Origin of the sequence: Burkholderia puraquae, assembly GCF_002099195.1 — a bacterium.
Classification (GTDB): domain Bacteria; phylum Pseudomonadota; class Gammaproteobacteria; order Burkholderiales; family Burkholderiaceae; genus Burkholderia; species Burkholderia puraquae.
Window position 1 is genome coordinate 1 of sequence record NZ_NBYX01000024.1, and the last position, 57,671, is coordinate 57,671.

The following is a 57,671-nucleotide window of genomic DNA, read 5'->3' on the forward strand; positions in this document are numbered from 1 at the left end:
TGTAGCGCAGGTACGCGCCGCCGTGGCGTGCCTCATCGCGCGAGATCGTTTCGTAGATCTGCTTGATGACGGGCTCGGTGTGCCAGTCGGCCGCGCAGCGGTACCAGTGGTTCAGGCGGATCTCGCCGCAGAAGTGCAGCATCAGCGTCTCGAGCGGGGGCGCCGGGTCGAACTGGAAACGCACCGCGTGCAGTTCCTCCTCGGTCGGCACCATTTCCGGCTTGAAGCGGCGCAGGTATTCCATCAGCACGAGCGAATGCTTCTGCTCCTCGAAGAACCACACGCTCATGAACGCGGAAAAGTCGCTGTCGTGCTGGTTGTCGCGCAGAAACATTTCCGTCGCGGGCAGCGCCGACCATTCGGTGATCGCGTTCATCTTGATCGTCTTCGCCTGCTCGTCGGTGAGCAGCGAAGCGTCGAACTTGTCCCACGGAATGTCCTTCTCCATGTCCCAGCGGACAGCCTCGAGCGATCTGTAAAGTTCCGGATAAAGCATCGTGTTCATGATGGTCCCACCCCTGTTCTGCGCAATGCGACTTCTCTAAACGTGACTGTTGCCGCCAAAGGCGCGCCAAGCGCGCTTTTTGCAGCCAAGACTGTAATTTTACGCGTGAAACCGACCCGCCGGACGCCGATTGCTCGTCCGGCAGCCGGGCGGCCGCGCCGCCGCCGTTGCGGCATGCCGCAGCCGCGCTCCGCTCGAGCGGAACCGGCTGCGCTTGCCTGAGTGGGGGCCGGCGCTGGCCGGCTCGTTGACGAGCCCGTCCCCTGCCCCAGGCGGGTTCCCCGAAGGGTCCCGTGCGGATGCCGGATCGGCGGGCTGTTCGATATGGTGTATACGGCGGCGGCCATGATAGCACGCGTGCATGACGGTTCCGAGACGCCTGCCCGGTCGTGCGCCGCCAATCGCGGTGCGGCGATCGGTCGCGGCCGACCGTCGCGAAAACGCAACCTTGCACCCTCCTTGCGCATCAGACCCGTATTTCGCCGGTCGCGAGGCCGTCTTCCGGCGGCATGCCGGCGGCCGGTGCGCTGCCGCCATCCGCCAGCGCGATCCAGCCGGCGAGCGTGTCGCACTGCGCACGCCCGTCGCGGTAGCCGAGCTCGATCAGTTCGCGCGTGAACGCCTCCTCGAACAGCAGGTAGCTCGCGAACGACGCGCCGGCCGGCTGGCTGCCGCCGACCGCGCCGAGCAGCCCGCGGATCGTCGCGGGCATCTGCTTCAGGTGCTTCGCGGCGATCAGCTCGATGCGCTCGGACGGGGCGATCGCGAGCACGTCGACGTGCCGCCAGCCGCTGTCCACCTCGACCTGGTGCGGCAGGTGCTCGATCATCCGGTTGATGTGCTCGATGCGCTCGATGTCCGAGCCGATCGAGTCGAGGAACACGCTCGCGAGCACCTGCTGGCCGATCTGCGCGAGCGTCGGGTAGCCGCGCACCCGCCCGGCGCCGTTCGCGGCCGGAATCTCGGGCCGCGGGTCGGCCGCGCCGACCACGACGATCCGGTCCGCACCGAAGTGGATTGCCGGCGACAGCGGCGCGATCTGCCGGATCGATCCGTCGCCGAAGTATTCGATCTGCCCGTCGAGCACGAGCGGCACGGCCGGGAACACGAACGGAATCGCCGACGACGCAAGCAGGTGCGACGCCGACAGGTCGACGAGCCGCGCGGTGCGCTGCGCGCGCCGCCACGCCTGGATCGGCTGCGCCGCCTGGTAGAACGTGAGGTGCCGCCCGCTCGAATAGCTGAGCGCGGTGACCGCCAGCGCGTGCAGCAGGCGCGCCTCGAGCATCTGCTCGATCCGGTGGAAACTCAGCTCGCGCTGCAGCAGGTGTGCGAGCGGCGCGTTGTCGAGCAGCCCGCGCGGCGAGCGGCGCGCCGCCCAGCCGAAGGTCATCGCGGCGAGCCAGCGCGCGCCCGCGGCCGCTATGCCGAGCCAGTCGGTGCGATACACGTAGTCGGCGCGCAACGGCTCCCAGAATTCGAGCAGGCGCCGCACGCCGTGGGAAAAGTCGTCCGCGTGGCTCGCGATCGACGTCGCGTTGATCGCGCCGGCCGACGAGCCGCACACGACCGCGAACGGCAGCGTGTGCCGCTGCGGATCGGCCTCGCGCGCGATCTCGGCCAGCGCCTTCAGCACGCCGACCTGATAGGCGGCACGTGCGCCGCCTCCCATCAGAACGAGCGCGAGCCGCATGATCGACCTGCTACTTGCGCCGCGTCACGTCGAGCGCTTCGGCGGACGGGTTTCGGGCGACGATGCGGCTGCCGCGCGCGCCGCGGCCGAACCAGCCGCCGCGGTCGATTTCGCGCGCTTCGTGGCGGGCTTGCGCGGCGCGGCGGCGGCCGGCGCCGGCTTCGCGGCCTGCTCCGGCGCAGCGGCCGCGTCCGGCGGCGCATCGCCCGGCGCGGCGGGCTGCATGCCCGGCTGCGCCATCGCGAGGCTCGCGAGCTGGTTGAACTGCGACTGCAGCAGGTTCCACCAGCCGGCGGGATCGAAGGCCTGCTGTGCGGCGTCACCCGCCGCGGCATCCGCAGCGTCGGCATCCGGTGCCGGCGGTGCGTCCGGCGACGCCGACGCGTGTTTCGCCGCATGCGCGGCCGCGACGGCCGCTTCCTCGGCCGCCGACATCGAGCTCTGCGCGAACGCGCCGAACGCACGCAGCGTCGCGAGCGTCGCGCGCTGCACCTCGAGCGCCTGGATCGCGGACTGCAGCATGCCGAGATTGAGCTTCAGCCACTGCTCGACCGCGCGCAGATCGGTGATCCGCTTGTCGAGTTCCTCGACGCTCGTGAGCGGCGCCATCATGTCGGACATGCTCGACAGCGATGGCGGCAGCCCTTGCGTGGCGCCCGGAAATGACGTCATCCCGCCGAACGGCGACATCCGCATCATGTCCCACATCCGGTCCATCATGTCGGCGGGCTTGAAGCCGGCAAAGCCGGCGAAAGGGTTGGAGCCGGAGGCATCGGTCGTCATACGGGCATCCTGGTTGACTGGGTGAGAGCGAGGCGGCCGCCATGTGTCGCGCGAGCCGCGCCTGGGTCGATCATAGCGCCAGCGCGTGTCAGAACGGCGCGTCGCCGGGGAACTCGGGCGGGCGCCGCTCGCGCAGCGAACGAATGCCTTCCTGCACGTCGGGCCCCGCGAAGCCCATGAATTCGAGCGCGAGCGACGTATCGAAGGTCGGCCCGGCCGTGCGCAGCCAGTTGTTCAATGCGTACTTGGTCCAGCGGATCGCCGACTGCGAACCGTGCGCGAGCCGCTCGGCCACTTCGTAGGCCTTCGGCAGCAGGTCGGCCGGCTCGACCGCGAGCGATACCAGCCCGATCCGCTCGGCCTCCTCGCCGCTCACCGGTTCGCACAGCATCAGGTAGTACTTCGCCTTCGCCATCCCGCACAGCAGCGGCCACACGATCGCCGCGTGGTCGCCGGCCGCGACGCCGAGCCGCGTGTGGCCGTCGATGATGCGCGCATCCTTCGCGGCGATCGAGATGTCGGCGAGCAGCCCGGCGACGAGCCCCGCGCCGACGGCCGGGCCATGCATCGCCGATACGATCGGCTTGCTGCAGTTGATCACGTTGTAGACGAGGTCGCGCGCCTCGCGCCACACGCGGGCGCGCACGTCAAAGTCGTTCGCCATGTCCTCGACGAGCGCGAGATCGCCGCCCGCCGAGAAGCCCTTGCCTTCGCCGCGGATCACCGCGACGCGCGTGTCGGGATCGCGGTCGACGTCGCGCCAGATGTCGGCGAGCTCGCGATGCATGCGTGCGTTCGCGGTCGCGAGGCCGCTGCGGTTCGCGCCCTCGCCGCTCATCACGATGTCGAGCACGCCATGGTCGCGGCGCGTCACCTTCAGTGCTTCGTAACCGCCGTACGCGGCGAGATTGGCCATGTGCTGCTCCTTGCTCGAGGCTCTTGAACCCTTGAATCGAGTGTAGCCAAGCCCGCGCGGGCAAACATCAGGCGAAACCCGGCGCGCGGGCCGGGCCCGGGTTTCGCGGCAGCGAAGCGCTGCGTGCTCCGCGCGACTTATGCCGCGCCGTCGGGCGGGGCGACCGACTGCTCGATCGCGCCGAAGATCGACTTGCCGGCCGCGTCGAACATCTCGATGCGCACGGTGTCGCCATAGCGCATGAATTCGGTCTGCGGCGCGCCGTGCTCGATCGTCTCCAGGCAGCGCTTCTCGGCGATGCAGCAGTAGCCGCGCTTCGCATCCTTGTTCGACACCGTGCCCGAGCCGACGATCGAGCCGGCACGCAGGTTGCGCGTCTTCGCCGCATGCGCAATCAGCTGGCCGAAATGGAACACCATGTCGGTGCCCGCATCGGGCTGGCCGACCTTCTTGCCGTTCCAGTGGACGATCATCGGCCGGTGCACGCGGCCTTCGCGCCATTCGTCACCGAGCTCGTCGGGCGTCACGGCGACCGGCGCGAACGCAGTGGCCGGCTTGCTCTGGAAGAAGCCGAAGCCCTTCGCCAGCTCGGCCGGAATCAGGTTGCGCAGCGACACGTCGTTCACGAGCGTGACGAGCCGCACGGCCTTCAGCGCTTCGTCGGGCGTCGCGCTCATCCGCACGTCGCCGGTGATCACCGCGACTTCCGCCTCGAAATCGATGCCCCACTCCTCGGACGGGCACACGACGTCGTCGCGGGCCCCAAGGAAATCGTCGCTGCCGCCCTGGTACATCAGCGGGTCGGTCCAGAATTCGGGCGGCATCTCCGCGCCGCGCGCGCGGCGCACGAGCTCGACGTGGTTCACGTATGCGGAGCCGTCGGCCCACTGGAACGCGCGCGGCAGCGGCGCCATGCAGTTGGCCGGATCGAACGCGAAGGAATTGCGCGCGCGGCCGTGGTTCAGCGCGTCGTACAGGTCGCGCAGCTGCGGCGCGTAGAACGCCCAGTCGTCGAGGACGCGCTGCAGCGTCGGCGCGATCGCGTCGGCGATCGCCGCGGTGTGCAGGTCGCGCGATACGACGATCAGCTGGCCGTCGCGCGTGCCGTCCTTCAGCGAAGCAAGTTTCATAAGGGGGACTCTGCCGTTGTAGTGACGATGGAGGGAATCTATTTTACGATGGTGAATCCCTGCGGCGCGCTGCGATTGCGCGCGCCGTTTTCGCCCCGATTTTTCGGCCCGATTTCCAGACCGATCCCTGCCGCATTTTCGCGCACCTTCTGCCCATGCCCGCCAGCCCGCTTCCCGACGACGATCTCGCCGACTCCGACACCGACGACGCCGCCTCCGGCGAGCACGGCGAGAAGGTCCGTTCCGGCATCCAGTCGATCGAGGTCGGCTTCCGCCTGCTCGACGTGCTGACGAGCGAGCCGCGCGCGATGATGCTGCGCGACCTCGCGCAGCGTGCGGGCATGAGTCCTGCGAAGGCGCACCGCTACCTCGTCAGCTTTTCGCGGCTCGGCGTGGTGTCGCAGGATCCCGTCTCGGGCCGCTACGAGCTCGGCGGCTTCGCGCTGCAGATGGGGCTCGCGCGGCTCGCGCGCGTCGACGGCGTGAAGCTCGCGCGGATCGCGCTGACCGAATTCCGCGACCGCCTCGACCAGACGGTCGGCATCGCGGTATGGGGCAACCAGGGGCCGACGATCGTGCATTGGATGGAATCGAGCCACCCGGCGAAGGCGTCGCTGAAGCTCGGCGACGTGATGCCGCTGCTCGGCTCCGCGACAGGGCTGCTGTTCGCCGCGTACCTGCCGCGCAGCAAGACCGCCGCGATGCTCGAGCGCGAACTCGCCGATACGCGCCGCTCGCCGCACCACGGCGGCCCGCGCACACTCGACGAGGTCGACGCAGTGCTCGCCGACGTGCGCCAGCACGAGGCCGCGCGCGTCGAAGGGATGCTGCTGCCGACGATCCACGCGTTCTGCATGCCCGTGTTCGATGCGGTCGGCGAACTCGCGCTCGCGATCGTCGCGCTCGGCCAGGAAGGCTCGTTCGACATTGCATGGGGCGGCGAGATCGACACGGCGCTGCGCGCCTGCGCGCAGAAATTGTCTTACGAACTCGGCTATAGTCCCGACGCGCGCGACGCCTGACGCACGCGGTACCCGCCGCGTCACACGGCGCGAACGCGCTGCGCATTCGACAGTCCGATTCCTGTGGCGCGCTTGCGCGCCCGACGTCACGCGAGTGCCCCGATCCTGTTCCGATGCCCATGCAGCCTGCCGACCTCCGCCCGAGTCACGTCTTGCCCCGCCGCTGGCTGCGCGTGGGCATTGCGCTCGTCGTCGTGCTGGCGCTGCACGCGCTCGCCGCATTCTGGCTGATGCGCAATCGCGATGCGTTCACGCCGCCCACGCCCGCCGAAGTCCCCGTGCAGATCGAACTGCTGAAACCGCAACCGATCGAGCGCCAGCCCGCGCCGCCCGCGCCGAAGCCGGTCGAGCGTCCGGCCGCACCCGCGCCGGCGAAGCCCAAGGCCGCCGCACCGAAACCCGCGCCGGAGCCGGTCCTCACGTCGACACAGACGGCCGAACGCGGCGAGCCGCCGGCCGCCGCGTCTGCGGCGAGTGATGTGCCAGGCGCGTCGGGCGCACATGCCGCGTCCGCCGCCGGCGCCGCCAGCGCCGCAACGCCGGGCCCCGCGACGAACGGCGTGAAGTTCAACGCGCCGCCCTCCGGCGACCTGCAGTACGACACGTTCTACAACGGCATGCAGAACATGATCGGCACGATCCACTGGCGCACCGACGGGCGCACCTACGATCTGTCGGTGTCGATGCCCGTGCCGTTCGTCGGCCCGTTCACCTATCGCAGCGAAGGCCGCATCGACGCGTTCGGCGTCGCCCCCGACCGTTACGTCGAGAAGCGTGGCAAGCGGCCGGAAGACATCGCGATCTTCAACCGCGAGATCCGGCAGGTCGTGTTCACGCGCACGCCGAACAACGCGCCGCTGCCCGACGGCGTGCAAGACCGCTTCAGCATGCTGATGCAGCTGTCGGGGCTCGTGCGGGGCAATCCCTCTGCATACAAGCCGGGCGTCACGCAGCAGTTCTCCGTGATCGACAACAACAGTGGCGAGACCTGGCCGATCACCGTGATCGGCGACGAGCAGGTGCAGACGCAGACGGGCATCATCGGCGCGCGGCACTTCATGCGCCTGCCGCGGCGCGACGGCGACACGCGCCGCATCGACATGTGGCTCGCGCCGTCGCTCGGCTGGCTGCCCGCGCGGCTCGTGCAGACCGAACCGAACGGCGCGCAGATCGAGCTGTTGTGGCATGGCCGGCTCGCGGCGCCAGACGCGCCGCCCGACGCGGACCCGGCAGGCGGCGCCACGCATGCGCCCGCCGGTGCAACGACGCCCGACGCATCGGCCGCTCCCGCCACGGAACCGGCACAACCCGCACCGCCGGCTACCGTGCAACCGCCGGCACAACCGGCTGCACCATCCGCGCCATCCCCTGTCACACCGCCTGTCACACAGTGAACTCGCGAGCGGACGCGCGCGATTCGGCAATTTCGACCGATTACAGATTTCCGTGAAATCGCCGATGACACTCTTTAACAACTATTTCAGTCCACCGGCAGACAATGGGAAACGTTTCATAGACATCGGCTTCTAACCGATACACCCCACGCACACGGGAACGGGGTGTGCAGCGCAAGCCCCTTGAAACCGGCAAGGCTCACCCCACCTAGGGGACAACAAGGCCAGATGCCACTGCGAAGAGGAGTGCCGCCATGCAAATGATCTACAACAGCCCCAACTACTGCGTCGTCGAATTCGCGCCGCAGGCCGGCCATCACCTGATGAATGCCGGCGGATATGAAATCGTCGACAAGAACGCGCAGCGCGAAATCTTCATCGACGGCGAACTTGCCGAACGATTCCGCGCGCACGTGAAGCAGTTGATCGAGGACGAGCCGTCGCTCGACGAAGTCGACGAATTCCTCGGACAATTCGACAGCCTGATGATGATGCCCGTCGTGCTGCACTGACGACCCGCGGCCCGGCGCCTTGCGCGGCCGGGCCATTCGCCGCGCATCGACGCGGCGCCGCGTGCACTCCGATCATGCCCCCGCCCGGTTCGCCAGGCGGGGGTTTTTCATTGGGCGGCCCGACCGGCGCGGCGCAAGGCCGGGCGGGCCCCATGCGCACCGGCTACAATGACGGTTTTCCCGTCTTCGCCGGTCTTTCGCCCATGTCTGCGACTCCTCTCGCCGCCTCCGTCCCGCTCGACGCACCCTACACGCGCGGCGCCGCTCTGCCTGCGCTGCTGAAATCGCGGATCCTGATTCTCGACGGCGCGATGGGCACGATGATCCAGCGCTACAAGCTCGACGAAGCCGCCTATCGCGGCGAGCGCTTCAAGGATTTCCCGCGCGACATCAAGGGCAACAACGAGCTGCTGTCGATCACGCAGCCGCAGATCATCCGCGAGATCCACGACCAGTACTTCGCGGCCGGCGCCGACATCGTCGAGACCAACACGTTCGGCGCGACGACCGTCGCGCAGGCCGACTACGGGATGGAAGATCTCGTCGTCGAGATGAATATCGAATCGGCGAAGCTCGCACGCGAAGCGGCCGCGAAATACGCGACGCCCGACAAACCGCGCTTCGTCGCGGGCGCGATCGGGCCGACGCCGAAAACGGCGAGCATCTCGCCGGACGTCAACGACCCGGGCGCACGCAACGTCACGTTCGACGAGCTGCGCGCGTCGTACTACCAGCAGGCGAAGGCGCTGCTCGACGGCGGCGTCGACCTGTTCCTCGTCGAGACGATCTTCGACACGCTGAACGCGAAGGCCGCACTGTTCGCGCTCGACGAGCTGTTCGAGGACACCGGCGAGCGCCTGCCGATCATGATCTCGGGCACCGTCACCGATGCGTCGGGCCGGATCCTGTCGGGCCAGACGGTCGAGGCATTCTGGAATTCGCTGCGCCACGCGAAGCCGCTCACGTTCGGCCTGAACTGCGCGCTCGGCGCGGCGCTGATGCGCCCGTACATCGCCGAGCTCGCGAAGCTGTGCGACACCTACGTGTCGTGCTACCCGAACGCGGGCCTGCCGAACCCGATGAGCGACACGGGTTTCGACGAGACGCCGGACGTCACGTCGGGCCTCCTGAAGGAATTCGCGCAAGCCGGTCTCGTGAACCTCGCGGGCGGCTGCTGCGGCACGACGCCCGAACACATCGCCGAGATCGCGAAGGCGCTCGCCGACGTGAAGCCGCGCCGCTGGCCGAACCAGTACAGCGACAACGCCTGACCCGACCGCCCACGCCCTTCATCACCAGAATTCGCACCGCCATGACCGATCACATGATGCGCCTCGCCGGCCTCGAGCCGTTCAACGTCACGTCCGGGACGCTCTTCATCAACGTCGGCGAACGCACCAACGTCACCGGCTCGAAGGCGTTCGCACGCATGATCCTCAACGGCCAGTTCGACGAGGCGCTCGCCGTCGCGCGCCAGCAGGTCGAGAACGGCGCGCAGGTGATCGACATCAACATGGACGAGGCGATGCTCGATTCGAAGGCGGCGATGGTGCGCTTCCTGAATCTCATCGCATCGGAGCCGGACATCGCGCGCGTGCCGATCATGATCGACTCATCGAAGTGGGACGTGATCGAGGCGGGCCTCAAGTGCGTGCAGGGCAAGGCGATCGTGAACTCGATCTCGCTGAAGGAAGGCGAGGAGGCGTTCCGCCACCACGCGAACCTGATCCGCCGCTATGGCGCGGCGGCCGTCGTGATGGCATTCGACGAGACGGGCCAGGCCGATACGTACGCGCGCAAGACCGAGATCTGCAAGCGCTCGTACGACTTCCTCGTGAACGAAGTCGGCTTCCCGCCGGAAGACATCATCTTCGACCCGAACATCTTCGCGGTCGCGACCGGCATCGAGGAGCACAACAACTACGCGGTCGATTTCATCGAGGCGACCCGCTGGATCAAGCAGAACCTGCCGTACGCGAAGGTGAGCGGCGGCGTGTCGAACGTGTCGTTCTCGTTCCGCGGCAACGACCCGGTGCGCGAGGCGATCCACACCGTGTTCCTGTACCACGCGATCCAGGCGGGGATGGACATGGGCATCGTGAACGCGGGCCAGCTCGGCGTGTACGCCGATCTCGACGCTGAGCTGCGCGAGCGTGTCGAGGACGTGATCCTGAACCGCCGTGACGATTCGACCGACCGCCTGCTCGAGATCGCCGACAAGTTCAAGGCGGGGGGCGCGAAGAAGGAAGAGAACCTCGAGTGGCGCAACCAGCCGGTCGAGAAGCGGCTCTCGCACGCGCTCGTGCACGGCATCACGACCTTCATCGTCGAGGATACCGAAGAAGTGCGCGCGAAGATCGACGCGGCGGGCGGGCGCCCGATCAACGTGATCGAAGGGCCGCTGATGGACGGGATGAACATCGTCGGCGACCTGTTCGGCCAGGGCAAGATGTTCCTGCCGCAGGTCGTGAAATCGGCGCGCGTGATGAAGCAGGCGGTCGCGCACCTGATCCCGTTCATCGAGGAAGAAAAGCGCCTGCTCGCGGAAGCGGGCGGCGACGTGCGCGCGAAGGGCAAGATCGTCATCGCGACCGTGAAGGGCGACGTGCACGACATCGGCAAGAACATCGTGTCGGTCGTGCTCCAGTGCAACAACTTCGAAGTCGTCAACATGGGCGTGATGGTCCCGTGCAACGAGATCCTCGCGAAGGCGAAGGTCGAGGGCGCGGACATCATCGGGCTGTCTGGCCTCATCACGCCGAGCCTGGAGGAAATGGCGTACGTCGCGTCCGAAATGCAGCGCGACGACTACTTCCGCGTGAAGAAGATCCCGCTGCTGATCGGCGGCGCGACCACCTCGCGCGTGCACACGGCCGTGAAGATCGCGCCGCACTACGAAGGCCCGGTGGTCTACGTGCCGGACGCGTCGCGCTCGGTGTCGGTCGCGTCGAGCCTGCTGTCCGACGAAGGCGCGGCGAAGTACCTCGACGAGCTGAAGTCCGACTACGAACGCATCCGCGACCAGCACGCGAACCGCAAGGCGCAGCCGATGGTCACGCTCGCCGAGGCCCGCGCGAACAAGACCAAGATCGACTGGGCGGGCTACCAGCCCGTGAAGCCGAAGTTCATCGGCCGCCGCGTATTCAAGAACTACGACCTGAACGAGCTCGCGAACTACATCGACTGGGGCCCGTTCTTCCAGACCTGGGATCTCGCGGGCCCGTACCCGGCGATCCTGAACGACGAGATCGTCGGCGAATCGGCGCGCCGCGTGTTCTCCGACGCGAAATCGATGCTCGCGCGCCTGATCCAGGGCCGCTGGCTGACCGCGAGCGGCGTGATCTCGCTGCTGCCGGCGAATACCGTCAACGGCGACGACATCGAGATCTACAGCGACGAGTCGCGCTCGGAAGTGCTGCTCACGTGGCGCAACCTGCGCCAGCAGAGCGTGCGCCCCGTGGTCGACGGCGTGATGCGGCCGAACCGCTCGCTCGCCGACTTCATCGCGCCGAAGGAATCGGGCGTCGCCGATTACATCGGAATGTTCGCGGTGACGGCCGGCCTCGGCGTCGACGTGAAGGAAAAGCAGTTCGAAGCCGACCACGACGACTACAGCGCGATCATGCTGAAGGCGCTCGCCGACCGCTTCGCGGAAGCATTCGCGGAAGCGATGCACGCACGCGTGCGGCGCGAGCTGTGGGGCTACGCGAGCGGCGAAACGCTCGACAACGATGCGCTGATCGCGGAAAAGTACGCAGGCATCCGCCCGGCACCCGGCTACCCGGCCTGCCCCGACCACCTCGTGAAGCGCGACATGTTCGACGTGCTGCGCGCGGACGAGATCGGCATGAGCGTGACCGACTCGCTGGCGATGCTGCCGGCCGCGAGCGTGTCGGGCTTCTATCTCGCGCATCCGGACAGCACGTATTTCTCGGTCGGCAAAATCGGGCAGGATCAGCTCGAGGACTATGCGCAGCGCATGGCGCTGTCGCTCGACGACGCGCGCCGCGCGCTCGCGCCGCAGCTCTGATCGTCCCTTCGACGGGCGCGCTGCCGCGCGCTATCGTCAGACAAAAGAAAAAGCCCGCTCGGAAGCGGGCTTTTTTCTGCCTTTCGATCCTTTCGGACGGCCGGCCAAGAAGGCTCAGAAACCCCAGTGCACGTCGGCTTCGCCGGCTTTCGCTTCGCGCAGCATCGTGAGGAAGGGTGCGACGCGCTGCGCCAGGCTCGGCGGCACTTCGTGGTGCGCGTGGTCGGCTTCGTCCTCGTGGAAATGGCCGGCGTGCTCGGCGCGCTCCTGCTTCGCCTGCGCGACCGCGCCTTCCAGCTTGGCGATCGCGTGGTCCAGTTCGTCGTGCGTAATCACTCCGCGCTCGCCCAGCTGCTTGCCGACGAGACCCAGCACATACACGGCGAAATCCTTCAGCACGTCGAGATCCTGTGCCGCCTTGCTCTTGAACGTAATCATGACAATTCCCTTTTCATCTTGTTGTGCCTGCGCGACGCGGTTGGGGAACGCCGGCAGACCGGCGTCCGGCCTCGCGGACGCGGGCCGCCTGAGCGGCATATTAGCACCTGTTAAAATTCTGCGATCCCTGAAACGCGCGCTTAAAAAGCGTGCCGGCGGGCCGGCGTTTCCGGCCGCCACCAACGAAGCCTTCTACCAGCATGCTGCCAGCACACAAACAGACCCTCGAAGCCCTGCTCGCGGATAGCGTCAAGCAGGTCGCACACGCGCTGAAAGGCGCCGACGCGGCGTTCGTCGCCCCCGTCATCACGCTGGAGCGCCCGAAGGTCGCCGCGCACGGCGACGTCGCGTGCAACGTCGCGATGCAGCTCGCAAAGCCGCTCGGCACGAACCCGCGCCAGCTCGCCGAGCAGATCGTCGCAGCCCTCACCGCCCAGCCGGGCGCGCAAGGCCTCGTCGAAGCCGCCGAGATCGCCGGCCCCGGCTTCATCAACCTGCGCCTGTCGGCCGCCGCGAAGCAGGCGGTGATCGCCGCCGTGTTCGACCAGGGCCGCGCGTTCGGCACGTCGGATCGCGAGAAAGGCAAGCAAGTACTGCTCGAATTCGTGTCGGCCAACCCGACCGGCCCGCTGCACGTCGGCCACGGCCGCCAGGCCGCGCTCGGCGACGTGCTCGCGAACGTGATCGCGAGCCAGGGCTACGCGGTGCACCGCGAGTTCTACTACAACGACGCGGGCGTGCAGATCGGCAACCTCGCGATCTCGACGCAGGCGCGCGCACGCGGCCTGAAGCCGGGCGACGCGGGCTGGCCGGAAGCCGCGTACAACGGCGAATACATCGCCGACATCGCACGCGACTTCCTGAACGGCGAGACGGTCGCCGCGTCGGACGGCGAGCCGGTCAAGGGCACGGGCGACGTCGAGGATCTCGACGCGATCCGCAAGTTCGCGGTCACGTACCTGCGTCGCGAGCAGGACATGGACCTGCAGGCGTTCGGCGTGAAGTTCGACCAGTACTACCTCGAGTCGTCGCTGTACAGCGAAGGCCGGGTCGAGAAGACGGTCGACGCGCTGATCAAGGCCGGCATGACCTACGAGCAGGACGGCGCGCTGTGGCTGCGCACGACCGACGAAGGCGACGACAAGGATCGCGTGATGCGCAAGTCGGACGGCACGTACACGTACTTCGTGCCGGACGTCGCGTACCACGTGACGAAGTGGGAGCGCGGCTTCACGAAGGTGATCAACATCCAGGGTTCGGACCACCACGGCACGATCGCGCGCGTGCGCGCCGGCCTGCAAGGCCTGCACATCGGGATCCCGAAGGGCTACCCCGACTACGTGCTGCACAAGATGGTCACCGTGATGCGCGACGGCCAGGAAGTGAAGATCTCGAAGCGCGCGGGCAGCTACGTGACGGTGCGCGACCTGATCGAATGGTCGGGTGGCGCGGCGGCGGGCCAGGAAGCAGCGCCCGACCTGATCGACGAAGCGACCATCACGCGCGGCCGCGACGCGGTGCGGTTCTTCCTGATCTCGCGCAAGGCCGATACCGAGTTCGTGTTCGACATCGACCTCGCGCTGAAACAGAACGACGAAAACCCGGTCTATTACGTCCAGTACGCGCATGCGCGGATCTGCTCGGTGCTCAACGAGCTGAAGTCGCGCTACAACGTCGACGCTGCCCAGCTGCCGGGCGCCGACCTGTCGCAGCTGACGAGCGCGCAAGCGGCGTCGCTGATGCAGAAGCTGGCCGAGTACCCGGACATGCTCACGCACGCGGCAAACGAGCTGGCGCCGCACGCGGTTGCGTTCTACCTGCGTGACCTCGCTGGCGAATTCCACTCGTTCTACAATGCGGAGCGCGTGCTGGTCGACGACGAAGCGCCGCGCAATGCGCGCGCCGCGCTCCTCGCCGCGACCCGGCAGGTGCTCGAGAACGGTCTGGCGGTGCTCGGCGTGTCCGCGCCCGCCAAGATGTAAGGCAGCAAGCGGCCCGAATCGGGCAGCGAATGGCTGCGGCAGGAGCGCCCGCCGCAGCCTTTTCACGATTCTTTTTGCAGGTGACTCAAGCAATGGCACAACCACGCCGAACTTCGAAGCAATCGAAACAAGCCGGAGGAACATTTCTTGGAATCGTGCTGGGCCTGATCGTCGGCCTCGCGATCGCCGTGGTGGTGGCGCTCTACATCACGCGTTCCCCGTCGCCGTTCGTGTCGAAGGTCGCGCCGCCGCCCGCCGACAACGGCGCGAGCCAGCCGCAGCAGTTCGATCCGAACCGCGCGCTGCAGGGCAAGACGCCGGGCCAGCCGGTGCCGCAGGCCGCACAGCCCGCGCCGCCGAACACCGCGCCCGGCCAGGCCGCGAACCAGACCCAGGGCGGCCTGCTGCCCGAGCCGCAGATCGTCGAAGTGCCGCCGTCGGCCAACGGGTCGAGCGGCTCGAACAACACGGGCAGTTCGAGCAATACGACCGCGTCGAACAATACGTCGTCGGGCAACGGCGTCGCCGTCGCGCCGAAGCCGGCCGACACCACGCCGCCGCCGAAGAAGACGCAGCAAGCGCAGCAGCAACAGCAGCAAGGCGGCGAGGACGACCTCGCACGCTTCGCCGCGCAGAAGCAGGCCCAGCAAGCCGCCGCGCAAAAGCAGCAACAGCAGCAACAGGCTGCGAACACGCCGAAGCCGACCTCGTCGGCCACGGCCGCCGCGACAGCGAAGCCGCCGACCGCGAACGACGCGAATACCGGCTACTTCCTGCAGGTGGGCGCGTACAAGACGGAAGGCGACGCCGAGCAGCAGCGCGCGCGCCTCGGCTTCCAGGGCTTCGAGTCGAAGGTGTCGAAGCGCGATGTCAGCGGCGTGACGTATTTCCGCGTGCGTGTCGGCCCGTTCTCGAAGTTCGAGGATATGAACTCGGCCCGCCAGCGCCTGTCCGATGCAGGTGTCGACACGGCGGTGATCCGTTTCACGAAGCAGTAAGCAACCTGCCGAGCCCACTCAGAACCCGTTACGTTCCGTAACCCGAGCAACTGATTCGACGTTCACAACATGAAAAAACTGCTTAGCACGCTCCTTCTGTCCCTAGGCCTGGCCGCCGGCCTCGCGCAGGCTTCGCCCGCCGCACCGGTCGCCGGCAAGGACTTCGAGGTGATGAAGTCGCCGCAGCCGGTGTCCGCGCCGGCCGGCAAGGTCGAGGTGATCGAATTCTTCTGGTACGGCTGCCCGCACTGCTACGAATTCGAGCCGACGATCGAGGCCTGGGTGAAGAAGCAGGGCAACAACATCGACTTCAAGCGCGTCCCGGTCGCATTCCGTGACGATTTCGTCCCGCACTCGAAGCTGTTCTACGCGGTGTCCGCGCTCGGCATCTCCGAGAAGGTCACGCCGGCGATCTTCAACGCGATCCACAAGCAGAAGAACTACCTGCTGACGCCGCAGGCACAGGCCGACTTCCTGGCCACGCAGGGCGTCGACAAGAAGCAGTTCACGGACGCGTACAACTCGTTCAGCGTGCAGGGTGAAGTGAACCAGTCGGCCAAGCTGCTGAAGGACTACGCGATCGACGGCGTGCCGACGGTCGTCGTCCAGGGCAAGTACAAGACGGGCCCCGCCTACACGAACAGCATCCCCGGCACCGCCCAGGTGCTCGACTTCCTCGTGAAGCAGGTTCAGGACAAGAAGCTCTGATCCCCGCCCGCGCGCCGGCATGACTACTCCGCTGAAGGTCTTCATCACCGGCGCATCGAGCGGCCTCGGCCTCGCGATGGCCGAGGAATACGCCCGCCAGGGCGCCACGCTCGCACTCGTCGCGCGACGCACCGATGCCCTCGATGCGTTCGCGCGGCGCTTCCCGAAGCTGTCCATCTCCGTCTATTCCGCCGACGTGCGCGACGCCGACGCGCTCGCGACGGCCGCCGCGTCGTTCATCGCGACGCACGGCTGCCCCGACGTCGTGATCGCGAACGCAGGTATCAGCCAGGGCGCCGTCACGGGCCAGGGCGATCTCGCGACGTTCCGCGACGTGATGGACATCAACTACTACGGGATGGTCGCGACGTTCGAGCCGTTCGTCGGCCCGATGACGGCCGCGCGCCACGGCACGCTGGTCGGCGTCGCGAGCGTCGCCGGCGTGCGCGGCCTGCCTGGGTCCGGCGCGTACAGCGCGTCGAAATCGGCCGCGATCAAGTACCTCGAATCGCTGCGCGTCGAGCTGCGGCCGGCCGGCGTCGGCGTCGTGACGATCGCGCCCGGCTACATCCGCACGCCGATGACCGCACACAACCCGTACCGGATGCCGTTCCTGATGGACGCCGACCGCTTCGCCGCGCGTGCAGCCCAGGCGATCGCGCGGCAGCACGCGTTCCGCGTGATTCCGTGGCAGATGGGCGTCGTCGCGAAGGTGCTGCACGTACTGCCGCGCTGGCTGTACGACCGCCTGTTCGAGAAGGCGCCGCGCAAGCCGAAAGCCGGCGCGCACTGATCGGCCGACGAACCGGCCCGCATGAAGTATCGCGGGCCGCTTCTCTGCTTCTCTGCTTCTCTGCTTCTCTGCTTCTCTGCTTCTCTGCTTCTCTGCTTCTCTGCTTCTCTGCTTCTCTGCTTCTCTGCTTCTCTGCTTCGCCCACCGCCACCATGCATCACCGCACCGACGCCTAGCCGCTTCGATGCTTCGATTCACGGCACACCCGCGCCGTCCCCGCCGCACCGCTGTCCAGCGCCCCCAGCGCCAGCCCTCCTCTTCCCGCCGCCCCAACACCCGTTCCGTCGCGAACGCAGCCGTTTTTCGTTCAATTCACCGCGTTCAGGCGCTTTTTTCACGCGTCGCGCGCTTTGACGGTATGCTATTCGCCAGCCGCGCCGGCCCTGCCCGCTTCCGGGCCGCGCCCGCATCCCGTCACCCAGCAAAAAACACAAGCCACGTGGGAGATCCTATGCAGGTCAAGCTGTTCGCCGCGGCCACGCTCGCCGCCGCCCTCGCCGCCCCCGGCCTCGCCGCCGCCAAGCCGCTCACCGTCTGCACGGAATCGAGCCCGGACGGCTTCGACGTCGTGCAGTACAACTCGCTCGTCACCACCAACGCATCGGCCGACGTGATCTTCAACACGCTCGTGTCGTACGACGAAGCCGCGAAGAAGGTCGTGCCCGCACTCGCCGACAAATGGGAGGCGAGCGCCGACGGCCTCACGTACACGTTCCACCTGCGCCCGAACGTCGCGTTCCAGACCACCGACTACTTCAAGCCGGGCCGCGCGCTCGACGCGGACGATGTCGTGTTCACGTTCTCGCGGATGCTCGACGATTCGAACCCGTGGCACAAGGTGGCCGGCGCGAGCGGCTTCCCGCACGCGCAGTCGATGGGCCTCGTGAAGCTCGTGAAGTCGGTCACGAAGGTCGACGACAGCACGGTGAAGTTCGTGCTGAACGAGCCGAACGCGACGTTCGTGCCGATCCTGACGATGGGCTTCGCGTCGATCTACTCGGCCGAATACGCGGACCAGTTGCTGAAGGCCGGCAAGCAGGCCGACCTGAACGCGAAGCCGGTCGGCACCGGCCCGTTCGTGCTGAAGAGCTACACGAAAGACGCGCTGATCCGCTACGACGCGAACCCGACCTACTGGGGCGCGAAGCCGAAGGTCGACCGGCTGATCTATGCGATCACCCCCGACCCGTCGGTGCGACTGCAGAAGCTAAAGGCCGGCGAATGCCAGGTCGCGCTGTCGCCGAAGCCGCAGGACGTGCTCGCCGCGAAGGGTGAAAGCGCGCTGAAGGTCGTGCAGACGCCTGCGTTCATGACCGCGTTCGTCGCATTGAACACGCAGAAGAAGCCGCTCGACAACGACAAGGTGCGCGAGGCGCTGAACCTCGCGTTCGACCGCGCGACCTACCTGAAGGTCGTGTTCGACAACACCGCGACGGCCGCGAACAACCCGTATCCGCCGAACACGTGGAGCTACGCGAAGGATGTCGCGCCGTATGCGTACGATCCCGCGAAGGCCAAGCAGTTGCTCGCGCAGGCCGGCTTCCCGAACGGCTTCTCGACGACGATCTGGACGCGCCCGACCGGTAGCGTGCTGAACCCGAATCCGAAGGTCGGCGCGGAGCTGCTGCAGGCCGATCTCGCGAAGATCGGCGTGAAGGCCGAAGTCAAGGTGATCGAATGGGGCGAGCTGATCAAGCAGGCGAAGCTCGGCCAGCATGACATGCTGTTCATGGGCTGGGCCGGCGACAACGGCGATCCGGACAACTACCTGTCGCCGCTGTTCAGCTGCAACGCGGTGAAGTCGGGCATCAACTTCGCGCGCTTCTGCGACACGCAGCTCGACAAGCTGATCGCCGACGGCAAGTCGACCGCCGACCAGGCCAAGCGCGCGAAGCTGTACGAAGCCGCGCAGAAGATCATCCACGACCAGGCGCTGTGGATTCCGCTCGGCTATCCGACCGCGGCCGCGCTCACGCGCACGAACGTGAGCGGCTATCACGTGAGCCCGTTCGGCCGGCAGAACTTCACGACCGTCGCCGTGCAGTAACGCGACCCGCGCGCGTGGCGCGCAAGCGACGGTGCGTCGGGCCGTCGCTTGCGGCCCGCGCGCCGCACTTGCTACACTGCGCGCTCATTCCTCATACCGGACGCCAGCCAAAGTGAACAACTAAGCCTTCCCAAAATGTTTTCGCCGCCGTGCCACGCACGCCGCGCGCGAAGGTCTTCACGCATTTTCGGAGGTGCTTATGGCTGCTGCCACGCCCACCGGCGCGCTCGTCGCGCTCCATCACGTTTCCTTCCGCTTCGACGACGGCGTCACGCTGTTCGACTCGCTCGACCTTTCCATCGACCGCACGCCGACCGGCATCGTCGGCCGCAACGGCATCGGCAAGAGCCAGCTCGCGCAACTGATCGCGGGCCGCTGCGCGCCCAGCGCGGGGACGATCGAGCGGCATACGCACGTCGTCTACGTCGCGCAGCAGCACGACGACGACCACGTAGCGGCCGGCCCGCGAACCGTCGCGCAGATAGCCGCGCTCGATGCGCCGCTCGGCGCGCTTGCACGCGTCGCCGACGGTCGCGCGGAGCCGCACGACTTCGACCTGATCGGCGATCGCTGGGATCTCGCGGAACGGCTGCGCAACGCGCTCGACGCGGCCGGCCTGCACGACGTGCATCCCGACACGCCCGCGCAGGCACTGAGCGGCGGCCAGCTCGCGCGCGTCGCGCTGATCGGCGCGTTGCTGTCCGGTGCCGGCCTGCTCGTGCTCGACGAACCGACCAACCATCTCGATGCGCCGGGCCGCGCCTGGCTGCGCGCGGCGCTCGACGGCTGGCGCGGGGGCGTCGTCATCGTGAGCCACGACCGTGCGCTGCTCGCCGACGTGCAGCGCATCGTCGAGCTGACGCCGCACGGTGTGCGCTCGTACGGCGGCAACTACGCGCTCTACCGCGCGCAGCGCGACGCCGAACAGGATGCCGCGCAGTCTGCGCTCGACAACGCGCGCGCCGAACGCGGACGCGTCAGGCGAAAGCTTGAACAGGAACACGACACGATCCAGCGCCACGCGGCCGCGTCGCTACGCGATGCGAAGACGGCCAACCTGTCGTCGATGGCGCGTCAGAGCCGCAAGGGCGCGGCGCGCAGCATCATGGGCACGGTGCGGCGCCATCAGAACGAATTCAAGGCGACGCTCGATAAACGCGTGCAGGAAGCGGCCGCGCGCGTCGAAGCCGACGCGCCCGTGCTCGTGTCGCTGCCGGGCACCGAAGTCAGCGCGCGCCGTCAGCTGTTCACGCTCGAACGCGCACACCTGCCGTGGCGCATCGCCGGCGCAGCCGATGCAATCACGTGGTCGGCAAGCGGCCCCGTGCGCATCGCGCTGACCGGCCCGAACGGCTGCGGCAAATCGACGTTGCTGCGGATGCTCGCGGGCGAACTCGCGCCGCGCTCAGGGGAATGCACGACGCACGTGAGCGCCGCGTATCTCGACCAGCGGCTCGCGCTGCTCGATCCCGAGCGTTCGATCGTCGAGCAACTGGGGCTGCTCGATACGCCGCTCGCCGAAGGCGACCTGCGCAGCCGGCTCGCGCTGCTGCAGCTCGATGCGGCGCGCGCGACGCAGCCGGCGCGGCAGCTGAGCGGCGGCGAACGGCTGAAGGCCGCGCTCGCCTGCGCGTTGTGGCGCGGCACGCCCGCGCAACTGCTGCTGCTCGACGAGCCGACCAATCACCTCGATCTCGAATCGGTGCGTGCGATCGAAGCCGCGCTGGCCGGCTTCCCCGGTGCGATCGTGGTCGCGTCGCACGACACCGCGTTTCTCGCGGCGCTCGACCCAACGCACACGATGCAATGGCATCGCGACGGGTGGCGCTACGAACCCGTCGCGTGACGCACACGAAGCGGTATCAGCCGGCGGTGCGGAACCGCAGCACGCCGTCGTCGCCCTGCTCGCGCACGAGCTCGCCCGCGAGCCACAGCAAGTTCAGGTGCGCGAGCGCCTCGCCGAGCGCGAAGGTCATCTGGTGGATGTCGAGCTCGCGGCGGCGGAACATGATCGGCACGATGTCGGCCGCGCTCATCGGCTTTTCAGCGCACGCGACGCGCACTTCGGCCAGGCGCGCATCGTGGTGTTCGCGCAGTTGCGCGATGCGCGTGCGCACGCCGCGGAACGGCTTGCCGTGCGACGGCAGCACCAGCGTATCGGGCGCCATCGTCTCGTAGCGGCCGAGCGATTCGAGGTACAGCGCGAGCGGGTTCGCTTCCGGCTCGAGGTCGAACACGGACACGTTCGTCGAGATGCGCGGCAGCACCATGTCGCCGGAGATCAGCACGCCGTCCGCTTCGCTGTGCAGCGCGCAATGTTCAGGCGAATGGCCGAAGCCGGTCACGACACGCCACGTGCGCGCGCCGATCGTCACCGCGTCGCCTTCACGCAGGCGCCGGTAGCGCGGCGGCACGGCCGGCACGAGATCCGAGTAGTAGTGGCGGCGGTTGCGCAGCTTGTCGAGCGCGGCCGGATCGGTCAGCCCGTGGCGGGCAAAATGATCGGCAGCAGCCGCGCCGCCCGCGTTCGAGCCGTTGCCGGCCGCCATCAGGCAGCCGAACAGGTACTCGCCGAGCGTCATCCACAGCCGCACGTTCCAGCGGCCCTTGTCGCCGCCTTCGCACAGCCAGTTCGCGAGGCCGAAGTGATCGGGGTGGCAGTGCGTGACGAGCACACGCAGCACGGGCAGCCCGTCGAGATGCGTGTCGAAGATCTGCTCCCAGTGCGTGCGGATCGCGTCCGACGAGATCCCGCAATCGACGATCGTCCAGCCGGCCTGCCCGTCGATCTCGTCGCGCAGCAACCAGAGGTTGATGTGATCGAGCGAGAACGGCAGCGGCATGCGCAGCCAGCGCACGCCGGGCGCGACCTCGAACGTGTCGCCCGCGGCGGGCAGCGTGTCGGCGAAGGGATAGTCGAGTTGGTGTTCCAGTGCGTTCATCGGTGGGGCGTCTCGTCGTTATCGGTGCGAATGCCCGCCGGCGGCAGGCCGCGGCGGGCGGTGCGTCGATTCTATCGCCGTCCTGCGCAACGCGTGCCCGGCGGCGGCCGGCCCGTCAAAAAAAGTTCGTGCCAGAATCGGTTCCGTACCCGTATCTTTACGCGAAGATGCACCGAACGGCACCCAACGGCACATAACCCACCGCCTGCCGGCCGGCCGCGCATCGCCGCAAAGTCCTTGAACCGCCCGCTTGGGCGCTAAAATGACGAGTGCTTACAGCCCCTCCCGAACGAGCCTGCACGCAATGAATCACTTCCCCAAACTGCTGTCTTCGCAGATCGGTTTCGACGTCGCGCAGACGATGCTCGAAAACTTCGACCGTCACTACCGGATCTTCCGCGAGGCGGCCGTCGAGGCGAAGACGCTGTACGAGCAAGGCGACTGGCACGGGCTGCAGCGGCTCGCCCGCGAGCGGATCACGTCGTACGACGATCGCGTGCAGGAATGCGTCGAGGTGCTGGAAGACGAGTACGACGCGGAGAACATCGACGACGAAGTGTGGCAGCAGATCAAGCTGCACTACATCGGCCTGCTCACGTCGCACCGCCAGCCCGAGTGCGCGGAGACCTTCTTCAATTCGGTGTGCTGCAAGATCCTGCACCGCTCGTACTTCAGCAACGATTTCATCTTCGTGCGCCCGGCGATCTCGACCGAGTATCTCGAGAACGACGAGCCGGCCGCGAAGCCGACCTACCGCGCGTACTATCCGGGCACCGACGGGCTCGCGGCCACGCTCGAGCGCATCGTCACGAACTTCCAGCTCGATCCGCCGTTCGACGATCTCCCGCGCGACATCGCGTGCGTGATGCAGGCGATCCACGACGAATTCGGCCACTTCGACGAAGCGCCGAATTTCCAGATCCACGTGCTGTCGTCGCTGTTCTTCCGCAACAAGAGCGCGTACATCGTCGGCCGCATCATCAACGCCGACCGCGTGCTGCCGTTCGCGGTGCCGATCCGCCACGTGCGCCCTGGCGTGCTCGCGCTCGACACCGTGCTGCTGCGCCGCGACCAGCTGATGATCATCTTCGGCTTCTCGCACTCGTATTTCCTCGTCGACATGGGCGTGCCGTCCGCCTACGTCGACTTCCTGTGCACGATCATGCCGGGCAAGCCGAAGGCGGAGATCTACACGTCGGTCGGCCTGCAGAAGCAGGGCAAGAACCTGTTCTATCGCGACCTGCTGCACCATCTGTCGCATTCGAGCGACCGCTTCATCATCGCGCCCGGGATCAAGGGCCTCGTGATGCTCGTGTTCACGCTGCCGTCGTTCCCGTACGTGTTCAAGATCATCAAGGACCACTTCCCGCCGCCGAAGGAAACGACGCGCGCGCAGATCATGGAGAAGTACCAGCTCGTGAAGCGCCACGACCGCCTCGGGCGGATGGCCGACACGCTCGAGTATTCGAGCGTCGCGCTGCCGCTCGCGCGGCTCGACCACGCGCTCGTGCGCGAGCTGGAAAAGGAAGTGCCGTCGCTGCTCGAATACGAGGACGGCAATCTCGTGATCAAGCACCTGTACATCGAGCGCCGGATGACGCCGCTCAACCTGTACCTGCAGAACGGCAGCGCTACCGACATCGAGCACGGCGTGAAGGAGTACGGCAACGCGGTGAAGGAGCTGATGAAGGCGAACATCTTCCCCGGCGACATGCTGTACAAGAACTTCGGCGTCACGCGCCACGGCCGCGTCGTGTTCTACGACTACGACGAGATCGAGTACCTGACCGACTGCAACGTGCGCCGCGTGCCGCCGCCGCGCCACGAGGAAGACGAGCTGTCCGGCGAACCGTGGTATACCGTCGGCCCGCACGACATCTTTCCGGAGACCTACGGGCCGTTCCTGCTCGGCGACCCGCGCGTGCGCGACGTCTTCATGAAGCATCACGCGGACTTTTTCGATCCCGCGCTGTGGCAGGCCAGCAAGGACAAGCTGATACAGGGCGAATTGCCCGACTTTTATCCGTACGACACCGCGCTGCGCTTTTGCATGCGCTACCCCGCGCGCTTCGGCGCGACGGACCAGAACGATGGTGCAGGCGACGCGCAGCGCGCCGCCTGACGCCGAACGACACCGAACCGATATCGACCCGATTTCCGCCAACGGAATCCACACCGATGAACACCCAAGACAATCCGCTTTCACATCTGTTCGACAACAACGAAGCCTGGGTCAAGCGCAAGCTCGAGGACGATCCGCAATTCTTCGCGCGTCTCGCCGACCAGCAGGCGCCGGAATATCTGTGGATCGGTTGCTCGGACTCGCGCGTGCCGGCAAACCAGATCATCGGCCTGCCGCCAGGCGAAGTTTTCGTGCACCGCAACATCGCGAATGTCGTCGTGCACAGCGACCTGAACTGCCTGTCGGTGATTCAGTTCGCGGTCGACATCCTGCGCGTGAAGCACATCATGGTCGTCGGCCACTATGGCTGCTCGGGCGTGAACGCCGCGCTGCTCAACCGGCGCGTCGGCCTCGCGGACAACTGGCTGCATCACGTGCAGGACGTGCGCGAGCGCCACGCGGACCTGCTCGACGAATGGCCGGTGGGCGAAGCGCGCTATCGCCGCCTGATCGAGCTGAATGCGATCGAGCAGGTCGTGAACGTCTGCCGCACGACGATCGTCAACGACGCGTGGGCCCGCGGCCAGTCGCTCACCGTGCACGGGCTCGTGTACGGCGTGCACGACGGCCGGATGCGCAACCTCGGGATGGCCGTGTCGAACTTCGAAGCGCTCGACCGGACCTACAAGCGCTGCGTAGCCGCGCTCACCGCCGGCGGCGAGCATGCACCGGACAACGACATGATCGCGGCAGATGCCGCGCGGCTCGAAGGCGTCGCGCAGGCGGTCGCCGCCACGCTGAAGCCGTGCGACGACGCGAAGTAACGCGGCGGCCTCGGTGGCGGCAACTGCGCAGACTCAGCCGCGCTACCATCGAACGGGCCTGATCCCGGCACTGCCGCCACGGCGGCGCCAAGCAAAGGAGCGACGGACATGAAAACCGCATTGATCGTCGGCGCATCGCGCGGCCTCGGCCGCGAATTCGTCCGGCAATACCGGCGCGACGGCTGGAACGTGATCGCCACCGCGCGCGACGACGCATCGCTCGACGCGCTGCGCGCGCTCGGCGCGCAGGCACATGCGCTCGACATCACGCAGCCCGAACAGATCGCGGCGCTCGGCTGGAAGCTCGACGGCGAGCGGCTCGATGCGGCCGTGCTGGTGTCGGGCGTCTACGGGCCGCGCACCGAGGGCGTCGAGACGATCACCGCCGAAGATTTCGACGCGGTGATGCATACGAACGTGCGCGGGCCGATGCAGTTGCTGCCGATCGTGCTGCCGCTCGTCGAGGACGCACGCGGCGTGCTGGCCGTCGTGTCGAGCCGGATGGGCAGCATCGCCGAGGCGACCGGCACGACCGGCTGGCTGTACCGCGCGAGCAAGGCCGCGCTGAACGACGCGCTGCGCATCGCGTCGCTGCAGACGCGCCACGCCGCGTGCATCTCGCTCCATCCCGGCTGGGTGCGCACCGACATGGGCGGCGCGCAGGCCGCGATCGACCCGGAAACCAGCGTGACCGGCATGCGCCGCGTGATCGCGGAATCCGGCGCGGACGTGTCGCAGGCCAACGGCCGTTTCTTCCAGTACGACGGTATCGAGCTGAGCTGGTAGGCAGCCGACAACCTTGCGTCGTTAATTCCCGTTTCGCATGATTTTGAATCGACCTGACGCGTGCCCGTGCGGCGGCGCGTCCCCCGCTCCCGCCGGCAAAGCGCCGGCGCCCCGCTATGCGGCCTGCTGCGGCCGCTTCATCGACGGCGGCGAAGCCGCACCGACCGCGCTCGAGTTGATGCGCTCGCGGTACAGCGCTTACGTGCTCGGCGCGACCGACTACCTGCGCGCGACGTGGGCCGCGCGCACCTGCCCGCCCGATCTCGACACCGCCCCCGACGCGCCCGACGCGCCGCGCTGGCTCGGCCTTGCGGTCAAACGCCACGCGCCGCTCGACGAACGGCACGCGGAGGTTGAATTCGTGGCCCGCTACAAGGTCGGCGGACGCGCTTACCGGCTCCACGAGACGAGCCGTTTCGAGCGCGACGAGCACGGTTTCTGGCGCTACGTCGACGGCGAAGTAAGTGAACGTTGACAAATAGTTGCTGTGTCAGACGCCGGGTAATTCCCGCATTGCACAACCCGATTTTGTCGGGCTACGATGACCTCGAATTGGTCATGTTGCATGGCAGGGCTTACGAATGGCGTTCAGCAAGGTATTGGTGGGATGGATGGCGGCATGTGCGCTGTCGGCCGCTCAGGCCGGTACGCTGTCGAACGCCAATACGGGGACGGATGCCGGCGTCAGCGGGTCGCTCGCCCACGCCGAACGCTTCGACTACGGTAATACGAACCTGCCGCAGGTCGCCGCCGACCTGAACGAACAGATCCTCCGCATTCCGGCCGACGCATCGGGCGCCGTCACGCTCGAGGCAACGCTCTTCAAGCCGAACGGCCCCGGCCCGTTTCCGCTCGTCGTCTTCAACCACGGCAAGAACACCGGCGATCTCCATCTGCAGCCGCGCAGCCGGCCGCTCGCGTTCGCGCGCGAATTCGTGCGCCGCGGCTATGCGGTGATCGCGCCGAACCGCCAGGGCTTCGCGGGCTCCGGCGGCACGTACCAGCAGGAAGGTTGCAACGTCGGCAAGAACGGCCTCGTGCAGGCCGCCGACGTCGACGCGACGGTGCGCTACATGTCGCGCCAGTCGTATGTCGATGCGTCGCGCATCGTCGTCGCCGGCACGTCGCACGGCGGCCTCGTGTCGGTCGCGTACGGCACCGAAGCCGCACCGGGCGTGCGCGGCATCATCAACTTCTCCGGCGGGCTGCGCCAGGACCTCTGCGACGGCTGGCAGCGCAACCTCGTCGACGCGTTCGACCAGTACGGCGCGCACACGGCCGTGCGGTCGCTGTGGCTGTACGGCGACAACGATTCGGTATGGACGCCCGGGCTCGTCGCGCAGATGCACGACGCGTACGTAGCGCACGGCACGCAGGCCCAGTTCATCGATTTCGGCCGCTACAAGGACGACGCGCACCGGCTGATCGTCGATCGCGACGGCGTGCCCGTGTGGTGGCCGGCCGTCAACGCGTTCCTCGCGACGCTGAACCTGCCGACCTCGGTGCGCTACGCCGTCGCGAACCCGCACGAGCCGAAGGCGACCGGCTATGCGTCGATCGATGCGGTCAATGCGGTGCCGTACGTCGACGAAGCCGGCCGCGAAGGTTATCGCCGCTTCCTGAACCAGCATCCGAGCCGCGCGTTCGCGGTGTCGTCGGAAGGCGCATGGTCGTGGGCCGAAGGCGGCGACGACCCGATGGCGCTCGCGCTCGACAACTGCGCAAAGCAAGGCGCGGGCGCGTGCCGGTTGTATGCGGTCAACGACCGGGTCGTGTGGAACACGACGCAGACGGCCGACAACGACGACAGCAACGCACGCGACACCGGTACGCCCGCGCTGGCTTCGCGCTGACGGGCGGCGGCCTGCGCCGCCGTTTTTCGCTTTCTCCCCCCTTTTCGTCGCTTCGTGGACGCGCTGCGTGCGGCGCTCGCGCCGGATGTCGCGCACGTGGCGCGCATCGCGACCCCATGCCGGCATGAAGCCGCCGTCTCGCCTCGCTCGGTTTCCGGTCGTCGCCGCATGCAGTCATTCTCGTTCCGGCCGCATAGGGGCCACATCGTCCCACGTGGCTCCTTCCCCTTTCGTTCCCCGATTTTTCACTTCGTCGCCCCGCCCGGCCCACGATTTTTTTCGGTTGGGGGGGGTCACTCGAACGTCGTCATCTGCGGTCATTTCGGGACATCTGAACCGTACCGTCCCGAGCCGCTCCGATCTGCGCCAAACTCCCGCCCGGCAAGGCTTTGCGGCGTTTGTAACCGGTAGTGCAACAGGTCGCGGAACACGCTAATCTCAGCGCGTTTCGTGTCTCGCCGCGCGGCATCCCGTCGATGCCGCGCAGCCGTTTTATCCCCCGGAGCCGCCTTGAGTACGCCAGCCACCGACGACTGGGTCGCGCGCAGCCTGCGCGCGGTCTGGCATCCCTGCACCCAGATGAAGCATCACGAGCGCCTGCCGCTCATCCCTGTCGCGCGTGGCGCGGGCGTGTGGCTGGTCGACCGTGACGGCCGCCGCTACTTCGATGCGATCAGCTCGTGGTGGGTCAACCTGTTCGGCCATGCGAACCCGGACATCAACGCGGCGCTGAAGGACCAGCTCGACACGCTCGAGCACGCGATGCTCGCCGGCTGCACGCACGAGCCCGCGATCGAGCTCGCGGAGCGGCTGCACGCGCTCACCGCGCGCACGCTCGGCCATGCGTTCTTCGCGTCGGACGGCGCGTCGGCCGTCGAGATCGCGCTGAAGATGAGCTTCCATGCGTGGCGCAACCGCGGCCGCGCGAACAAGCAGGAATTCGTCTGCGTCGCGAACGGCTATCACGGCGAGACGATCGGCGCGCTCGGCGTCACCGACGTCGCGCTCTTCAAGGACGCGTACGACCCGCTGATCCGCCATGCGCATGTCGTCGCGTCACCCGACGCGCGCGGCGCGCTGCCGGGCGAAACGGCCGCCGACGTCGCGGGCCGCGCGCTCGCGGACGTGCGGCGCCTGTTCGTCGAACGCGGCGACCGGATCGCCGCGCTGATCGTCGAGCCGCTCGTGCAATGCGCGGCCGGCATGGCGATGCACGATCCGTCGTACGTGCGCGGGCTGCGCGCGCTGTGCGACGAATTCGGCGTGCACCTGATCGCCGACGAGATCGCGGTCGGCTGCGGCCGCACCGGCACCTTCTTCGCGTGCGAGCAGGCGGGCGTCTGGCCCGATTTCCTGTGCCTGTCGAAAGGCATCAGCGGCGGCTATCTGCCGCTGTCGCTCGTGCTCACGCGCGACGACGTGTTCGCCGCGTTCTACGACGACGATACGACGCGCGGCTTCCTGCACTCGCATTCGTACACGGGCAACCCGCTCGCGTGCCGCGCGGCGGTCGCGACGCTCGATCTCTTCGCACGCGACGACGTGCTCGCGGCAAATGCCCGCAAGTCGGCGACGATGCGCGCGGCGCTCGCGCCGCTCGATGCACACCCGCAGGTACGCCACCTGCGCGAGCGCGGCACGCTGTTCGCGTTCGACGTCGCGCTCGACGGCGACGCCGCGCGCGGCTTCTCGCGGCGCTTCTTCGAACGCGCGCTGGAACGCGAGCTGCTGCTGCGGCCGATCGGCACGACCGTGTACCTGATGCCGCCGTACGTGATGAGCGACGACGACATCGCGTGGCTCGCGCAACGCACGCGCGACACGCTCGATGCGACGCTCGCGGAGATCGCACGATGACACAAAAGCTCCCGCGCTCACTGCGTTCGCTGCCCCCCGAGGGGGCCGCGACGAACCTGCTCGACTCGCTGCAACGCGGCCTCGCCGATCTCGACGCGCAAGGGCTGCGCCGCGTGCGCCGCACCGCCGACACCGCGTGCGATGCGCGCATGACCGTCGACGGCCGCGAGATCGTCGGCTTCGCAAGCAACGACTATCTCGGCCTCGCCGCGCACCCGGCGCTCGTCGCCGCGTTCGCCGAAGGCGCGCAGCGCTACGGCGCCGGCAGCGGCGGCTCGCACCTGCTCGGCGGCCATTCGCGTGCGCACGCGGCGCTCGAAGAGGAACTCGCGGCCTTCTCGGGCGGCTTCTCCGACGCGCCGCGCGCGCTGTACTTCAGCACCGGCTACATGGCGAACCTCGCCGCGATGACGGCGCTCACCGGCAAGGGCGCGACGATCTTCTCCGACGCGCTTAACCATGCGTCGCTGATCGACGGCATGCGGCTGTCGCGCGCGAACGTACAGGTCTATCCGCATGCGGACACGGCCGCGCTCGCCGCGCTGCTCGACGCATCGGATGCCGAAACGAAGCTGATCGTCAGCGACACGGTGTTCAGCATGGATGGCGACCTCGCGCCGCTCGCCGAACTCGTCGCGCTGGCCGAACGCCACGGCGCGTGGCTCGTCGTCGACGACGCGCACGGCTTCGGCGTGCTCGGCCCGCAGGGCCGCGGCGCGCTCGCGGCCGCCGCGCTGCGTTCGCCGCATCTCGTGTACGTCGGCACGCTCGGCAAGGCCGCCGGCGTCGCGGGCGCGTTCGTGATCGCGCACGAGACCGTGATCGAATGGATGATCCAGCGTGCGCGCAGCTACATCTTCACGACGGCCGCGCCGCCGGCCGTCGCGCATGCGGTATCGGCCAGCCTGAAGGTGATCGCGGGCGACGAAGGCGACGCGCGACGCGCGCATCTCGCCGCGCTGATCGAACGCACGCGCGCGCTGCTGCGCAACACGTGCTGGCAGCCGGTCGATTCGCACACGGCCGTGCAGCCGCTCGTGATCGGCAGCAACGACGCGACGCTTGCAGCGATGCGCGCGCTCGACGCGCACGGCCTGTGGGTGCCCGCGATCCGGCCGCCTACGGTGCCCGTCGGCACGTCGCGGCTGCGCGTATCGCTGTCGGCAGCGCATTCGTTCGACGATCTCGCACGGCTCGAAGCAGCCTTGATCGAAGCCAGCGAGGGGCAGGCCCGGCGGGAGGCAGAACAGCCCCCACGCTCACTGCGTTCGCTGCCCCCCGAGGGGGCTGCAGCCTCCCTTGGGGCGGCCCGGCGGGAGGCAGAACAGCCCCCACGCTCACTGCGTTCGCTGCCCCCCGAGGGGGCTGCAGCCTCCCTTGGGGCGGCCCGGCGGGAGACTGCGGCATGACCACCCCGCTCTCGCTGTTCGTCACCGGCACCGACACCGAAATCGGCAAGACCTTCGTATCGGCTGCGATGCTGCACGGCTTCGCGCGGCATGGCCTGCGTGCAGCCGCGCTGAAGCCCGTCGCGGCGGGCGCGTATGAACGCGACGGCGTGTGGCGCAACGAGGACGCCGACCAGCTCGACGCAGCCGCGAACGTCGTGCTGCCGCCCGAACTGCGCACGCCGTTCCTGCTGAAGGCACCCGCCGCGCCGCATATCGTCGCGGCACAAGAAGGCGTGACGCTCGACATCGACACGATCGTCGCGTGCCATCGCGAAGCGCTGACGCGCGCGGATATCGTCGTCGTCGAAGGCGCCGGCGGCTTTCGCGTACCGCTGAACGACACGCAGGACATGGCCGATCTCGCGGTCGCGCTCGGCGTGCCCGTCGTGCTCGTCGTCGGCGTGCGGCTCGGCTGCATCAGCCATGCGCTGCTCACCGCCGACGCAATCGCCGCGCGCGGCCTGCGCATCGCCGGCTGGGTCGCGAACCACGTCGACCCGGCGATGTCGTTCCCCGACGAGAACGTCGCGACGATGCGCGACTGGCTCGCCCGCGAGCACGGCGCGCCGCTGCTCGGCCGCATTCCGCACATGAGCCCGGCCGCCGCCGAATCGGCCGCGGCGATGCTCGACGTCGCCGCGCTCGTCGAGACGCTGCGCGCCGCGCAGCATTGACCCAACAGAAACCGATCCCCCGATCCCTCATCCCCGTCCAGGACAGGAAAACGATATGACCCAAGCCCAGACCGCCACCGTGCAACCCGACGCGATTCCCGTGGCCGCTCCGGCCTCGCAGCGCTGGCGCGTCGCCGACGTCGTCGCGCTGTTCGAGCTGCCGTTCAACGACCTGATCTTCCGCGCGCAGCAGGTGCATCGCGAACACTTCGACGCGAACGCGGTGCAGCTGTCGACGCTGCTGTCGATCAAGACGGGCGGCTGCGAGGAAGATTGCGGCTACTGCTCGCAGTCGTCGCACCACGATACGGGCCTGAAGGCCGAGAAACTGATGGACGTCGACGCGGTGCTCGACGCGGCACGCGCGGCGAAGGCGAACGGCGCGAGCCGCTTCTGCATGGGCGCCGCGTGGCGCAACCCGAAGGAGCGCCACATGCCGGCGCTGACCGAGATGGTGCGTGGCGTGAAGGAGCTCGGCCTCGAAACCTGCATGACGCTCGGCATGCTGGAAGACGAGCAGGCGCAGGAACTCGCGAACGCGGGCCTCGACTACTACAACCACAACCTCGATACGTCGCCGGAGTTCTACGGCCAGGTGATCTCGACGCGCACCTACCAGGATCGCCTCGACACGCTCGACCGCGTGCGCGACGCGGGCATCAACGTGTGCTGCGGCGGCATCATCGGGATGGGCGAATCGCGCCGCGAACGCGCGGGCCTGATCTCGCAGCTGGCGAACCTGAACCCGTATCCGGATTCGGTCCCGATCAACAACCTCGTCGCGATCGAAGGCACGCCGCTCGAAGGCACGGCACCGCTCGACCCGTTCGAATTCGTGCGCACGATCGCGGTTGCGCGGATCACGATGCCGAAGGCCGTCGTGCGCCTGTCGGCCGGCCGCGAGCAGCTCGACGACGGGCTGCAGGCGATGTGCTTCCTCGCCGGCGCGAACTCGATGTTCTACGGCGACCAGCTGCTGACGACAAGCAACCCGCAGTCGCAGAAGGATCGCGCGCTGTTCGAGCGCCTCGGCATCCGCGCGAGCGATGCGGACGCGATGCAGGCGAACGCGTAAGCGGCAGCGCCGCGTACCAACGAAAAAGCCGGGGCATGCCCCGGCTTTTTTTCACCCGATCGTCTGCGCCGCGTTGCCCTGCGCATCGCGGATCACGGTCGTCTCGACCCGCCAGCGCACGCCGTCGAACCCGTCGACCGCGTACTCGCCGGCGCGCGGCGGCAGCGTGTGCGCCAGTGCCTTCACCGGATGGACACACGCGAGCGCGCCGCCGATCGCGTCCCGGCCCGGCACGCTGTGGTCGGCTGCGCCGTGCTGTGTGGCGTGGACGCGTCCGTCATGTGGCCCTCCCTTCCGGATGGCGTCCTGGTGTGTCGTAACGGTGCGTGCGACGTGCGCGTCACACGTGCGCCGCCGCGCCGTCGAGCGCCGCGCGCACGCGCTCGACGCGCGCTTCGTCGACGGGTGCCAGCACCTCGCCGCGCGGCCGTACACCCGAACCGAAATGCACCGCACGCACGCCGGTGGCGCGAACGAAATCGCCGACCGCGTCGATCGTGAGCCCCGAGCCGGCCAGCACCGTGCAGGTCGAGCCTGCCGCCTGCCGCACCAGCCGCGTGATCGTCGCAACCGCGTCGAGCACCGACGGATGGCCGCCCGACGTCAACACCGACGTGACGGCCGGCACGCGCAGCAGCGCGTCGAACGCGGCATTGAGGTCGCGCGACACGTCGAACGCGCGGTGGAACGTCAGCGCGCGGCCGTCCGCCGCGGCCGCGATGCGGGCCAGGGCGCCGAGATCGACGTCGCCGCGCGCGTCGAGCGCGCCGAACACGACGCCGTTCGCACCCGCCGCGACGGCTGCGCGCACGTCGCGTTCGATCACGCGCAGGTCGTCGGCGTCGTAGACGAACGACCGGCTGTGCGGTCGCACGATCACGTTGACGGGAATCGGCACCGCGGCCACGACGGCTTCGATCAGGCCGACGCTTGGCGTCAGCCCGCCTTCGGTGATTGCGGTCACGAGTTCGAGGCGATCGGCACCCGCGCGGGCGGCAGCCTTCGCATCGCCGACGGTCGTGGCGATCACTTCGAGGAGAACGGAAGAAGCGGCGTTTCGGTTCATGGGCGGCCCGCGAATCGTCAGGACAATTCGCGCATCCTAGCCGAGCCGCGCGACGGACGCCAGCGCGCCGGCCGCCGCGCCGTGAGTCGCGCCGTCGGTCACACCGTCAGTTGCATCGTCAGCCGCGCCGCGCGAGCCACACGCCGACGAGCGCGGACAGGCCGGTCACCACGGCGCCGGGCGCGAACCGGAACATCCGCGCGCTCACGTCCACGCCCTGCTGCTGCATCACCTCGACGATCCCCGGCGCCAGCAGGAGCGTCACCCAGCCGATCATCCCGAGCGCGGTGGTCGCGGTCGCGATGAGCAGCGCGATGCCCGCGCCGCGCGCACGCGGCCGGAACGCGCCGGCGAATGCGCCCGCGGCCAGGAGCACGGCCGACAACCCGAACAGCACGGCGGCGAATACGAGCATCACCCCCGTGTGGCCGAGCTTCATGAACGCCATCATCTGCGCGGTGATCACGCACATGCCCGCGATCGTGAACAGCACGATCGCGAGCGCGTTGCGCACGACACTCATGCGCTCGCCTGGAAATACGCGGTCGCGGGGCGCCGGAACAGCAGGTAGACGAACAGCGCGAACAGCAGGACACCAGGAATCAGCACCGCGAACATCGACGCCGGCATGTTGATGAACGAGAACGCGAAGCCGAACACGGCCGTCGCGATGTAGGCCTTGCGCGACCATTCGCGGCCCTTGAGGATCGCGATGCCGATCACGACGTTCACGACTTCGAGGATCACGCTGATGCCGAGCGTCGCCCAGGCAGGCAGCAGGTAGTGCGACAGCAGCGCCTGGGTGGTCGGCATGCCGATCGTGAAGGGCGTATAGATGCACGTGATCGCGTTGGTCACGATGATGATCCACGCGAGAATGGTCAGCGAAATCGGTCTTTTCATTGTGTTTTCCTTTTTATTCGCCGCCATGGTGGCCCCCGGGACGGCGCGCTCGCGGTCACGATGGCCGCGGTCGCGCCATTGTCGGGGAAGCCCGCGGCGAACGCAACGGCCGCCCCGCGCCGGCCCGCCCCGCTCGCCTCGCCGCCTGCGGTGCGCGCGGCGCTAGCCGGCGTCCGCTTCGTCGTCGACCCAGTCGATATCGCCGCACAGCACGCGCTGCGCATCGCCGACGCGCACGGCCACCGACAGCGTCACGCACGGCTGCGCCTCGTTGATCGACAGGTACGGCCGCGTGACCTGCACGCGCCCCGGCTCGGCGATCGCCGAGCGGAAATACGGCCGGCGCAGCCAGTTCGCGCCCTGCGCGTCCGCCAGCGGCGAGAAGCGCGCTTCGGCGAGCGCGCGGTCGGCGCGCAGCACGACGTTGCGGCCCGACTGGCGGCCGTGCGCGTCGAGCAGGAAGCAGCGCGCGGCCGCATCGAGCGCGAGGAAGTTCCAGCACACCTCGTCGAGCGGCTCCCCGGCCGCGAGACGCTCGGCCGCGCGTTCGAACGCGCGCAGGTACGGCGCGAGCCGCTGCGCATCGCGCCGCTCGCGCACTTCGGTCTGCTGCCGAAAACGCTCGGTCAGCTCGCCGATGCAGCCCGTCGCGGCCGCGCTGTCGGGCAGCCCCGGCGCCGGCCGGCCGAAGTAGTAGCCCTGCACGAAGTCGGCCTCGCACGACAGCGCGATCTGCGCCTCGTGCTCGGTCTCGATGCCCTCGACGAGCACGAGCTTGCCGGCCTCGTGCAGCAGCGTCACGAGCCCGTGCAGGATCGCGGTGAGCCCCGTGCGGTGCGCCGCGTGCGACAGCATGATCCGGTCGAGCTTCACGATGTCCGGGTTCAGTTGCCAGATCCGCTCGAGGTTCGAGTGGCCCGCGCCGAAATCGTCGAGCGCGATCAGGAAGCCGTGCGTGCGGAATTCGCGCACGGCTTCGGCAAGCCGCTCGACGTCTTCCGCGCGCTGTTCGAGCACTTCGAGCACGATGCGGCGCGGCGGCATGCCGAGCCGCTTCAGGTTCGCGAGCAGCGCGGCCGCCTGGAACGGGTCGGTGAGCACGCCCGGATGGACGTTGAGGAACAGCCACTCGCGCTCGGCGCCGAGCAGCGCGAAGTTCTCGAGATGCAGCGCCTGCGCGAGCCGGTCGAGCTGCAGCAGTTCGCCCTGGCGCGCGGCTTCGCCGAACACGTCGAGCGGCGACACGGCGCGGTCGAGCGCATCGTGCGCGCGCAGCAGCGCCTCGTAGCCCACCGCACGCTGGTGCGACAGGCTGAAAATCGGCTGGAACACGGTCGTGAGCGTCAGGTCGCGGTGCTGCGTCGCCAGACGTTCGAGGCCGGAACTCACCTCCCGCTCGAACCGGTACGGCGACGCGGCGGCCGGACGCTCCTGTTGCACGATCGTCATGCCTTCCTCCTGGTAGTGCCTTCGAACGCGGCGCCCGACGAAGCGAACGGCGCGTGCAATGTCATGGTTGGACCCTCGGTAGCCCGGTCGGCGCCGGGCGGCTGCCCCACATCAAGCAAGCTCCGTGCAAGGCGCCGGAAACCCACACGCCGCGCGGGTGCGCCGTGCTGGCGCACCACCGCAGCGCACGTCAGGCGCACCATTCTCGTGCGCACGCACCGGCCGCTCGAACGCATCCGTTACGCTGTCACGCTACACTCCGTACGATCGTTTCATTCCGCGTATTCGCCGTATCGATGGAAATCGTCTTCACCGTCCTGATCCTGCTGCTGACCGTCGCGCTGTCCGGCGCCGTCACGCGCATCCTGCCGTTCCAACTGCCGCTGCCCCTGATGCAGATCGCCTTCGGCGCGATGCTCGCGTGGCCTAAGCTGAACCTGCACGTCACGTTCGATCCCGAAATCTTCATGCTGCTGTTCATTCCGCCGCTGCTGTTCGCGGACGGCTGGCGGATTCCGAAGCGCGAGCTGTACCTGCAGCGCCGCGCGATCCTGATGCTGGCATTCGGGCTCGTGTTCATGACGGTACTCGCAGTGGGCTACTTCGCGCACTGGCTGATACCCGAGTTGCCGCTGCCGATCGCGTTCGCGCTCGCCGCCGTGCTGTCGCCGACCGACGCGGTCGCGCTGTCGGGCATCGCCGGCAAGGGCAGGATCCCGCCGCAGCTGATGCACATCCTCGAAGGCGAGGCGCTGATGAACGACGCGTCGGGCCTCGTCGCGCTGAAATTCGCGATCGCGGCCGCGCTGACCGGCATGTTCTCGCTGCGCGACGCATCGGTCACGTTCGTGATCGTCGCCGCCGGCGGGCTCGCGACGGGGGCGATCGTGTCGTGGGCGTTCAGCGCGCTGTCGACGCGCTTCCTGAACGCCGAGCAGGAAGGCGATCCGGCCCCCGGCATCGTGATGACGCTGCTCGTGCCGTTCGCGGCCTACCTGTTCGCCGAGCACCTCGACCTGTCGGGCGTGCTGGCGGCCGTGTCGGCCGGGATGATGATGAACTACACGAGTTTCTCGCGCAAAAGCACCGTCGCGTCGCGCGTGCGCGCCGAAAGCACGTGGGCGATGATCGAGTTCGTGTTCAACGGCATGGTGTTCATCATGCTCGGGCTGCAGCTGCCGCACATCATCGGCCGCACGCTCGTCGACGCGCACCATACGAGCGACGCGCTCGTCGGCCGGATGATCTTCAACGTCTGCGCGATGATGCTCGCGCTGTACGCGATCCGCTTCCTCTGGGTCTGGCTGCTGCGCTGGATCGCGAGCCGCCGCGCCGCACGCCAGGGCCTCGCGGGCACGATGGCCGGCATACGCACGATCGCGGTGATGACGGTCGGCGGCGTGCGCGGCGCGGTCACGCTCGCCGGCGTGCTGTCGATTCCGGTCGCGCTGTCCGACGGCGTGCCGCTGCCGGGCCGCGACACGGCGATCTTCGTTGCATCGGCTGTGATCCTCGGCTCGCTCGTCGTCGCGGTGATCGGCCTGCCGCTGCTGCTGCGCGGCGTGCGTTCGTCGCGCAGCCCGCTCGGCGACGAGGAACGCGCCGCGCGCGCGGCCGCCGCACAGGCCGCGATCCGTGCGATCGATTCGTCGCACGACGCGATCTCGGCCGATCTCGACGAATCGGGCGCTGCGCGCTGCGCGGACATCTCCGCGCGCGTGATGGACCAGTACCGCCGCCGCCTCGCGACGCTCGCCGAGGACAGCCCCACGCCGCGCGCGGAAGCAAAGCAGACCGAAACGATGGAGCTGCAGATGCGGATCGCGGCCGTGCGCGCGGAACGCTCCGCGCTGTACCGGATGCGCAGCGACAGCAAGATTTCCGACGAGACGCTGACGAAGCTGCTCCGCGAGATCGACCTGTCGGAAACCGCGCTGTCGACGCGCAAGAAAGGCATTCTCTGAAAGATCGGCCGCTGCCTGTACGCAACAGCGGCAGCCCAATAAAAAACGGCGACGCGCAGGCGTCGCCGTTTTCACATCCGCCCGCGTGCGCGTTACTTCGCGACGACGACCGGAATCCCCTTCAGCATCCCCGCGCCCTTCATCTCGTCGAGCGCATGCTGCACGGCCGCGCTCGTCGCCGCTTCGATGCCGAGCTGCAGCGCGAGCTCGCGCTCCGCGCGCTTCACGCCGGCCAGGTTGCGCACCTTCACGTGACCGAAGCCGCGCACGCGTGCGTGCAGGTCGGCCAGTTGCGTGACCTGCGCCGCATTGCCGGCCATCATCGCGGCGAACGCTCGCCCAAGCGTCGTCTCGTAATCGTCGGCGAGCGCGCGCTCCATCTTCCGCTCGACGGTCCGGCCGAACGGATCGAGCCACGTGCCGCGCAGGCTGCGCACACGCGCCAGCATGCCGAACACCGGCCACATCCACTGGCCGAACACGCGCTTTTTCGGCGCACTGCCGTCGCTGCCGGCCTTCGCGACCGTCGGCGGCGCCAGGTTGAACTTCACGCGATAGGCCTGCCCCGGCACGCCTTCGAACTGCGCTTCGAGCGCCGTGCGGAATGCGTCGTCCGTGTACAGCCGCGCGACCTCGTATTCGTCCTTCACCGCGAGCAGCCGGTAGAACGTCGTCGCGACCGCGCGCGTCAGCGCATCGTCGCCCTTCGCACGCGCCGCGCCCACGAGCGCGCGGTAGCGCTCGACATAGCGTGCGCCGCCGTACGCATCGAGACGCGCTTCGCGATCGGCGATCAGCTCGGCGAGCGTCTCCGGTGCGGCATGCGCGGCCACCGTATGACGCGCGTTCCACAACGCATCGAGGCCCGCCGCGTCGCCGGCGGCCATCCGGCCGATCGAGAACGCGAGCTTGTTCATCGGCACCGCGACGTTGTTCAGCTCGATCGCGCGCATCATCGCGGCGAGCGACACCGGCACGAGGCCGAGCTGCCACGCGTAGCCGAGCATCAGGATGTTCGCGCCGATCGAGTCGCCGAGGAACTTCGCGGCGAGCGCCTGCGCGTCGCAGCTCGACAGGTAGCCGTCGCCGGCCGCGTGGCGCATCTTCTCGAGCAGCGCGTCCGCATGCAGGGTCGCGTCGGGGTTCTGCACGAACGACGCGTTCGGGATCCGGTGCGTGTTGACGACGATCCGCGAACGCTCGTGACGCACCGTCTGCAGCGCCTCGGCGCTCGCGCCGACGACCATGTCGCAGGCGAGCAGCACATCCGCCTGCTGCGTGTCGATGCGCACCTGGTTCAGCCACCGGTCGCTGGATGCGATCCGCACGAACGACAGCACCGAGCCGCCCTTCTGCGCGAAGCCCATGAAGTCGAGCACCGACGCGCTCTTGCCTTCGAGGTGCGCGGCCATGCTGATCAGCGCGCCGACCGTCACCACGCCCGTGCCGCCGACGCCCGTCACGAGCATGTCGAACGGCGCCGCGTCGAGATGCGTGGCCGGCACCGGCAGCGCATCGACGCGCGCGGCGAGCGCGGCTTCGTCGAATGCGGCACCGGCGGCCTTCTTCAGCGCCGCGCCTTCGACCGTCACGAAGCTCGGGCAAAAGCCGTTCACGCACGAATAGTCCTTGTTGCACGACGACTGGTCGATGCGGCGCTTGCGGCCGAGCGGCGTCTCCAGCGGCTCGACCGACAGGCAGTTCGACTGCACGCCGCAATCGCCACAGCCTTCGCACACCGCGTCGTTGATGAACAAGCGCTTGTCCGGGTCGGGGAATTCGCCTTTCTTGCGGCGGCGGCGCTTCTCGGCCGCGCAGGTCTGGTCGTAGATCAGCACGGTGACGCCCGGCGTCTCGCGCAGCTCGCGCTGCACGGCGTCGAGTTCGCTGCGGTGATGGAACGTCGTGCCCGGCGGGAACTGGCCGTGATGGCCGTCGTACTTCTCCGGCTCGTCGGACACGACGACGAAGCGCGACACGCCCTCCGCCTCGACCTGCCGTGCGATCTGCGGCACCGAGATGCTGCCGTCGACCGGCTGGCCGCCCGTCATCGCGACCGCGTCGTTGTAGAGGACCTTGTACGTGATGTTCGCTTTCGCGGCCACTGCCTGGCGGATCGCGAGGATGCCCGAGTGGAAGTAGGTGCCGTCGCCGAGGTTCTGGAACACGTGCTTCGTGTTGGTGAACATCGCATGCGCCGCCCAGTCGACGCCCTCGCCGCCCATCTGGATCAGCCCGGTCGTGTCGCGTTCCATCCATGACGCCATGAAGTGGCAGCCGATGCCGGCCTGCGCGATCGAGCCTTCCGGCACCTTCGTCGACGTGTTGTGCGGGCAGCCCGAGCAGAAATACGGCGTGCGCTTCACCGCGTCCGCCTCGTTCGACAGGATCTGCGGCGCGACGAGATCGACGACGCGTTCGCGGCGGTCGAGCGCCGGCTTGTGGCGCGCGAGCCAGTCGGCGAACACCGGCAGGATGCGCGACGGGCGCAGCTCGCCGAGCTCGGACAGCAGGCAGGCGCCGGCGGCGTCGTGCTTGCCGAGCACGCGCGGGCGCGCGCCTTCCGCGCGGTTGTACAGGTAGTCCTTGATCTGCTGCTCGATGACGGGGCCCTTCTCCTCGATCACGAGCACTTCGGCGAGCCCGTCGACGAAGGTTTCGAGGCGCGTCATTTCGAGCGGATACGACAGGCCGACCTTGTAGATCCGCACGCCGGCCGCGTCGAGGTCGGCCACCGTCAGGTCGAGGCGGCGCAGCGCTTCCATCAGGTCGAGGTGCGCCTTGCCGCAGGTCACGATGCCGACGTTCGCCTGCGCGCTCGGCGCGATCCACTTGTCGATGCTGTTGGTGCGCGCGAAATGGCGCACCGCGTCGAGCTTCGCGGCGAGGCGCGCCTCGATCGTGAGGCTCGGCAGGTCCGGCCAGCGGTTGTGCAGGCCACCCGCCGGCGGCGTAAAGCCTTCCGGCGCCGGCCACTGCGTCTGCAATGCGTCGAGGTCGACGGTCGAACCCGATTCGACCGTTTCCGAGATCGCCTTGAAACCGACCCATGCGCCCGAGTAGCGCGACAGCGCCCAGCCGTACAGGCCGAACTCAAGCATGTCGGCGATGTTCGACGGGTTCACGACCGGCATGTGCCACGCGATCATCGCGAAGTCGCTCTGGTGCGGCATCGACGACGACACGCAGCCGTGGTCGTCGCCCGCGACGACGAGCACGCCGCCATGCGGCGACGAACCGTACGCGTTGCCGTGCTTCAGCGCGTCGCCGGCGCGATCGACGCCCGGGCCCTTGCCGTACCACATCGCGTACACGCCCTCGACCGTGCGCTCGGGATCGGCCTCGACGCGCTGCGTGCCGAGCACGGCCGTACCGCCGAGTTCCTCGTTGATCGCAGGCAGGAAGCGCACACCGCCGGCGTCGAGCAGTTTCTTCGCCTTCCAGAGCTGCTGGTCGACCATGCCGAGCGGCGAACCGCGATAGCCGCTGACGAAGCCGGCCGTGTTGAGCCCCTGTTCGGTGTCGACCGTGCGCTGCATCAGCAGCAGGCGAACCAGCGCCTGCGTGCCGGTCAGGAAGATCCGGCCGCGCGTCGCGGTCAGGTTGTCGGTCAGGCGGTAGTCGGACAGGGCGGGCGGGCCGTCGACGGGCAGGCGGGCGGTCATGGGGGAAGTCTCCTGATTGTGCTGTGCTGTTCTGGGCTGCGTGGCAAGGCGTCGGGCGACGCGTGGGGGCCTCCAGCGAATGGCTCTATTTTTTCGCGCGCAGCCGAGAATGTTTTTTCTCATCTTGCTCGGACGGGGCCACAGCGAGAAAAACTGCGCAGCTTTTTGCAGGGATTTGAGAGAGTTCTCGCGCACGACCGCCGGGCGGGATGGGCGACGTATCGGGGCGGGTGGGCCATTTGCCGGGAAAGCCCGCGACTGTCCGACGGCGGCCCGGGAATGCGGCGGCCGGCGCTCGCGCCCCGTGCGACAAGGGTTTCAGCGGCTGGCGGCGGTCACCCTCACCATTGAAATGCACAGCGTTCCGATTGGTCGGCGGCGCAGGATGTCCACAATGCCGCGCCCCTCGGCTGACCGGGCTCGCGCGCTCACCGTTCGATTGCACAGCGTTTCGAGTGGCGTGGAGGCCGGGATGTCCACCGGCATGCGGTTCGCTCGAGTGCCGGCACTCACCGTTGAAATTCACAGCACGGCGAGTGGGTTTCCACCGCGGATATCCACATCGCCGACGGCGTATTGCGTCGATCCGGGGCTCGCCTTCACCGTTCGAATACACAGGGTCGCGAGTGCGTTCGTCGGCCAGACAGGCGCGCCGGGACACGCATGCCGCGCATTCGCCGGCTCGCACTCACCGTTGAAATACGCTGGGTCGCGAGTGGGTGTGCCGGCCGGACAGGCACGCCGGAATACACACGCGGCATAATCGCGGGCTCGCACTCACCGTGGGAATACACAGGGCTTCGAGTGGCTGCAACGGCGGTTATCCACGCCCGATGCGCCATTGCCGACCGGCCAAGGGGGAACGCTCACCGTTGAAAACCACAGCCCTTCGAGTGATTCGAGGCGCAGGATATCCACATGGACGAGCGTGCGCCGATGCGCTGACCGATGCGCGCCGCGGAAGGTGTCGCCGGCCGGCAATCCATGCTGGAAGCGGCTCACCGGCCGATCTGGCACCGACACTCACCGTCGAAATGCACAGTGCCGCGAGTCGTTTCGGCAGCCGGATATCCACACGGGAGTCCGCGTTGTCCTCGTTCGCATGCTCGCGTGCAAGCCGGACATACGCGACGCCTCAGACGGCGCCAGTGGCCGCATGATCGCATCGTCGCTCGCTGACCACCGATCGCATGTTCACGCTCACCTGTGCATTGCGCAGCGCTTCGAGTCGCTTGCGAACACGGCGGTGCGCAGCGAAATCTGCGCGTTGCCGGCCGTGCGCCCGCGCTCACCGTTAAAATGCACGGCCCTTCGGGTGGCAGCCGGAATCGGATATCCGCCTCGCGGTACACGCGCGGTTCCGCCACGCATGCGCGCGTTCGGCTAGAATGCGCGGCGCCCCGAACCACGGCAAAGATCGGGAAACCGCGCCACGACAGGGCCGCCGCCCGATCGGGCGCCGACCCTCACCGTTGAATTCCACAGCATTTCGCCTCGTTTCGCGGGCGAGTTGTCCACAACCCGCTTCATGCCTTCCGCATCATCCGGTGACCCTCACCTGTGAAATGCACAGGGCGCCGAGTCGTTTCGGTGTGAGGATATCCACAACCGATCGCGCGGCGCGACCCTCGTCGGAACCTCGGCAGGTGCGGCCCGCACATCCGCAGGCGGCTATCGGGCTTTCCCCGGAAAGCCCCGTCCAGACGGCCTCGGCGGCACCCTCACCATTCAAATGCACAGCATTTCGAGTTGCCTCGGCGGTGGGTTATCCACATCCGTCCAGCCTGGCTGCATCGAACGGGCACGCGCCCTCGCATCGCGTCACTCGGCAATCGACCGGATGACCTTTGCCGGATTGCCGCCGACCAGCACATTCGGCGGAACATCCCGCGTGACGACGGCCCCGGCCGCGACCACCGAGTTCTCGCCCACCGTCACACCGCCGATGATCGTCGCACCGGCGCCGATCCAGACGTTCCGCTCGATCACGATCGGCTTCGCGACGACGAAGTCGCGCCGCCTCGATGGTTCGACGGGATGGCCCGACGTGATGAGGCTGACGTTCGGCCCGATCATTACGTCGTCGCCGATCTCGAGCCCGCCGAGATCGTAGAACGTGCAGTTCTGGTTGACGAACACGTTGCGCCCGAGCTTCATGCCGGTGCCGCCCGTCGCATGGAACGGCGGAATCAGTACGAAGCCGTCATCCACCGGCACACCGATCAGTTCTCCGAACAATGTGCGAACCTCGGCGGCATCGTCGAATGTCAGGCGGTTGATCCGCGCGGCGATCGCCATCGCCCGCCTGACCTCGGCCACCATCGCCGCCGATTCCGGCGTCCTTCTCGGAATGAGCGTGGTGCGATCGTCGTTTGCCATGCGTGAGTTGTCTCCCATGATTTCCCTGGTTCGCGATGCATCGGCGATCGCGGCGAATGCCGGTGTTGCGGTGCGCGCTGGCGCTGCGGGCTCCGCGATGCGATGCGATGCGATGCGATGCGATGCGAGTGATGCTGCCCAACGCAGAGATTATTGCCGTTATTTATAACTAGTTCTTTAATAACTAGTTACTCAATGACTTCACTGTGGCATCAGGCTTTGCCCGGTTTTCTGCCCGATTCACGCTCGACACGCAACGCATCCGGCCATCCCCCCTTCGCCGGGCGCCCCTGTCCGAACCTTCGGCGCTCGGGTACGCTTGAGCATCCACCGGACCGACAGCTGCACCCAAATGCGGAGGCACGATGAAGCTCTACTACTGGCCGAAGACCCGGGCATTCCGGGCATTGTGGATGCTCGAGGAACTCGGCGTGGTGTACGAACTCGTACCGATCGACCTGCGCTCGCACGAACAGGGCAGCGACGCGTTCGTGCAGGTCAACCCGATGGCCAAGCTGCCCGCGCTCGACGACGGCAGCGTGCCGTTCGCCGAATCGGGCGCCGTGCTGCTCTATCTTGCCGACCGCTGCCCGGGCGCCGGGCTCGGCGTCGCGCCCGACGATCCGCTGCGCGGCCGTTTCCTCCAATGGATGTTCTTCACGCCGACCTGCCTCGAACCGGCGATGGCCGAAAAATTCACCGGCGCGTCGGGCAATCCGGTCGCGTTCGGCTGGGGCAACATCACCCGCGTGCAGCGCGCACTCGCGCAAGCGCTCGCCCATCATCCGTGGCTCGTCGGCGACCGCTTCACCGCGGCCGACCTGCTGCTCGCCAGCACGCTGAAAATCGCCTTCGACGCGCATCTGCTGCCGCACGAAGGCGTGCTCGGCGACTACGTCGCGCGCGCCGAGGGCCGCGACGCATTCCGCCGCGCGGTCGCGATCGAACAGCGCGAAGCGGCGCGCCTGCTGCATGCGTGACGTGTAGACGTATAGACGTATAGACGTGTAGCGCGTGTGCGGCACCGCCAGCCGCCCGCGAGCGCACCTACGCGGCCGGGCCCGATGCCGCGGCGCCGGCATTGACCACCGCGCCCGGCGAGCCGCGCTCGTCGGTATCGGTGTCGACCGGCACCACCTCATGAAAATGCGTGTAGTCGATGTGCGTGATGCCGTCTTCGTCGTGCATCAGGTCGACATAGCGGTGACGCCAGCGGATCTCGCCATGCTCCCACGAGTGACGCGCCTGCATGACCTGCGCGGTCGTCTCGTCCGAGCCCTCGATCGTGATCAGCAACGATGCGTCGCGCGCGGCAAGTGATTCGGGCGTTTCGCCGAACAGCGCACTCGATTCGTCGATCACGTGCATCAGGTTCCAGCCGAGCAGGAAGATCGGATGCTCGCTGCGCACGAGTGGCAGGTCGTGGATCTTGCGCAGCGTGTAGCCCTCGTGCGTGCCTTCGACGCGCATCAGCCGCAATTTCGCCTGCGCCTCGGCAATCACGTTCTGGCGCGCATTCGCGGCGCGCACCATCAGCGTCATCCTGCCGTTCAGCGGCCGGACGACCGCGTAGCGCGCGAACAGGATCTTCGCCTGCGGACGGGAAAACCGCGCGAACACGAGCCCCGTGGCCATCGCGATGCCCGACATCCCGACGAAGATCTCGAACGTCGCGACCAGGTGCGCATAGACGGTCTGCGGATGCATGTCGCCGTAGCCGACGGTCGCGAGCGTCTCGACGCTGAAGAAGAACGCGCCGCCGAACCCGGGCGGCGACTGGTTCGCGATCGGCGCGTGGCCAAGCAGGTAGAGCATTGCAAAGCCGCCGTTGAGCAGCAGGAACAGCACCGCGAGCGACAGGAAGAATACGGGCCAGCTCACCGTCAGCGCGCGATGGTAGAGGTCGCGCCAGCCGAGCGGCGGCATCCCGTACGCGACGACCGGGCGCGTGCCCGACCAGATCTTGCGGCCACGGCCGCGGGAGGCTGGGGAGGACGAATCGACGTTCATCGCGCAGTGCCGGAAGCAGGAAGGCGATGAGCGTAGCACGTGCGGCGGCGGCCGGGTATGCGTGCCGGTTCCGAACGGAAATCCGCCGCGCCGCCGGCCGCGCGGCGCAAAAAAAAACCGGCCGCGGAAGCGGCCGGCTGCGTCGTCAGCGCGCGGTGCGTGCTGCGCTCACTTCCGGTCGACGATCACCTGGTCGAACGTGCCGCCGTCCGCGAAGTGCGTCTTCTGCGCGTTCGCCCAGCTGCCGAAGACCTGCTCGACGCTGAATGTCTTCAGCGGCTTGAACTCGGCCGCATGCTTCTTCAGCACGTTCGCGTCGCGCGGGCGGAGATGGTGCTTCGCGATGATCTCCTGCGCTTCCGGCGTGTACAGGTAGTCGAGATACGCCTGCGCGACCTTGCGCGTGCCCTTCTTGTCGACGACCTTGTCGACGACGGCGACGGGCGGCTCCGCGAGGATGCTCGCCGACGGATACACGGCGTCGAACTGCGCGCCCGATGCACCGGTGTCCATCAGCGCGACTTCGTTCTCGAACGTGACGAGCACGTCGCCGATGCCGCGCTGCGTGAACGTCGTCGTCGCGCCCCGGCCGCCGGAGTCGAGCACCGGCACGTTGCGGAAGATCGACTTCTCGAAGTCGATCGCCTGCTGGTCGGTCGCGCCCTTCTGCTTCTGGAAGCCCCACGCGGCAAGATACGCGTAGCGGCCGTTGCCCGACGTCTTCGGGTTCGCGATGATCACCTGGACGCCCGGCTTGGCGAGATCGCTCCAGTCCTTGATCGCCTTGGGATTGCCCTTGCGCACGAGGAACACCATCGTCGTGGAATACGGCGAGCTGTTGTCCGGGAAGCGTGCGCGCCAGTCCTTCGGCAGCAGCTGGCCGCGCTCGGCGAGCAGGTCGATGTCGTTCGGCTGGTTCATCGTCACGACGTCGGCCTGCAGCCCCTGCAGCACCGACAGCGCCTGCGCACTCGACGCGCCGTGCGACTGCTTGATCGCGACCGTCTCGCCGGTCTTCTGCTTGTAGGCGGCGGCAAAGCCCGTGTTGATGTCCTTGTACAGCTCGCGCGTCACGTCGTACGACACGTTCAGGATCGACGTATCCGCATACGCGGCCGTCGCCGCCACGACCAGCGCCGCCGCCGCGCCCGTGTGCAGCCAGCGGCCGATCCCCTTCATGCTTGCCATCGTGATATGCCCCGTTTCCAGTGGTGGTGAATGTGCGTGACGGCACGCGTACGCGCTGTCATCGAAACGTAAGCGGGCATTCTAGCGGCCAGGCTCGGCATGCCTTCCAATCAGTCGTGGAAAGCAAATCTCGAATCCTGCTAAACGGCGGCGGGCGCTCGCGCGTGCCGCCGATCCGGTGTTAAGATCGCCGCTCAGCCCAATCACGGTTCCTCCATGTCCGCTGCCCTGCGCTCGCTTCCGATCCTCGCCGCCATCGCGGCAGGTGCGCGCGCGGCCGGGCTGAAACTGAAAAAACGACTCCTCGACTGACGGGGACGTCGCGTCCCGTCAGGCGAATGCCGGACGGGATGCCCGCAGGTCGTTTCTTTCTCCTTGCTCGCACGCCTCGCTCCGGCACTCCGCCGGCGGAACGGTTCCTTCCCACTCCGTTTCCACCATGAGGCTTTGCATGAACACACGTTTCGAAGGTATCTGGCTGCCGATCATCACGCCGTTTCACCACGGCGAAGTCGACCATGCGGCGCTCGCGCGGCTCGCGCGTCACTACGCAGGCGCTGGCATCGCGGGCTTCGTCGCGGGCGCGACGACCGGTGAAGGCGTGCTGCTCGACGCGCGCGAACAGGACGCGGTGTTCGCGACGCTGCGCGACGCGGCACCCGAACTGCCGATCGTCGTCGGGCTGACCGCAAGCGCGACGCACTTCGCGGCCGCTCGCGCACGCGAACTTGCCGCGTTGCGGCCCGACGGGCTGCTCGTCACACCGCCCGTCTACGTGCGGCCGACGCAGGACGGCATCCGCCGCCACGTGGAGGCAATCGTCGATGCGGCCGACCTGCCGGTGCTCGTCTACAACATCCCGTACCGCACCGGCGTGAACGTCGAACTGGAGACGCTGCAGGCGCTCGCGCGCGACCCGCGCGTCGCGGGCATCAAGGAATGCGGCGGTACGCTCGACCGGATGAGCCGGCTCGTGCACGACACGCCGCTCGCGATCCTGTCCGGCGACGACAACCAGAACTTCGCGGCGATGTGCGCCGGTGCGCACGGCGCGATCGCAAGCAGCGCGCACGTGCTGCCCGAATGGCATGTGCGCATCCATGCGCTGCTGCGCGACGGCCGGCTCGCCGATGCGCGGCGCCTGTCGGTCGCGCTGCAGCCGCTCGTCGCGGCGCTGTTCGCGGAACCGAACCCGGCGCCGGTGAAGGCCGTGTTGGCCGCGCAAGGGTGGTGCGAGGACGGGTTGAGGCTGCCGTTCGTGCCGGCGAGTGAAGGGTTGAGGGAGCGGTTGGCGGCCATTTGCGCGGAACTCGACGAAATCGAGCCGGACGTCGCGGTGGCATAAACCGCGACGCCACATGAGACGCAGGCGACCGATGAATTTCGCGCCGACAGATTGCTTCAAACTGTCGGAACGAGAGACAGGTCGTACCGTGCAAGATGCGCATCGGCCGTCACAAGCTGAAGCGGCTCGAGCCGGGCCTGCGCGACCAGTAAGCGATCGAATGGATCACGATGGTGGTGCGGCAAATCACGGACCGCGGCCCCATGCACGGCCCGAACCGGCAGCTCGCGTCCCGCTTGCGCCGATCGCACGGATCAGCTTGCCGACGTCGATATCGGGCTTCCCCAAGCCGGCCTTGATGGCGGCCTCCCGGATACTCGCGCTGCTGACGAAACGTTCGTCGGCGGCCGAGATCAGTCTGCGCGCCGGCGCGCTCAGCTTGGGGTCATTGGTCACGATCCACAAAAAGATGTGCGTATCGAGCAACAGCCGCATCAGCGCCCTTCAAAAGCATCCAGCAGATGATCGGGCAACGGGGCATCGAAGTCGTCCGCGATCCACGCCTGCCCTTGCAGGACACCGAACCGAACGGGCGGATTGGCAGGCACGAGTCGATCGGCCGAAGCCCTGTCACCGCGGATCGTGGCATCTGCCCTTTGAACCGGATCGTCCGCACTGGCACCGGGCGTGTTTGCGTTTTGCATGATGACCTCCGTTTCAAGTGATCATCACTGTAGTCAGGTTCACCCGATCGATCCATTCGACCGATCGGCAGAGGGACTGCCGAACCGCAACCCATGGCGGCAATCGCGCATTTCGTCACGCCGCCAGCACCATCCCTGCCCCCTCCGTCGCGTCCCGCACCGCCTGCTTCACGATCCGCGCGAGCCGATCGACGGTCGGCGTCGCCGATGACGTGCGCCGCAGCAGGATCAGCGGCAGGCTCGGCAGTGCCGGCAGCCCGCACGAAGCCGCATCGAGCACACGCACTGCCGCTGGCAGCCCGTACTGCGCGCGCACCGTCAGCCCGAGGCCGGCCGCCGCCGCCGCCCATAGCCCGGCGAGACTCGGCGTCGTGAACGCGACCCGCCACGGCACGCCCGCGCGGTCGAGCGCATCGGTCGCTGCGCCGAAGAACCGGCACGGCCGGTCGAACACGACGAGGGGCAGCGGCTCGCCCGGCCCGGCCATTGCACCGATGCCCGTTTCGCCACGCGGCGCCTGCGCCGCATCGACATCCGTGCCGCCCCCGCCCGGCGTGCCGAAACCGCCCGCGCCCAAACCCGCTGCCCCGACCCACTGCATCGGCACCTGCGCGATCGCTTCACTGTCGATGCCCGGCCGCGCCACCAGCGCCGCCGATGCCGGATCGCCCCACACCAGCGCGAGATCGAGCTGGTTCGCGTCGAGCCGGTCGAGCAAATCGGCATTGCGCGCCACGCGGGCCTCGATCCGCACCTTCGGATGCGCGCGCGCGAACCGCCCGAGCACGTCGGGCAAAATCGCCTCGCCGAAATCCTCCTGCAGCCCGACGCGCACCCAGCCGTCGAGATTCATGCCGCGCACCGCCGCGGCCGCCTCGTCGTTCAGCGCGATCATCCGTCGCGCATAGCGCAGCATCGCGTCGCCGGCGTCGGTCAGCGCAAGCCCCCGCCCGGCTTTCACGAACAACGGCGTGCCGGCCTGCTCCTCGAGCTTGCGGATCTGCGCGCTCACCGCCGACGACGAGCGCGCGACGCGGTCCGCCGCCTTCGCAAAACTGCCGAGATCCACGCCCGCGACGAGGCTGCGCAGCGCCGCCACGTCGAAGTTGGGCCGGGCCAGCGCGGCATCGGCCAGCGCGAACGACTCGGCGCCGTCCCGCGGAATGTCTTGTCCGGACATACCAACCATCCTGTTTTGCCGAATGATTCATCAAGAACTTTCCGATTTTCAGGATGAATGTAGGCCGCCAGACTATCGATGTCAATTTCCAACCGGACCTGCCGTCATGGATTCCTCGTACGTCGCTTCCCCGTCCTCGCCCGCCCGCGATGCGCGCGGCCCGGCCCATCGCTGGCGCGTACTGGCTGCCGGCGTCGCCGCAAACATGAGCTTTTCGGCCGCGGCGGCGGGCATTCCGACCACGGCCGTGTGGATGCGCACGGCCTATCACCTCGACAACGGCGCACTCGGCCTCGTGCTCGGCGCGCTCGGCTTCGGCGTCGCGCTGTCCGAGCTGCCGTGGGGGATGGCCGCCGACCGCTTCGGCGACCGCCGCGTGCTGCTCGCCGGGCTCGTCGCGACGGCCGCGATGTTCGCGCTGATGGTGTGCGCGATCGTCCCGACCGCGCACGGCGTGCCGCCGCTGATGCGCGTCGTCGCCGCGATGTGCTGCGTCGGCCTGCTTGGCGGCAGCGTGAACGGGTCGAGCGGGCGCGCGGTGATGCGCTGGTTCGGCGAGCACGAACGCGGGCTCGCGATGAGCATCCGCCAGACAGCCGTGCCGCTCGGCGGCGGGATCGGCGCGGCGCTGCTGCCGTCGCTCGCGTCGCACCTGGGCTTTGCCGCGGTATTCGGCGCGCTGATGCTGCTGTGCGCGGGATCGGCCGCGCTGACCTGGCGCTGGCTGCACGAGCCGCCCGCCGCGCTGGCCTCCGTGGGCGTCGCCGCGACACGCGCGGCCGAGCAGCCGCATCGGGTTGCCCCGCGCACCCGCGGCCCGCTGACGAGCGGCTCCGTGTGGCGCATCGTGCTCGGCATCGGCCTGCTGTGCGCGCCGCAGTTCGCGGTGCTCACGTTCGCGACGGTGTTCCTGCACGACTTCGGCCGGCTCGGCCTCGCCGGCATCAGCGCGGCAATGGTCGCGCTGCAGCTCGGCGCGATGGTGATGCGTGTCTGGAGCGGCCGTCATACCGACCGGCACGGCAACCGGCGCGCGTACCTGCGCGGTTCAGTGCTCGTTGCGGCCGGGTCGTTCACGCTGCTCGCGGCCGCGACGGCCGGCAGCCCGCACGTGCCGCTCGCCGCGATCGTCGCGATTCTCGTGTTCGCGGGCATCTGCGTGTCGGCGTGGCATGGCGTCGCGTACACCGAACTAGCGACGCTCGCGGGCGCCGAACAAGCGGGCACCGCGCTCGGGATGGCAAACACGATCGTGTATCTGGGGCTGTTCGCGACGCCGCTCGCGATTCCGCCGCTGCTCGCCGCGAGTTCGTGGAGCGTCGTATGGCTCGCAGCCGCGCTGGTCGCGGGCGCGACCTACCCGCTGTTCGCCGTGCGATAGCAGCCACGGATTGCACGCGGGCGTCGCGGCGAGCGACCCGACGCCCGCGCATCCGTCAGGCCGCCTCGCGTGCCAGCGCGCGCCGCGCGGCCGGCCGCTCGGCCTCGCGCTGCGCATGGGCGGTCCACGCGGGATGCCGCGTCATGTCGAGCCCGATCGCGACGCCCCAGCGATACAGCACGAGCAGGAACGGATCGACGATCGAATGCGCGCCCGGTTCGGCCCACGTGCGGCCATCGGCAAGCGCGGCCTCGATCGTCTCGTTCGCGGCTTCGATCGTGCCTCGCCCGTGCGCGCGGACCTCACCGTGCAGCGCCGGATCGCCGATGAAGCGCCCCGGCCGCCACAGCGCGCCGTAGCCGACGCCATGCACCCAGCCGACCAGCCAGGCGAGCCATTCGTGGCACCGCGCCTCGCGCAGCGGATCGCCGAGCGGCAGCAATTGCGCATCGGGATAACGGCGCGCGAGATACGTAAGGATCGCGGGCGTTTCGGTCAGCACGCTCGGCTCGCCCGGAATCGCGAGCACGGGCACGCGTGCTTTCGCGTTGATCGCGAGATAGTGCGCGTCGAGGTTCTGCTGCTTCTGCACGGAGACGATTTCGACGTCGAACGGCGCGCCGGTTTCCTCCAAGGCGATGTGGGCGGCAAGCGAGCAGGCGCCCGGCGAAAGATAGAGACGATATGCGTTCATGGTGAGGTGACCCGACGGGGCTGTGGAAGACGGAACCGAGTGTAGGAACGCGTGCCTGCCCGTCGCAAACGATGAATTGTCGTGCTCGGGCATTAGTGTTACTAATACCCGCATGCGACGCATTCACCTTCCTCCGCTGCAGACGCTGCGTGCGTTCGAGACCGCCGTGCGGCTACAGAGCTTCACGCGCGCGGCCGACGAGCTCGCGCTCACGCAAGGCGCCGTCAGCCAGCACATCCGCGCGCTCGAGGCGCAGCTCGGCTATCCGCTCTTCATCCGTGAGCGCAACGGCGCGACGCCGACGCACGCCGCGCACGCGCTCGCGCTGCAGGTGCGCCAGGGCCTCAGCGTGCTCGAGCGCGCGTTCGAGCCGGTACTCGCCGAGCGCAGCCGTCAGCGCACCTGCGACGTCACGCTGAACGTCAGCGTGCTGCCGAGCGTCGCCGAGCGCTGGCTCGCGCCGCGCCTGCCGCGCTTCTCGGCTGCGCATCCGCACATCGCGATCGCGCTGCACCCGGACGTGGCGCTCGCGCCGCTGCGCAAGCGCGACCGCATCGACGTCGCGCTGCGCTACGGGCCCGGCACGTGGCCGGGCGTCGTCGCCGAGAAGCTGATGAACGAGACGATCTTTCCGGTTGCGAGCCCCGCGTACCGCAATCGCGACGGCATCGCACCGCGCGTGCCGGCCGATCTCGTGCGCGCGACGCTGCTGCGCCATCCCGCGCAGCCGTGGGAACCGTGGCTCCAGGCCGCGCGGCTCGACCTCACCGAATCCGCGCGCGCGCCGCGCTTCACCGATGCGCATGCGCTGATCGACGCGACGCTGAAAGGGCGCGGCGTCGCACTCGCGCGCCGCTCGCTGATCGAGCCCGAACTCGCGGACGGCACGCTCGTGCGCGTATCGACGGTGCGCGTGACCGACGTGTATGCGCATTACGTCGTGTGGCGCCCCGGCCATCCGCACGAAGCGGCGATCCGTACCTGGCTCGACTGGCTGCGCAGCGAGGTGCGGCGACGCACGCCGCGGCGCTGACGCCACGCGATCGGCTGCACGCGTTCATCGTGAACGGTCAGGCCGCCGTGGACGCCCTCGTGCATCGCATCGCGTGCCCGGGTAAAAGTGCCCGGCCCGCATCGCCTGCCGGGAAATTTTGCCTTCCCGCGCCCCCGTGCAAGTGACTGGTCAGGATATCGAAAGCCTTCCGCGATCATGCGCCGGTCGCAAACGATTCACCGAAACGTCGCATCGCACCGGCATACTCGAAAACGTTTCCCGATCAGCCTGCCAGGAGAGAAGTCATGCGTCGCGTTTCCGTCGTCGTTCTTTGTGCCGCCGCTTTCGTCGCCGCCTGCAGCGACGACGCGCCGCACGATGCACACGCGACCGACACGTCGCAGCAGGCCGGCGCATCGGCCGGCTCCGCCAGCGCATTCAACAGCGATGCCGCATCGAACGCCCCCGCGTCCGATGCCGCGCCGCTCGCGCCGCCCGTCGTGCACTACCCGCCCGATGACGACGACGACGCAAAGCCCGCGGCGAACGCGACCGCGTCGAGTGCCGCCGCGCCGTCGTCGCCAGGCTGATCCCTCCGCTCCCGTCCCCCGACCGCAGAACCGAGGTGAAATAACATGACGTCATCGAGCCGCCGCCGTTTCCTGCATACCGTCGCACAATCCGCGGGCGCCGCCGTCGCGCTCAACGCCTTCCCCGAATCGATCCGCCGCGCGCTCGCGATTCCCGCCGCGCGCGGCACCGGCACGATCCGCGATGTCGAGCACATCGTCGTGTTCATGCAGGAAAACCGCTCGTTCGATCATTACTTCGGACACCTGCGCGGCGTGCGCGGCTACAACGACCGCTTCCCGATCCCGCTGCCGAACGGCAAGCCGGTGTGGTACCAGCCGTCGAAGGCCGACCCGGGCAAGCCGGTGCTGCCGTTCCGGCTGAACACGCTGACGACGAGCGCACAGTGCGTCGGCGACCTCGACCACTCCTGGTACAAGACGCACGCGGCGATCGACGGCGGCCGCTACGACCAGTGGCCCGCGAACAAGACCGACATGACAATGGGCTATCACGTGCGCGAGGACATCCCGTTCCACTACGCGCTCGCCGATGCGTTCACCGTGTGCGACAACTACTTCTGCTCGCTGCCGGGGCCGACGCACCCGAACCGCTCGTACCTGATGACGGGCACCGTCGACCCGACCGGCAAGTTCGGCGGCCCGCTGCTCGACAACAGCGACTATGTCGACGGCGACGGGCCGCCGGCCTACCAGCTGCTGTCGTGGACGACCTTTCCCGAGCGTCTCGAAGCGCACGGCGTGTCGTGGCAGATCTACCAGCAGGGCACGACGGGCAACGACCCGTACAACGGCAACTACGGCACGAACGTGCTGCAGAACTTCGCGAACTTCATCAACGCGAAGCCCGGTTCGTCGCTGTACCAGCGCGCGCAGACAGTGCGCACGCTCGACAACCTGAAGGACGACGTGATTAACGACCGGCTGCCGCAGGTGTCGTGGCTGTGCCCGCCTGCGGCGTTCTCCGAGCATCCGAAATACACGCCCGCGTACGGCGCGAACTACACGTCGCAGATCCTCGACGCGCTCACGTCGAACCCGGACGTATGGCGCAAGACCGTGCTGTTCATCATGTACGACGAGAACGACGGCTTCTTCGACCACATCGTGCCGCCGCAGCCGCCGACGTCGGCCGCGCAGGGCGCGTCGACCGTGACGACCGACGGCGAGCTGCATACGGTCGTGAACCCCGGCCGCGGCAGCAGCTACACGGCCGACGGCCTGCCGTACGGCCTCGGGCCGCGCGTGCCGATGACGGTCGTGTCGCCGTGGACGAAGGGCGGCTTCGTGTGCTCGCAGGTGTTCGACCACACGTCGGTGATCCGCTTCATCGGCGAGCGTTTCGGTATCGACGAACCGAACATCACGCCGTGGCGCCGCACGGTGTGCGGCGACCTCACCGCCGCCTTCGACTTCCGCTCGTCCGACGCGTCGTTCCCGCCGCTGCCCGACACGAGCCAGTACCGCTCGATCGCCGACCAGCAGTGCACGTCGCAGCCCGCGCCGACGGTGCCCGCGACGCCGTCGCCGGTCGACCCGCAGGAGCCCGGCGTGCGGCCGGCGCGTGCGCTGCCGTACGAGCTGCACGTGAACGCGAGCATCGACAGCGGGACCCGGCTGCGCATCGAATTCGCGAACCGCGGCAACCAGGGCGCACACTTCCACGTGTATGCGACGAACCGCACCGACGGCCCGTGGCGCTACACGGTCGGCGCACGCCGCGTGCTGCATGCGGACTTCGACCTGACGGTGACGCACGGTGCGTACGCGTTCTCGGTGTACGGGCCGAACGGCTTCGTACGCGTGTTCTCGGGCAACGTGTCGGCCCCGGCCGCGCCTCATCGCAACCCTGCGCAGCCGGAAGTGAAGGCCGGCTATGACATCGCGAACGGGAACCTGTACCTGAAGCTGCGCAACCACGGCGGGGCTCACGTCACGCTGACGCTGACCGACAACGCGTACGGCGCGCCGTCGCGGCAAGTGACGCTGCACGGCGGTGACGAGCGTGTCGAGCAGTGGGCGCTCGCGTCGAGCCACCATTGGTATGACGTGACGGTGAGCGACGGCGCGGCCGGCACCTTCTCGCGCCGATTCGCGGGCCACGTCGAGAACGGCCGGCCGAGCTATTCGGATCCGGCTGCGGTGCGGCCCGTCTCCGCGGCGTAGGCGCGACGGCGCGGCGTGCCACGGCAGCCGCCGTGTCGCGCACGCTGCCCGGCCCGTCAGATCGCGTGCGCGAGCGCGCGGTCGACGAGCACGGCTTCGAAGCTGTCGTCCGCGTCACGAAACCGCAGCGGTGCCGCGCAGTGGACGAGCGTGTCGATGAAGTACTTCGCGCGCGGCCACGGCCCGAAGCCGGCCGCCGTGTTGATGTGCCCGGCGTCGCCGAGGTTCACGAACGCGCTGCCCAGGTGCTGCGCGAGCGTGCGCGCGTCGCCGAGCGGCATCCACGGATCGGTCTCGCTGCCGATCACGATCGACGGCACGGCGAGCCGGCGCGCGTCGAACGGCCCGGCAAACGTGAATTTCTTCGGACTGGCAGGCGCGACCAGCAGCACGCCCGCGACATCGCCCGTATGCGGCCACTGCGCGAGCGCTTGCGCGGCCGCGAGGCAGCCGAAGCTGTGCGCGGCCAGCACGAACGGGCCGCGTTCGCGGTCGAGCAATGCGCGCACCGAGTGCGCCCAGCGCGCGAGATCGGGCGCGTCCCAGTCGTCCTGCTCGACGCGCAGCGAGCGCGGGAACTGCCGTTCGAGCCAGGTCTGCCAGTGAGCGCCTTCGCTGCCGTGCAGGCCCGGAACGGTAACGAGCCGCGGCGGCCACGCCGATTTGCTGCATGCGCGCATGATTGCCCTCGCTTGCTTGAAGACGGGATTCGATTGTGGCGCGGCGCCCCCGGCGGCCGAACCAATATTTCGTGCTTTGCTTTTGCGTGGAACGGCCATCCGGGGACGGCCATTCGGGAACGGTAACCCGGGGCGGCCGCCCACGCCGGTCGCCCACGCCGGTCGCCCACGCCGGTCGCCCGCCCCGCGCACCGGCGCGCGATGCGCCGCGAAACCGTAGAATGTGGGCTTCCCGTCAGCTTCACACGGAACCGGGGCCGGGCGCCGACGCGCCGGGCGCCCGGTCGTCAGGAGACGCCCGATGTCCGCTACGCCCGCCGGCGCCCTGCGCCCGGCTCCGCTCGCCGTTCCCGTCACGCGCCTCGCCGGCGCGCGCGCCGTCATCCAATGAAGATCCTGTTCTATTCGCCGCACCAGGAAGCCGGCGCGTGGCGCGACGCGATCGCGCATGCGCTGCCGGAAGCCGAACTGCGCGCGTGGCAGCCGGGCGACACGGCCACCGCCGATTACGCGCTCGTGTGGCGGGCGCCGCGCGAATTCTTCACGCCGCGCGACGGCCTGCGCGCGATCTTCAACCTCGGCGCCGGCGTCGACGCGCTGCTCGCGCTCGACCGCATGCATCCGGGCACGCTGCCGCAGCACGTGCCGCTCGTGCGGCTGGAAGATTCCGGCATGGCGCAGCAGATGGTCGAATACGTGACGCACGCGGTGCTGCGCTACCTGCGCCGCTTCGACGAATACGACGTGCAGCAGCGCGAGCGCCGCTGGCGGCCGCTCGAACCGCATGCGCGCGCCGGCTTCACCGTCGCCGTGCTCGGCCTCGGCGTGCTCGGCGCGC

General features: G+C 68.4%; 48 protein-coding genes and 1 pseudogene (1 of these 49 running past the window's edge). 28 read left to right on the top strand and 21 right to left on the bottom strand.

What is annotated here, in order from left to right; translation table 11 throughout:
- From B7G54_RS31470 to B7G54_RS31490, 5 genes are all read right to left on the bottom strand, one after another.
- Positions 1–505: ferritin family protein (locus tag B7G54_RS31470; protein WP_482764054.1), on the bottom strand; the 505-nt coding region annotated here is incomplete at its 3' end.
- A gap of 466 nt (positions 506–971) precedes the next feature.
- Complete coding sequence (locus tag B7G54_RS31475) at positions 972–2,198, bottom strand: patatin-like phospholipase family protein (protein WP_085042693.1); 1,227 nt, start codon at positions 2,196–2,198, stop codon at positions 972–974.
- Positions 2,199–2,222: 24 nt separating this feature from the next.
- Positions 2,223–2,981 (bottom strand): PhaM family polyhydroxyalkanoate granule multifunctional regulatory protein, encoded by a 759-nt coding sequence (locus B7G54_RS31480; RefSeq protein ID WP_085042694.1) that lies wholly within the window; start codon positions 2,979–2,981, stop codon positions 2,223–2,225.
- 88 nt (positions 2,982–3,069) lie between these two features.
- Positions 3,070–3,897, bottom strand: a complete 828-nt coding sequence (locus B7G54_RS31485) for an enoyl-CoA hydratase/isomerase family protein (RefSeq protein ID WP_085042695.1) — start codon at positions 3,895–3,897, stop codon at positions 3,070–3,072.
- Between the two features lie 137 nt (positions 3,898–4,034).
- Positions 4,035–5,027 (bottom strand): fumarylacetoacetate hydrolase family protein, encoded by a 993-nt coding sequence (locus B7G54_RS31490; RefSeq protein WP_085042696.1) that lies wholly within the window; start codon positions 5,025–5,027, stop codon positions 4,035–4,037.
- A 155-nt stretch (positions 5,028–5,182) separates the two neighbouring features.
- On the opposite strand from B7G54_RS31490, the gene B7G54_RS31495 reads away from it, so the two are divergent.
- The 5 genes from B7G54_RS31495 (at position 5,183) to metH (ending at position 11,985) form a co-directional block, all read left to right on the top strand.
- Positions 5,183–6,049, top strand: a complete 867-nt coding sequence (locus B7G54_RS31495) for an IclR family transcriptional regulator (protein ID WP_085042697.1) — start codon at positions 5,183–5,185, stop codon at positions 6,047–6,049.
- A 113-nt stretch (positions 6,050–6,162) separates the two neighbouring features.
- The gene (locus tag B7G54_RS31500) at positions 6,163–7,443 is read left to right on the top strand and encodes a DUF3108 domain-containing protein (protein WP_085042698.1); all 1,281 of its coding nucleotides are present in this window, start codon (positions 6,163–6,165) and stop codon (positions 7,441–7,443) included.
- Between the two features lie 254 nt (positions 7,444–7,697).
- Positions 7,698–7,955, top strand: coding sequence for a BTH_I0359 family protein (locus tag B7G54_RS31510; RefSeq protein ID WP_006477667.1), 258 nt, complete (start codon positions 7,698–7,700; stop codon positions 7,953–7,955).
- Positions 7,956–8,158: 203 nt separating this feature from the next.
- A complete protein-coding gene (locus tag B7G54_RS31515) occupies positions 8,159–9,226 on the top strand; it encodes a homocysteine S-methyltransferase family protein (protein ID WP_085042764.1) in 1,068 nt (355 codons plus the stop codon).
- Positions 9,227–9,267: 41 nt separating this feature from the next.
- Entirely contained in the window at positions 9,268–11,985 is a 2,718-nt protein-coding gene (gene metH, locus B7G54_RS31520; RefSeq protein WP_085042699.1) for a methionine synthase, read from the top strand.
- Between the two features lie 114 nt (positions 11,986–12,099).
- On the opposite strand, the gene B7G54_RS31525 is transcribed toward metH, so the two are convergent.
- Positions 12,100–12,423 carry a DUF1840 domain-containing protein gene (locus B7G54_RS31525; RefSeq protein ID WP_011353361.1) on the bottom strand — a complete coding sequence of 108 codons (324 nt, stop codon included), beginning with the start codon at positions 12,421–12,423 and terminating at the stop codon, positions 12,100–12,102.
- A gap of 200 nt (positions 12,424–12,623) precedes the next feature.
- Here B7G54_RS31525 and argS point away from each other — a divergent pair, with 200 nt between their 5' ends.
- The 6 genes from argS to B7G54_RS31555 all read left to right on the top strand — a co-directional run bounded on the left by argS (position 12,624) and on the right by B7G54_RS31555 (position 20,797).
- Positions 12,624–14,405 (top strand): arginine--tRNA ligase, encoded by a 1,782-nt coding sequence (gene argS / locus B7G54_RS31530; protein ID WP_085042700.1) that lies wholly within the window; start codon positions 12,624–12,626, stop codon positions 14,403–14,405.
- 92 nt (positions 14,406–14,497) lie between these two features.
- Complete coding sequence (locus tag B7G54_RS31535) at positions 14,498–15,403, top strand: SPOR domain-containing protein (protein ID WP_085042701.1); 906 nt, start codon at positions 14,498–14,500, stop codon at positions 15,401–15,403.
- A 69-nt stretch (positions 15,404–15,472) separates the two neighbouring features.
- Complete coding sequence (locus B7G54_RS31540) at positions 15,473–16,111, top strand: thiol:disulfide interchange protein DsbA/DsbL (RefSeq protein ID WP_085042702.1); 639 nt, start codon at positions 15,473–15,475, stop codon at positions 16,109–16,111.
- 19 nt (positions 16,112–16,130) lie between these two features.
- Positions 16,131–16,904 carry an SDR family oxidoreductase gene (locus B7G54_RS31545; RefSeq protein ID WP_085042703.1) on the top strand — a complete coding sequence of 258 codons (774 nt, stop codon included), beginning with the start codon at positions 16,131–16,133 and terminating at the stop codon, positions 16,902–16,904.
- A gap of 451 nt (positions 16,905–17,355) precedes the next feature.
- On the top strand, positions 17,356–18,951 hold the full coding sequence (locus tag B7G54_RS31550; protein WP_085042704.1) for an ABC transporter substrate-binding protein: 1,596 nt from the start codon (positions 17,356–17,358) through the stop codon (positions 18,949–18,951).
- Positions 18,952–19,150: 199 nt separating this feature from the next.
- Entirely contained in the window at positions 19,151–20,797 is a 1,647-nt protein-coding gene (locus B7G54_RS31555; protein WP_085042705.1) for an ABC-F family ATP-binding cassette domain-containing protein, read from the top strand.
- A 16-nt stretch (positions 20,798–20,813) separates the two neighbouring features.
- Here the strand turns inward: B7G54_RS31555 and B7G54_RS31560 are convergent, their stop codons facing one another.
- Positions 20,814–21,893, bottom strand: coding sequence for an MBL fold metallo-hydrolase (locus tag B7G54_RS31560; protein WP_085042706.1), 1,080 nt, complete (start codon positions 21,891–21,893; stop codon positions 20,814–20,816).
- Between the two features lie 304 nt (positions 21,894–22,197).
- On the opposite strand from B7G54_RS31560, the gene aceK reads away from it, so the two are divergent.
- The 9 genes from aceK (at position 22,198) to bioB (ending at position 32,535) form a co-directional block, all read left to right on the top strand.
- Positions 22,198–24,015, top strand: a complete 1,818-nt coding sequence (gene aceK / locus B7G54_RS31570; protein WP_085042707.1) for a bifunctional isocitrate dehydrogenase kinase/phosphatase — start codon at positions 22,198–22,200, stop codon at positions 24,013–24,015.
- A gap of 56 nt (positions 24,016–24,071) precedes the next feature.
- Positions 24,072–24,839, top strand: coding sequence for a carbonate dehydratase (gene can / locus B7G54_RS31575; protein WP_085042708.1), 768 nt, complete (start codon positions 24,072–24,074; stop codon positions 24,837–24,839).
- Between the two features lie 108 nt (positions 24,840–24,947).
- Complete coding sequence (locus B7G54_RS31580) at positions 24,948–25,625, top strand: SDR family oxidoreductase (RefSeq protein WP_085042709.1); 678 nt, start codon at positions 24,948–24,950, stop codon at positions 25,623–25,625.
- A gap of 37 nt (positions 25,626–25,662) precedes the next feature.
- On the top strand, positions 25,663–26,100 hold the full coding sequence (locus tag B7G54_RS31585; RefSeq protein ID WP_085042710.1) for a YchJ family protein: 438 nt from the start codon (positions 25,663–25,665) through the stop codon (positions 26,098–26,100).
- Positions 26,101–26,206: 106 nt separating this feature from the next.
- Positions 26,207–27,478, top strand: a complete 1,272-nt coding sequence (locus B7G54_RS31590) for a dienelactone hydrolase family protein (RefSeq protein ID WP_085042711.1) — start codon at positions 26,207–26,209, stop codon at positions 27,476–27,478.
- Positions 27,479–27,988: 510 nt separating this feature from the next.
- Positions 27,989–29,335 carry an adenosylmethionine--8-amino-7-oxononanoate transaminase gene (bioA, locus tag B7G54_RS31600; RefSeq protein ID WP_085042713.1) on the top strand — a complete coding sequence of 449 codons (1,347 nt, stop codon included), beginning with the start codon at positions 27,989–27,991 and terminating at the stop codon, positions 29,333–29,335.
- Complete coding sequence (gene bioF / locus B7G54_RS31605; protein ID WP_085042714.1) at positions 29,332–30,744, top strand: 8-amino-7-oxononanoate synthase; 1,413 nt, start codon at positions 29,332–29,334, stop codon at positions 30,742–30,744. The genes bioA and bioF overlap by 4 nt, the downstream gene beginning before the upstream one ends.
- Entirely contained in the window at positions 30,741–31,460 is a 720-nt protein-coding gene (bioD, locus tag B7G54_RS31610; protein WP_085042715.1) for a dethiobiotin synthase, read from the top strand. Before bioF ends, bioD begins: the two co-directional genes overlap by 4 nt.
- A gap of 55 nt (positions 31,461–31,515) precedes the next feature.
- Positions 31,516–32,535 carry a biotin synthase BioB gene (gene bioB / locus B7G54_RS31615; protein ID WP_006750874.1) on the top strand — a complete coding sequence of 340 codons (1,020 nt, stop codon included), beginning with the start codon at positions 31,516–31,518 and terminating at the stop codon, positions 32,533–32,535.
- Positions 32,536–32,586: 51 nt separating this feature from the next.
- On the opposite strand, the gene B7G54_RS31620 is transcribed toward bioB, so the two are convergent.
- The 5 genes from B7G54_RS31620 to B7G54_RS31640 all read right to left on the bottom strand — a co-directional run bounded on the left by B7G54_RS31620 (position 32,587) and on the right by B7G54_RS31640 (position 35,953).
- Positions 32,587–32,769 carry a hypothetical protein gene (locus tag B7G54_RS31620; protein ID WP_085042716.1) on the bottom strand — a complete coding sequence of 61 codons (183 nt, stop codon included), beginning with the start codon at positions 32,767–32,769 and terminating at the stop codon, positions 32,587–32,589.
- A gap of 106 nt (positions 32,770–32,875) precedes the next feature.
- Positions 32,876–33,601 (bottom strand): copper homeostasis protein CutC, encoded by a 726-nt coding sequence (locus B7G54_RS31625; protein WP_085042717.1) that lies wholly within the window; start codon positions 33,599–33,601, stop codon positions 32,876–32,878.
- A 118-nt stretch (positions 33,602–33,719) separates the two neighbouring features.
- On the bottom strand, positions 33,720–34,124 hold the full coding sequence (locus B7G54_RS31630; RefSeq protein WP_085042718.1) for a hypothetical protein: 405 nt from the start codon (positions 34,122–34,124) through the stop codon (positions 33,720–33,722).
- Positions 34,121–34,504, bottom strand: a complete 384-nt coding sequence (locus B7G54_RS31635) for a hypothetical protein (protein ID WP_085042766.1) — start codon at positions 34,502–34,504, stop codon at positions 34,121–34,123. The genes B7G54_RS31630 and B7G54_RS31635 overlap by 4 nt, the downstream gene beginning before the upstream one ends.
- A 162-nt stretch (positions 34,505–34,666) precedes the next feature.
- On the bottom strand, positions 34,667–35,953 hold the full coding sequence (locus B7G54_RS31640) for a sensor domain-containing phosphodiesterase (RefSeq protein ID WP_085042719.1): 1,287 nt from the start codon (positions 35,951–35,953) through the stop codon (positions 34,667–34,669).
- 296 nt (positions 35,954–36,249) lie between these two features.
- On the opposite strand from B7G54_RS31640, the gene B7G54_RS31645 reads away from it, so the two are divergent.
- Positions 36,250–37,917 carry a Na+/H+ antiporter gene (locus B7G54_RS31645; protein ID WP_085042720.1) on the top strand — a complete coding sequence of 556 codons (1,668 nt, stop codon included), beginning with the start codon at positions 36,250–36,252 and terminating at the stop codon, positions 37,915–37,917.
- A gap of 92 nt (positions 37,918–38,009) precedes the next feature.
- On the opposite strand, the gene B7G54_RS31650 is transcribed toward B7G54_RS31645, so the two are convergent.
- Both B7G54_RS31650 and B7G54_RS31660 read right to left on the bottom strand, forming a co-directional pair.
- Complete coding sequence (locus B7G54_RS31650) at positions 38,010–41,582, bottom strand: indolepyruvate ferredoxin oxidoreductase family protein (protein ID WP_085042721.1); 3,573 nt, start codon at positions 41,580–41,582, stop codon at positions 38,010–38,012.
- A gap of 1,821 nt (positions 41,583–43,403) precedes the next feature.
- On the bottom strand, positions 43,404–43,961 hold the full coding sequence (locus B7G54_RS31660) for a sugar O-acetyltransferase (RefSeq protein ID WP_085042723.1): 558 nt from the start codon (positions 43,959–43,961) through the stop codon (positions 43,404–43,406).
- A gap of 365 nt (positions 43,962–44,326) precedes the next feature.
- Here B7G54_RS31660 and B7G54_RS31665 point away from each other — a divergent pair, with 365 nt between their 5' ends.
- Positions 44,327–44,941 (top strand): glutathione S-transferase family protein, encoded by a 615-nt coding sequence (locus B7G54_RS31665; RefSeq protein WP_085042724.1) that lies wholly within the window; start codon positions 44,327–44,329, stop codon positions 44,939–44,941.
- A gap of 67 nt (positions 44,942–45,008) precedes the next feature.
- On the opposite strand, the gene B7G54_RS31670 is transcribed toward B7G54_RS31665, so the two are convergent.
- The gene (locus tag B7G54_RS31670) at positions 45,009–45,971 is read right to left on the bottom strand and encodes an ion channel (RefSeq protein WP_085042725.1); all 963 of its coding nucleotides are present in this window, start codon (positions 45,969–45,971) and stop codon (positions 45,009–45,011) included.
- A 168-nt stretch (positions 45,972–46,139) separates the two neighbouring features.
- Positions 46,140–47,159: a sulfate ABC transporter substrate-binding protein gene (locus B7G54_RS31675; protein ID WP_085042726.1), complete on the bottom strand. Its 1,020-nt coding sequence runs from the start codon at positions 47,157–47,159 to the stop codon at positions 46,140–46,142.
- 451 nt (positions 47,160–47,610) lie between these two features.
- Here B7G54_RS31675 and dapA point away from each other — a divergent pair, with 451 nt between their 5' ends.
- Complete coding sequence (dapA, locus tag B7G54_RS31685) at positions 47,611–48,504, top strand: 4-hydroxy-tetrahydrodipicolinate synthase (protein ID WP_085042727.1); 894 nt, start codon at positions 47,611–47,613, stop codon at positions 48,502–48,504.
- A 56-nt stretch (positions 48,505–48,560) separates the two neighbouring features.
- Here the strand turns inward: dapA and B7G54_RS31690 are convergent.
- The 3 genes and pseudogenes from B7G54_RS31690 to B7G54_RS31700 all read right to left on the bottom strand — a co-directional run bounded on the left by B7G54_RS31690 (position 48,561) and on the right by B7G54_RS31700 (position 50,328).
- Positions 48,561–48,939, bottom strand: a pseudogene (locus B7G54_RS31690) (type II toxin-antitoxin system VapC family toxin).
- The gene (locus tag B7G54_RS31695; RefSeq protein WP_085042728.1) at positions 48,939–49,148 is read right to left on the bottom strand and encodes a hypothetical protein; all 210 of its coding nucleotides are present in this window, start codon (positions 49,146–49,148) and stop codon (positions 48,939–48,941) included. The pseudogene B7G54_RS31690 and the gene B7G54_RS31695 overlap by 1 nt, the downstream one beginning before the upstream one ends.
- A gap of 115 nt (positions 49,149–49,263) precedes the next feature.
- Positions 49,264–50,328: a LysR substrate-binding domain-containing protein gene (locus tag B7G54_RS31700; RefSeq protein WP_085042729.1), complete on the bottom strand. Its 1,065-nt coding sequence runs from the start codon at positions 50,326–50,328 to the stop codon at positions 49,264–49,266.
- A 106-nt stretch (positions 50,329–50,434) separates the two neighbouring features.
- Between B7G54_RS31700 and B7G54_RS31705 the strand changes: the two genes are divergently transcribed.
- Positions 50,435–51,709, top strand: a complete 1,275-nt coding sequence (locus B7G54_RS31705; RefSeq protein ID WP_085042730.1) for an MFS transporter — start codon at positions 50,435–50,437, stop codon at positions 51,707–51,709.
- Positions 51,710–51,764: 55 nt separating this feature from the next.
- Here B7G54_RS31705 and B7G54_RS31710 read toward each other — a convergent pair whose 3' ends face one another.
- A complete protein-coding gene (locus tag B7G54_RS31710; protein WP_085042731.1) occupies positions 51,765–52,403 on the bottom strand; it encodes a glutathione S-transferase family protein in 639 nt (212 codons plus the stop codon).
- Between the two features lie 112 nt (positions 52,404–52,515).
- On the opposite strand from B7G54_RS31710, the gene B7G54_RS31715 reads away from it, so the two are divergent.
- The 3 genes from B7G54_RS31715 (at position 52,516) to B7G54_RS31725 (ending at position 56,153) form a co-directional block, all read left to right on the top strand.
- A complete protein-coding gene (locus B7G54_RS31715; protein ID WP_085042732.1) occupies positions 52,516–53,436 on the top strand; it encodes a LysR substrate-binding domain-containing protein in 921 nt (306 codons plus the stop codon).
- Between the two features lie 266 nt (positions 53,437–53,702).
- Positions 53,703–53,987: a hypothetical protein gene (locus B7G54_RS31720; RefSeq protein ID WP_085042733.1), complete on the top strand. Its 285-nt coding sequence runs from the start codon at positions 53,703–53,705 to the stop codon at positions 53,985–53,987.
- 45 nt (positions 53,988–54,032) lie between these two features.
- Positions 54,033–56,153, top strand: coding sequence for a phosphocholine-specific phospholipase C (locus B7G54_RS31725; protein ID WP_085042734.1), 2,121 nt, complete (start codon positions 54,033–54,035; stop codon positions 56,151–56,153).
- A gap of 56 nt (positions 56,154–56,209) precedes the next feature.
- On the opposite strand, the gene B7G54_RS31730 is transcribed toward B7G54_RS31725, so the two are convergent.
- The gene (locus B7G54_RS31730) at positions 56,210–56,833 is read right to left on the bottom strand and encodes an RBBP9/YdeN family alpha/beta hydrolase (RefSeq protein ID WP_085042735.1); all 624 of its coding nucleotides are present in this window, start codon (positions 56,831–56,833) and stop codon (positions 56,210–56,212) included.
- 387 nt (positions 56,834–57,220) lie between these two features.
- Between B7G54_RS31730 and B7G54_RS31735 the strand changes: the two genes are divergently transcribed.
- A protein-coding gene (locus tag B7G54_RS31735; protein ID WP_085042736.1) for a 2-hydroxyacid dehydrogenase crosses the window boundary here: on the top strand, positions 57,221–57,671 show its beginning. It continues 491 nt past the right edge of the window; only the first 451 of its 942 coding nucleotides appear in the window; it begins with the start codon at positions 57,221–57,223; the stop codon falls past the right edge of the window.

Coding starts and splice junctions, on each gene's coding strand:
- B7G54_RS31475 (WP_085042693.1), bottom strand. CDS start 2,198: ATGCGGCTCGCGCTCGTTCTGATGGGAGGCGGCGCACGTGCCGCCTAT.
- B7G54_RS31480 (WP_085042694.1), bottom strand. CDS start 2,981: ATGACGACCGATGCCTCCGGCTCCAACCCTTTCGCCGGCTTTGCCGGC.
- B7G54_RS31485 (WP_085042695.1), bottom strand. CDS start 3,897: ATGGCCAATCTCGCCGCGTACGGCGGTTACGAAGCACTGAAGGTGACG.
- B7G54_RS31490 (WP_085042696.1), bottom strand. CDS start 5,027: ATGAAACTTGCTTCGCTGAAGGACGGCACGCGCGACGGCCAGCTGATC.
- B7G54_RS31495 (WP_085042697.1), top strand. CDS start 5,183: ATGCCCGCCAGCCCGCTTCCCGACGACGATCTCGCCGACTCCGACACC.
- B7G54_RS31500 (WP_085042698.1), top strand. CDS start 6,163: ATGCCCATGCAGCCTGCCGACCTCCGCCCGAGTCACGTCTTGCCCCGC.
- B7G54_RS31510 (WP_006477667.1), top strand. CDS start 7,698: ATGCAAATGATCTACAACAGCCCCAACTACTGCGTCGTCGAATTCGCG.
- B7G54_RS31515 (WP_085042764.1), top strand. CDS start 8,159: ATGTCTGCGACTCCTCTCGCCGCCTCCGTCCCGCTCGACGCACCCTAC.
- metH (WP_085042699.1), top strand. CDS start 9,268: ATGACCGATCACATGATGCGCCTCGCCGGCCTCGAGCCGTTCAACGTC.
- B7G54_RS31525 (WP_011353361.1), bottom strand. CDS start 12,423: ATGATTACGTTCAAGAGCAAGGCGGCACAGGATCTCGACGTGCTGAAG.
- argS (WP_085042700.1), top strand. CDS start 12,624: ATGCTGCCAGCACACAAACAGACCCTCGAAGCCCTGCTCGCGGATAGC.
- B7G54_RS31535 (WP_085042701.1), top strand. CDS start 14,498: ATGGCACAACCACGCCGAACTTCGAAGCAATCGAAACAAGCCGGAGGA.
- B7G54_RS31540 (WP_085042702.1), top strand. CDS start 15,473: ATGAAAAAACTGCTTAGCACGCTCCTTCTGTCCCTAGGCCTGGCCGCC.
- B7G54_RS31545 (WP_085042703.1), top strand. CDS start 16,131: ATGACTACTCCGCTGAAGGTCTTCATCACCGGCGCATCGAGCGGCCTC.
- B7G54_RS31550 (WP_085042704.1), top strand. CDS start 17,356: ATGCAGGTCAAGCTGTTCGCCGCGGCCACGCTCGCCGCCGCCCTCGCC.
- B7G54_RS31555 (WP_085042705.1), top strand. CDS start 19,151: ATGGCTGCTGCCACGCCCACCGGCGCGCTCGTCGCGCTCCATCACGTT.
- B7G54_RS31560 (WP_085042706.1), bottom strand. CDS start 21,893: ATGAACGCACTGGAACACCAACTCGACTATCCCTTCGCCGACACGCTG.
- aceK (WP_085042707.1), top strand. CDS start 22,198: ATGAATCACTTCCCCAAACTGCTGTCTTCGCAGATCGGTTTCGACGTC.
- can (WP_085042708.1), top strand. CDS start 24,072: ATGAACACCCAAGACAATCCGCTTTCACATCTGTTCGACAACAACGAA.
- B7G54_RS31580 (WP_085042709.1), top strand. CDS start 24,948: ATGAAAACCGCATTGATCGTCGGCGCATCGCGCGGCCTCGGCCGCGAA.
- B7G54_RS31585 (WP_085042710.1), top strand. CDS start 25,663: ATGATTTTGAATCGACCTGACGCGTGCCCGTGCGGCGGCGCGTCCCCC.
- B7G54_RS31590 (WP_085042711.1), top strand. CDS start 26,207: ATGGCGTTCAGCAAGGTATTGGTGGGATGGATGGCGGCATGTGCGCTG.
- bioF (WP_085042714.1), top strand. CDS start 29,332: ATGACACAAAAGCTCCCGCGCTCACTGCGTTCGCTGCCCCCCGAGGGG.
- bioD (WP_085042715.1), top strand. CDS start 30,741: ATGACCACCCCGCTCTCGCTGTTCGTCACCGGCACCGACACCGAAATC.
- bioB (WP_006750874.1), top strand. CDS start 31,516: ATGACCCAAGCCCAGACCGCCACCGTGCAACCCGACGCGATTCCCGTG.
- B7G54_RS31625 (WP_085042717.1), bottom strand. CDS start 33,601: ATGAACCGAAACGCCGCTTCTTCCGTTCTCCTCGAAGTGATCGCCACG.
- B7G54_RS31630 (WP_085042718.1), bottom strand. CDS start 34,124: ATGAGTGTCGTGCGCAACGCGCTCGCGATCGTGCTGTTCACGATCGCG.
- B7G54_RS31635 (WP_085042766.1), bottom strand. CDS start 34,504: ATGAAAAGACCGATTTCGCTGACCATTCTCGCGTGGATCATCATCGTG.
- B7G54_RS31640 (WP_085042719.1), bottom strand. CDS start 35,953: ATGACGATCGTGCAACAGGAGCGTCCGGCCGCCGCGTCGCCGTACCGG.
- B7G54_RS31645 (WP_085042720.1), top strand. CDS start 36,250: ATGGAAATCGTCTTCACCGTCCTGATCCTGCTGCTGACCGTCGCGCTG.
- B7G54_RS31650 (WP_085042721.1), bottom strand. CDS start 41,582: ATGACCGCCCGCCTGCCCGTCGACGGCCCGCCCGCCCTGTCCGACTAC.
- B7G54_RS31660 (WP_085042723.1), bottom strand. CDS start 43,961: ATGGCAAACGACGATCGCACCACGCTCATTCCGAGAAGGACGCCGGAA.
- B7G54_RS31665 (WP_085042724.1), top strand. CDS start 44,327: ATGAAGCTCTACTACTGGCCGAAGACCCGGGCATTCCGGGCATTGTGG.
- B7G54_RS31670 (WP_085042725.1), bottom strand. CDS start 45,971: ATGAACGTCGATTCGTCCTCCCCAGCCTCCCGCGGCCGTGGCCGCAAG.
- B7G54_RS31675 (WP_085042726.1), bottom strand. CDS start 47,159: ATGGCAAGCATGAAGGGGATCGGCCGCTGGCTGCACACGGGCGCGGCG.
- dapA (WP_085042727.1), top strand. CDS start 47,611: ATGAACACACGTTTCGAAGGTATCTGGCTGCCGATCATCACGCCGTTT.
- B7G54_RS31695 (WP_085042728.1), bottom strand. CDS start 49,148: ATGCAAAACGCAAACACGCCCGGTGCCAGTGCGGACGATCCGGTTCAA.
- B7G54_RS31700 (WP_085042729.1), bottom strand. CDS start 50,328: ATGTCCGGACAAGACATTCCGCGGGACGGCGCCGAGTCGTTCGCGCTG.
- B7G54_RS31705 (WP_085042730.1), top strand. CDS start 50,435: ATGGATTCCTCGTACGTCGCTTCCCCGTCCTCGCCCGCCCGCGATGCG.
- B7G54_RS31710 (WP_085042731.1), bottom strand. CDS start 52,403: ATGAACGCATATCGTCTCTATCTTTCGCCGGGCGCCTGCTCGCTTGCC.
- B7G54_RS31715 (WP_085042732.1), top strand. CDS start 52,516: ATGCGACGCATTCACCTTCCTCCGCTGCAGACGCTGCGTGCGTTCGAG.
- B7G54_RS31720 (WP_085042733.1), top strand. CDS start 53,703: ATGCGTCGCGTTTCCGTCGTCGTTCTTTGTGCCGCCGCTTTCGTCGCC.
- B7G54_RS31725 (WP_085042734.1), top strand. CDS start 54,033: ATGACGTCATCGAGCCGCCGCCGTTTCCTGCATACCGTCGCACAATCC.
- B7G54_RS31730 (WP_085042735.1), bottom strand. CDS start 56,833: ATGCGCGCATGCAGCAAATCGGCGTGGCCGCCGCGGCTCGTTACCGTT.